Raw genomic sequence first — 56,463 nt, forward strand, 5'->3', positions numbered from 1 at the left:
CGGTCGATCTCGCGCAGGCGCTTCTTGCCGTAGAGATAATCGCCGTTTTCCGAGCGGTCGCCGTTGGCGGCGGCCCACGACACGACCTGCACGACCTCCGGGCGCTCCTTGCGCATGAGCGTCATCAGCTCTTCCCGCATGCGCTCGAAGCCCTGCGGGGTCATGTAATTCTTGGCGCCGGCCGGCAGTCCGCCCACATCGTCGGGCAGGTCGTCCTCGTCGCCGTCGTCGCTTTCCTTGGTGAAGGCCTTGCTCATTTCGATCCTTAATCTATCAAGTCGGGGCGAATGACCACCAGCCCGTCTCCCCGTATGCAGCGTGCCTCCGGCGAAAGCCGCGTGGCCTTCGACCTGCGGGACGGCAGGACCCGCCTGGGCGACCTCTATCAACGCGATCCCTGCCGGGTCTTGTTCCCCAAATCCGAACCGGGCGAACCGCCGCAGGCGGTGATGATCACCACTTCGGGCGGCGTGACGGGCGGGGATGCCCTTAAGATGGCGGTCGAGATCGGGCCGGGTGCCGAAGCGGTGGCGACCACCCAGGCGGCCGAGAAGATCTACCGAGCCTCGAAAGGGAGCGCTCCCTGCACGATCGATGTCGAGGTGCGGGTCGCTGAGGGCGCAACGCTCGACTGGCTACCACAGGAGACCATCGTCTTCGAAGGCGCGCAACTGAAGCGCCGCACCGTGGCCGAAGTGGTCGAGGGTGGCTCGCTGCTCGCCTGCGAGATGGTGGTGTTTGGCCGCGGTGCATCGGGCGAGCGCTTCGCCTCCGGTCTGCTGCTGGACGCCTGGTCGGTGCGTCGTCCGGGCCGGCTGGTCTGGACCGACACGCTGCGGGTCGAGGGCGAGACGCCCGACGGCGCCGGATTCGGCACGGCCAATGCGCTGGCGACCGTGATCGGCGTGTGGGATACGCCGCGGCCGCACTTCGAGAAGGCCCGTGCGCTTCTCGACGCTGCAGAGGAAGTGCGGGCGGGCGTGACGGTCGTGAACGGCATCCTGGTCGCGCGCGTGCTGGGCGAGGCGACGGCGGTGCGCCATGCGACCATCCGGTTTCTTACCGAGTTTCGGGGGCGCAGGCTGCCGCGCGTTTGGCATGTTTGATGCAAACTCGCTCGCGCTATAGTCGGGCCCAACCGGCAGGGGGAAACGGTCGATGAATTTGACGCCACGCGAGAAGGACAAGCTGCTTGTGGCGATGGCCGCCGTCGTGGCGCGCCGTCGCCTGGAGCGCGGCGTGAAGCTCAACTATCCCGAGGCGGTGGCGCTGATCACCGATTTCGTCGTCGAGGGCGCGCGCGACGGCCGCTCGGTCGCCGACCTGATGCGCGACGGTGCGCACGTGATCTCGCGAGCCCAGGTCATGGACGGTATCGCCGACATGCTGGCCGAGATCCAGGTCGAGGCGACCTTTCCCGACGGCACCAAGCTCGTCACCGTCCACGCGCCGATTCGCTGAGGAGAGACGCCATGATCCCGGGTGAAATCTTCCCCAGCGCCGGCGAGCTCGAACTCAACAAGGGCCGCAACCCGATCACCATCGAGGTCGCCAATACCGGCGACCGTCCGATCCAGGTCGGCAGCCACTATCATTTCTTCGAGACCAACGACGCGCTGAAGTTCGACCGCAAGCGCGCGAAAGGCATGCGGCTCGACATCGCCGCCGGCACCGCCGTGCGCTTCGAGCCCGGCCAGTCGCGCACCGTCCGGCTCACGCCCTACATGGGCGGGCGCGAGAGCCACGGCTTCCAGGGCAGGGTGGGCGGCAAGCTGGGACCCATCGCCAAGGTGGGACCGTCGAACGAAGGCCCGACGCGCATCTCGCGCTCGGCTTATGTCCACATGTTCGGTCCGACCGTCGGCGACAAGGTGCGGCTGGCCGATACCGACCTCTTCGTCGAGGTCGAGAAGGACCACACGATCTACGGCGAGGAGGTGAAATTCGGCGGCGGCAAGGTGATCCGTGACGGCATGGGCCAGAGCCAGAAGACGCGGGCGCAGGGCGCGGTCGACACCGTGATCACCAACGCCCTGATCGTCGACCACTGGGGAATCGTGAAGGCCGATATCGGTCTCAAGGGCGGGGTCATCGTCGCCATCGGCAAGGCCGGCAATCCCGACGTCCAACCCGGAGTCGACATCGTCATCGGTCCGGGCACCGAGGCGATCGCGGCGGAGGGCAAGATCGTCACCGCGGGCGGCATCGACTGCCACATCCACTTCATCTGTCCGCAGCAGATCGACGACGCACTCTACAGCGGCGTCACGACCATGATGGGCGGTGGTACCGGCCCGGCGCATGGCACGCTGGCGACGACCGTGACGCCGGGACCCTGGCACATGGGCCGCATGCTGCAGGCCGCCGAAGGCCTCCCGATGAATCTCGGATTCTTCGGCAAGGGTAATACCAGCAAGCCCGCGGGCCTCAAGGAGCAGATCGAGGGCGGCGCCTGCGGGCTCAAGCTGCACGAGGACTGGGGCACCACCCCGGCCGCCATCGACAACTGCCTGAGCGTCGCCGACCGCTACGACGTGCAGGTCGCGATCCATACGGACACGCTGAACGAGTCCGGCTTCGTCGAGACGACGCGCGCCGCCTTCAAGGGCCGCACCATCGCGACCTTCCATACCGAGGGCGCGGGTGGCGGCCATGCGCCGGACATCATCCGCCTCGCGGGCGAGAAGAACGTCCTGCCGAGTTCGACCAACCCGACGATGCCCTACACGGTGAACACCGTGGACGAGCATCTCGACATGCTCATGGTCTGCCATCATCTCGATGCCGCCATCCCCGAGGACGTGGCCTTCGCCGAGAGCCGCATCCGCAAGGAGACGATCGCGGCGGAAGACATCCTCCACGACATGGGCGCTTTCTCCATGATGTCGTCCGACAGCCAGGCGATGGGCCGGGTCGGCGAGGTCGTGATCCGCACCTGGCAGACCGCCGACAAGATGAAGAAGCAGCGCGGCCGCCTGAAGGAAGAGACCGGCGACAACGACAATTTCCGCGTGAAGCGCTACGTCGCCAAGTACACGATCAATCCCGCCATCACCCACGGCATCGCCAAGCATGTCGGCTCGGTCGAGGTCGGCAAGCGTGCCGATCTCGTCATGTGGTCGCCGGCTTTCTTCGGCGCCAAACCCGACATGGTGCTGATCGGCGGCTCGATCGTCGCCGCTCCCATGGGCGATCCCAACGCCTCGATCCCGACGCCGCAGCCGATCCACTATCGGCCGATGTTCGGCGCCTTCGGCCGCAGCCTGGTGACCAGTCCGGTATTGTTCGTCTCCCAGGCCGCGATCACGAAGGGTGTTGCGAAGAAGTGGGGCCTGACCCGTTCGCTTCTGCCGGTGAAGGGCACGCGCAAGATCGGCAAGAAGAACATGATCCATAATTCGACCTGCCCGAAGATCGACGTCGATCCAGAGACTTACGAGGTGCGGGCCGACGGCGAACTGCTGACCTGCGAGCCCGCCACGTCGCTGCCGATGGCGCAACGCTACTTCCTGTTCTGATCATGATTCTTCGCTGGGAGCGCGCCACTCCAGTGGCGCTCATGTTCATCGGGTCGACGAGTGGAAGAGCGGCACTGGAGTGCCGCGCTCCCGGTCCATGAAGCGCGCCATCGAGGTCGTGCGCGCCGGCCGCTGGCCGGCGTCCGAGCGCACCGATACCGTTACCCTCCTGTTCGACGATCGCTATCGTCGCCGCCTGCGCATGCTGGGCGACGGCGGGCTCGACTTCCTGCTCGACCTGGTCGAGCCCGTCGTGCTGCACGAAGGTGATGGGCTGAAGCTGGAAGAGGGTGGCTTCGTCGAGGTGAAAGCGGCCGACGAGGATCTCGTCGAAGTGCGCGGACGCGACACCGCGTCGTTCGCGCGGCTCGCCTGGCATGTCGGCAATCGCCACTTGCCGACCCAGATCGACAGCGATCGCATCCTGATCCGCGACGATCACGTCATCGTCGATATGTTGAGGGGGCTGGGCGCCGAGGTGCGCAAGGTGCGCGCGCCGTTCGATCCGGAAGGCGGTGCCTACGGACAGCATAATCACGATACTGGCCATCGCCACGGCGAGCTGCATGCCGAACGCCATGGCTAGCGATGCGCTCTACCGGCTGCTGGCCTGGCTGTCGCCGGCCTATCCGGTCGGTGCCTTCAGCTACAGCCACGGCGTCGAAACCGCTGTGGAAGAGGGGTTGATCCGGGACCGCGCCTCACTGGTCGCCTGGCTCGACAGCGTGCTCCGGCGTGGGACAGGCGCGGTCGATGGGGCGCTTTTCGCGGCAGGCTGGCGGGCCGCCGCCCGGTTAGACTGGTCCGCGTTTGACGCCATCGCCGAGCGCGCCGCCGCCTGGCGCGGAACGTCCGAGATGGCGCTGGAGTCGCGCCAGCAGGGCGGGTCGTTCCTGTCGATCACCCGCACGGCCTGGCCAAATGCCGCGCTTGATGAGGTCCATCGGCGCCTGGAGGGCGAACTGGCCTTGCCGGTGGCCGTGGCGCTGGCCGCGGCGGTCCACGGCATCGCGCTCGAACAGGCGCTGACGGGCTATCTCCATGCCTTCACGGCGAACCTGATCTCGGCGGCGTTGCGCGCCGTGCCACTCGGTCAGACCGACGGCCAGATCGCCTTGGCAGCGCTCGAAACGGCGGTTAACGACGCGGCCGGGGCAGCCATCGCCGTCGACTCCCTGGACGAGGTCGGCACGGCGACGCCGCTGCTCGACTGGTGCTCGCTCCGTCACGAAACGCAATACACACGGCTCTTCCGCTCATGACCGCCCTCTTGGCTCTTCTTCTGACGATCGGTGTCGGCGCCATTGCCGTCGTCCACATGGTGTGGGGTCTGGGCAGCCACTGGCCGGAAGCCAGTGAGGAAGCGCTCGCGCGGAGTGTCGTGGGTGATGGACGCAGCCGCATGCCGCCGGCCTGGCAATGTTTCGGGGTCGCCCTGGTCCTTGCGGTAATGGCCCTGTGGCCCTGGTACGTGCTGGGCCGCATCGCCGAACCGACGGTGCTGGCCGGCACCTACATGATCGCCGGCATTTTCGTGGCGCGTGGTATCGCGGGCTTCAGTCATCGCTGGAAGGCTCATTTCACGACTGAGCCGTTTGCCACGCGCAACCGGCGGTACTATTCGCCTTACTGCCTGTTGCTCGGCGTGGGATACATTGCCCTGGTGGCTGGAGAACTGGACAAATGAACCTGCGTGGTCCGCTCAGAGTGGGGGTCGGCGGCCCTGTCGGATCGGGCAAGACGGCCCTGGTCGAGCGCCTGTGCAAGCGCATGCGCGAGACCTACGACATCGCCGTCGTCACCAACGACATCTATACCAAGGAAGATGCCGAGTTCCTGACCCGCGCCGGCGCGCTGGCGCCCGAGCGCATCGTCGGGGTCGAGACCGGTGGCTGTCCGCACACGGCCATCCGCGAGGATGCCTCGATCAATCTCGCCGCCGTCTCCGACATCGTCCGCAAGTGGCCTGATCTGGAGGTCATCTTCGTCGAATCCGGCGGCGACAACCTCGCCGCAACCTTCTCGCCCGAACTGGCCGATCTCACGATCTACGTGATCGACGTTTCGGCCGGCGAGAAGATCCCGCGCAAGGGCGGGCCCGGCATCACCCGGTCCGACTTGCTGGTCATCAACAAGATCGACCTCGCGCCGCTGGTGGGCGCCAGTCTCGACGTGATGGACCGCGACGCCCGCAGGATGCGCGGCCAGCGGCCTTTCCTTTTCTCCAATCTCAAGGAGAATAAGGGCGTGGAAGACATCGCAGCCTTCATCGTGCGGCAGGGCGGTCTGCCGGCACGACTGAACTAGCAATCAGGAGCACTCGATGAACATTCGGACGATCCGCCTGGCGGCTTTGCTCGTGACGGTGGCAAGCCCCGTCCTCGCGCACTCGGGACATGAGGTTTCGGGATTTGCCCATCCCTTCACCGGACTGGATCATTTGCTGGCGATGATCGGCGTCGGCGTATGGGCGTCGCTGCTGGCGGTCAAGCGCCCGGCGGCCGCCTACCTGGTCCCGGCTTCCTTCATCGCGATGATGCTTGTCGGCGCAGCTGCCGGATTCGCGGGCATTAAACTGCCTCTCACGGAGGCGGTGATTGTTGCGTCGGTCCTGATCCTAGGCGCCCTCATCATAGCTGCAGTGCGTCTCCCGTCTGCGGCGGCCATGGCCGTCGTCGGACTTTTTGCAGTGTTCCATGGCTACGCCCACGCTATCGAAGCGCCGATGAATGGGACGGGCCTCTACATCTTGGGCTTCGTTGTCGCGACCGCCTTGCTGCACGCCGCCGGTCTGGGGCTCGGATGGGTTGCACGCCGCGCCGTCGGCGACCTGGGATTGCGCGCCTTGGGTGGCGCCGTCATGGCCGGGGGCGCGCTCGTCCTGATCGCCAACTAATCCTTTTCCCAAAGGCATCGGTTGGTTTGGCACGACTTTCGCTTCCCTTGATTTTCGGCGGGGAGAAACCGTCGAAGATCAAGGAGAGCGGGATGAAATTGGGAACACTCATGCGGACGGGCCTCGTCGCCGCCGGCCTGGTGGCCAGCGCGGCGACCAGCGCGTTCGCGCAGGCGGGAGATACGATCAAGGTCGGCATCCTCCATTCATTGTCGGGCACGATGGCGATCAGCGAGACGACCTTGAAGGACGTCGTGCTGATGATGATCGAGGAGCAGAACAAGAAGGGCGGCCTGCTGGGCAAGAAGCTGGAGCCCGTGGTGGTCGACCCGGCCTCGAACTGGCCGCTGTTCGCCGAGAAGGCGCGCGAGCTCCTGCAGAAGGACAAGGTCGCCGTGGTGTTCGGCTGCTGGACTTCCGTCAGCCGCAAGTCGGTGCTGCCGGTGTTCGAGGAGCTGAACGGCATCCTGTTCTACCCGGTCCAGTACGAGGGCCAGGAGAGCCAGCGTAACGTGTTCTACACTGGCGCCGCGCCGAACCAGCAGGCGATCCCGGCGGTCGACTACCTGATGAGCAAGGACGGCGGCGACGTGAAGCGCTGGGTCCTCGCCGGTACCGACTACGTCTATCCGCGCACGACCAACAAGATCCTCGAGGCGTACCTGCTCCAGAAGGGCGTTCCGAAGGAAGACATCATGATCAACTACACGCCGTTCGGTCATTCGGACTGGCAGTCGATCGTGGCCGACATCAAGAAGTTCGGTTCGGCCGGCAAGAAGACCGCCGTCGTGTCGACGATCAACGGCGACGCCAACGTCCCGTTCTACAAGGAGCTCGGCAACCAGGGCATCAAGGCCAAGGACATCCCGGTCGTCGCCTTCTCGGTGGGTGAAGAAGAACTCGCCGGCATCGACACCAAGCCGCTGGTCGGCCACCTGGCGGCCTGGAACTACTTCCAGTCGGTCAAGGATCCGACCAACGCGGAGTTCATCAAGACCTGGCAGGCCTTCACCAAGAACGCCAAGCGCGTGACCAACGATCCGATGGAAGCCTCCGTGATCGGCTTCAACATGTGGGTCGAGGCGGTGAAGAAGGCCGGCACGACCGATCCCGACAAGGTGATCGACGCGCTGATCGGCATCAAGGTCCCGAACCTGACGGGTGGTATCTCCGAGATGCTGCCGAACCATCACATCACCAAGCCGGTGCTGATCGGCGAGATCGAGGGCAACGGCCAGTTCGACGTGGTGTGGAAGACCCCCGGCCTCGTCCCGGGCGCCGCGTGGTCGCCGATCCTCGACGACTCCAAGAACCTGAAGGCCGATTGGACGAAGCCCGTGAACTGCGGAAACTTCGACACCGTCGCCAACAAGTGCATCGGCAAGGCGGCCAAGTAAGGCCGACTGCGCAGGACTCATAGGGCGGGGCGACTTTCGGGTCGCCCCGTTTCCATCTCCCGGGGTCAAGTCACAGCACATGCTCCTTCTTCGACCGTTCTCGGTATTGCTCTCGGTGCTGGCGTCGCTGGTACTGGCTGGAGCAGCCCTCGCGGCTGACCTCGCGACCCTTGTCGGGAATCTCACCTCCGGCGGTTTGAGCGAGCGCGAGGCGGCGATCACGGCCCTGGCGGCCTCGGGCGACGAGCGCGCCGCACCGATCCTCGAAGCCCTGGGAGCCGGCCAGCTCTACATTCGTACTTCCGACAAGCTCGCGGTTATCGGCAGAGTCGACGGCAACAGGCTGGCGTTGACCGAGGCGGTCTCCGGCAAGCCAACCGGTACGGCCGTCGAAGCCGACCTCGACCGCGTGCGGGTCAACAACCGCCTCCGCGGCACGATCGAGGCCGCAGTCGGTTCGCTCACCCTGATGAGCCCCAATGCCAGGGTCCGGCTGAACGCCGCAGACTCCCTCTTCAAGCGTCGCGATGCGACGGCCCTGCCGGCCCTCGACCAGGCGCTCGCCGCCGAGAAGGACCCGCGCATCAAGCGCGCTATGAGCGAAGCCCGTGCCGCCATTGTGCTCGCGACTGCCGACTCTCCGCCCGCGCAGAAACTCGCCGCGATCGCCGTGGTTCGCGACCGCGCCGACCGCGATTCGCTCGGCATCCTTAACACCGTCGCCGCCGCCTCCGACGGTGAGGTTAAAACGGCCGCCGCCGCCGCCGCCGGCTCGATCGAGCAGACGCTGGCTGCCTGGCAGATGGCGCAGAACGTCTGGTACGGCATTTCGCTCGGCTCGGTGCTGCTGCTGGCAGCCATCGGGCTCGCCATCACCTTCGGCACCATGGGCGTCATCAACATGGCGCATGGCGAGATGGTCATGCTCGGTGCCTACACGACCTTCGTCGTACAGGAAGTGATCCGCACGTCGGCGCCGCATCTGTTCGACGTCTCGCTCGCGATTGCGCTGCCGCTCGCCTTCGTCGTGTCGGGCGCCATCGGCATCCTAATCGAACGCACCATCATCCGCTTCCTCTACGGCCGGCCGCTCGACACGCTGCTCGCGACCTGGGGACTGTCGCTCGTGCTGCAGCAGGCGGTGCGCTCGATCTTCGGCTCGTCCAACCGCGAGGTCGGTGCACCGTCGTGGATGTCGGGCGCCTTCCAGCTCGGCCAGCTCAACATCACCTATGGCCGACTGTGGATCGTGGTGTTTGCGCTGATCGTGTTCGCCTCGCTGATCCTGCTGCTGCGCAAGACGCCGATGGGCCTCTACATGCGCGCCGTCACGCAGAACCGCCCGATGGCGGCGGCGGTGGGCATCCGCACGCCGCGGGTCGATGCGCTGACCTTCGGCCTGGGCTCGGGCATCGCGGGCCTGGCCGGCGTGGCGCTGAGCCAGATCGACAATGTCAGCCCCAACCTCGGCCAGGGCTACATCATCGATTCCTTCATGGTCGTGGTGTTCGGTGGCGTCGGAAACCTGTTCGGCACCCTGATCGGCGCGCTGACGCTCGGCGTCGTGAACAAGTTCCTCGAACCCTATGCCGGTGCGGTGCTGGGCAAGATCCTGGTGCTGGTGTTCATCATCATGTTCATCCAGCGCCGGCCGCGCGGCCTGTTCGCGTTGAAGGGTCGGTCCGTCGAATGATCACGCGCTTCCTCTGGCAGGGCATGACCCGCAACCTGCAACTCTTCGTCCTGCTGGTCCTGGCGGTCGGCATCCTCGTGCCGCTGTCGAACCTGCTGCTGCCGCCGGAGAGCCCGTTCCGCACACCGTCCTGGGTGCTGCAGCTCATGGGCAAGTATCTGTGCTACGCCTCGCTGGCGCTGGCCGTCGATCTCGTGTGGGGCTTCTGCGGCATCCTCACGCTGGGCCATGCCGCCTTCTTCGCGCTCGGCGGCTACTGCATGGGCATGTACCTCATGCGCCAGATCGGCACGCGCGGCGTCTACGGCAATCCGCTCCTGCCCGACTTCATGGTGTTCCTGAACTACAAGGAACTGCCCTGGTTCTGGCACGGCTTCGACAGCTTCTGGTTCGCCGCGCCGATGATCGTGCTGGTGCCCAGCGTGCTGGCGCTGGCGCTCGGCTGGTTCGCCTTCCGCAGCCGGGTCACCGGCGTCTATCTCTCGATCATCACCCAGGCGATGACCTTCGCGCTCTTGCTCGCGTTCTTCCGAAACGACATGGGGTTGGGCGGCAACAACGGCCTGACGGATTTCAAGGACATCCTCGGTTACTCGGTCCAGTCCGACACGACGCGCGCCGTGCTGTGCTTCGCCTCGGCGCTCGCGCTGGCGATCTTCCTGGTGATCTCCGCCGCCGTCGTCGGCTCGCGTTTCGGCAAGGCACTGACCGCCGTGCGCGACGCCGAAAGCCGCATGCGGTTCCTCGGATATCGCGTCGAGCGCTACAAGTTGTTCGTCTTCGTGCTCTCGGCGGCGATGGCCGGCATCGCCGGCGCGCTCTACGTGCCGCAGGTCGGCATCATCAATCCCAGCGAGTTCTCGCCCGGCAATTCGATCGAGGCCGTGCTGTGGGTCGCGGTCGGAGGCCGCGGCACGCTGATCGGCCCGGTGATCGGCGCCTTCGTCGTCAATTTCGGCAAGACCTACCTCACCGGCGCGCTGCCGGAGGTCTGGCTGTTTGCGCTCGGTGCCCTGTTCATCGTCGTGACCTTGCTGCTGCCCAAGGGCGTGGTCGGGCTGTGGAACCAGTTCAGGAGCCGGTCGCGCGAGCGGCAGGCGAGGGCCACGGCATGAAGGCCCCGGGCATCACCCACGCGCGCAGCACCTCGGCGCTGCTCTATCTCAGCGGCGTCAGCGTCTCATTCGACGGGTTCAAGGCACTGAACAATCTCTCCCTGCTCGTCGAGCCGGGCGAGATGCGCGCGATCATCGGCCCCAACGGCGCCGGCAAGACCACCATGATGGACGTGATCACCGGCAAGACCCGTCCCGATTCGGGCGAGGTGGTGTTCGACGGCACGGCCGACCTCACCAAGCTCGACGAGGCCAGCATCGCCACCCTGGGCATCGGCCGGAAGTTCCAGAAGCCCACCGTGTTCGAGAATCACACGGTGCGTGACAATCTCCTGCTGGCATTGGCCGGCATGCGCAGCTGGTACCGGCTGCTGACGGCGGTGCCCAGCAAGGCCGAGAACGACCGCCTGGAAGAGATCCTGTCGATCATCCGCATGGGCCCGCAGCAGCACATGCTGGGCGCCCGGCTCAGCCACGGCCAGAAGCAGTGGCTCGAGATCGGCATGCTGCTGGCGCAGAACCCGAAGCTGATGCTGGTCGACGAGCCGGTCGCGGGCATGACCGACGTCGAGACCGAGACCACCGCCCAGGTGCTGCGCGAGGTCAACAAGTCGCATTCTGTCGTGGTGGTCGAGCACGACATGAGCTTCGTGCGTGCGCTCGGCGTCAAGGTGACGGTGCTGCACGAGGGTTCTACCCTGGCCGAGGGATCGCTCGACCAGGTGAGCGCCGATCCGCGCGTTGTCGAGGTGTATCTCGGGCGATGACGATGCTTTCAGTCCAGAACGTCAATCTCTACTACGGCGCCGCCCAGGCTTTGCGCGGCGTCTCGCTCTCGGCCTCGATCGGCCGCGTGACCTGCCTGCTCGGGCGCAACGGCGTCGGCAAGACCAGCCTGCTGCGCGCCATCTCCGGCATGCAGTCCATCGCTTCCGGCACCATCCAGGTCGATGGCCAGGAAGTCTCGAAGCTTGCCCCCTACGAACGGGCGCGCCGCGGCGTCGCCCTGGTGCCGCAGGGCCGCGAGATCTTTCCGTTGCTGACGGTGAAGGAGAATCTCGAGACCGGCTTCGCGCCGGTGGGCCGCGAGAACAAGAAAGTGCCGGACGAGGTGTTCGAACTCTTCCCGGTGCTGCAGTCGATGCTGAAGCGCCGCGGCGGCGATCTCTCGGGCGGCCAGCAGCAGCAGCTCGCGATCGGCCGCGCGCTCACCATGCGGCCCAAGCTCCTGCTGCTCGACGAGCCGACCGAGGGCATCCAGCCCTCGGTCATCAAGGACATCGGCCGCGCCATCACTTATCTGCGCCAGCGCGGCGACATGGCGATCCTGCTGGTCGAGCAGTATCTCGACTTCGCACACGAGCTCGCCGACGACTTCGCGGTCATGGACCGCGGCGAGGTCGTCTTGTCGGGCACCCGCGAGACCTTCGACGTCGAGGCCGTGCGCAAGCATATGACGGTTTGAGGCAAATCCGCCGTCTCGACCGAGGCGCCGCGCGCTGCGGTCGAGCCGAAGGGAATTTATTGCGCCGTCTGCGCGCCGCGCACCAGCCGGCCCGGGCGTTCGCCGGTCAGCTCGTCGTTCTGCAGCGTCTCGACGCCAGCGTTTAACGTGTGCCGGTAGCCCGAGGCGCGCTGGACCAGGCGCCGGCCGCCGGTCGGCAGGTCGTAGGCCACCTCGGGGCGCTTCAGGGTGAGGTTGTCGAAGTCGATGACGTTGATGTCGGCCTTGTGGCCCGGCGCCAGCAGGCCGCGGTCCATCAGCCCGTAGGCCTCGGCCGTGCCGCGCGTCTGCTTGGCGATCAGGAATTCGAGGTCGAGCTTCGGTCCGCGCGTGCGGTCCCGGCCCCACAGGGTGAGCAGCGAGGTCGGCGAGGAGGCGTCGCAGATCACGCCGACATGGGCGCCGCCATCGGCGATGCCCAGCACCGACGCGGGATCGGTGATCATCTCGTGCACCACGTCCAGACTGCCATAGGCATAGTTCTCGAACGGCAGCATCAGCAGGCCCTTGCCGCCGCGCGCCATCATCTCCTCGAGCGCCACCGCCTGCGGCGTGCGTCCGGTGCGCTTAGCGATCGCGGCGATCGAATCCTCGGGCTGCGGCTCGTAGTCCGGCCGCTCGCCGATCGGGAACATGCGGTCGAAGGCCTCGGCCATGAAGGCGCGCGGATTGGGTTCTTGATTGCCTTCCGTCAGCACCTGGCGCAGGTCGGCGTCGGCGACGAGCCGCTGGTAGCGTTCCTCGGGCGTGAGCCTGCGCATGTCGAGCCAGGCGCGATGACCGGCGAACGGATGCGCTGTCGTCTCGAGGCCCATGATGACGCCGATCGGCCGCGAGCCCACCTGCGCATTGGCCATCCGGCCGCTGCGGCGCACTTCGTTGATCTGGTCGAGCGTCTCGCGCCACAGCTTGGGCTGGGCATCGACCTGGACCAGCAGGCAGGAGAGGGGACGGCCGGCCAGCCTGGCTGCAGCGTCGAGCGCTTCGAATTCGCCCGGCCCGAAGTCCGAATTGACCTGCAGCACCCCGCGACCGGCGCGCTTCATGCCCTGGGCGATGCCCAGCAGCTCGGCCTCGCGGGCGCTGAGCGACGGTGTGAAGCGACCGTCGCGGGCCTTGTGCTTGGTGGTACGCGAGGTGGTGAAGCCCATCGCGCCGGCGTGCAGCGCTTCCTCGGTGAGGCGGGCCATCTCTTCGATCTCGCGTTCGGTCGGGATCTCGGCATGATCGGCGCCGCGATCCCCCATCACGTAGAAGCGCAGCGCGCCGTGGGGAAGCTGCGCCGCCACGTCGACCGCGCGGTCCATCGAGGCCAGCGCGTCGAGATAGTCGGGGAAGGACTCCCAGTTGAACTTCACGCCCTCGCTGAGGACGGTGCCGGGAATGTCCTCGACGCCTTCCATCAGGTTGATGAGGTAGCCCGAGGCACCCGGACGGACCGGCGCGAAGCCGACGCCGCAATTGCCGAATACCGTGGTCGTGACGCCATGCCACGAGGACGGCGTGACGAACGGATCCCACGTCGCCTGGCCGTCGTAGTGTGTGTGGATGTCGACGAACCCCGGGGCCACGATCAGCCCTTCGGCATCGATCTCGCGTTTGCCGGCGCCGAGCTTGGCGCCCATGGCGGCAATCCGCCCGTCCTGCACTGCAACATCGGCGATCCGGCGCGGGGCGCCCGATCCGTCGATCACGGTTCCGTTTCGGATGACGAGGTCAAACATGGCGGAGAGGATAGGCCCGGGGAGCCGGCCCGGTCTATGTTCGGCTTCCCGATAGCCATCCCGTCCGGGGGACCGACCTTTGCAGAAACCGCTTCTCTTCTCGCCGCTCAAGATGCGTGGCGTCACGGCACCCAACCGTTGCGTCGTTTCCCCGATGGTCCAGTTCCGCGCGACGGACGGGCTGGTGAACGACTTTCACCTCGTCCATCTTGGCAAGTTCGCGCTGGGCAGGTTCGGCACCGTGTTCACCGAGAACTGCGCCGTGGAACCGCGTGGCCGGGTCACCCAGGGCGATCTCGGCCTGTGGGACGACAGCCAGATCGCCAGCCACAAGCGGCTGACCGATTTCATCCGCGGCGAGGGCGTGCTGTCGGCAACGCAGATCACCCACTCCGGCCGCAAGGGCTCGACGCCGCGTACCTTCGACAAGCGCGGCCAGTTCGGACCGGAAGGGGCCGGCTGGAAGAAATGGGAAGTGGTCGGCCCGACCGACCTCGCGGCGGCCGAGGGCTGGCTGAAGCCGCGCGCCTTGTCGGTCGATGAGATCGAGGAGCTGGTGCAGAAATTCGCTGCTGCGGCGAAGCGTGCCGACGCGGCGGGCTACGATGTGCTCGAGGTGCACGGCGCGCACGGCTATCTGCTGGCGCAGTTCCTCTCGCCGATCAGCAACACACGCAACGACCAGTATGGCGGCGACCGCGCCGGCCGCATGCGCTTCCCGCTCGACGTGGCGCGCGCCGTGCGCCAGGCGTGGCCGGAGAATAAGCCGTTGTTCGTGCGCGTCTCCGCCGTCGATGGCGGAGGCGGCTGGGATGTCGACGACACGGTGGCCTTCGCGCAGGAGCTGAAGGCGATCGGCGTCGACGTGATCGACTGTTCCTCCGGCGGAATCGCGGGCGCGGCGACGGCGGCCGGGGTGAAGCGCGGCCTGGGCTTCCAGGTGCCGTTCGCGTCGACCGTGAAGAAGCAGGCCGGCATCGCGACGATGGCCGTCGGCCTGATCCTCGATGGGCCGCAGGCCGAAGCGATCCTGCAGGCGGGCGACGCCGACCTGATCGCGATCGGCCGGCAGGCGCTCTACGAGCCGTTTTGGGCGCTGCACGCCGCGCAGGCGCTGGGCTGCGATCCCGACTTCGACTTGTGGACGCCGGAATACGGCTGGTGGCTCGAGAAGCGCGAGCACACGCTCGGCCGCAAATAACGAGACAAGCAATAGACACGGGAAACGTTCATGACAGGCATTCTTGCGGGCCTCCGCATCGTCGAGGGCTCGGCGTTCATCGCCGCGCCGCTGGGTGGCATGACGCTCGCCCAGATGGGTGCCGACGTGATCCGCTTCGACGACATCAAGGGCGGCCTCGACAATGAGCGCTGGCCGGTCACGGACAGCGGGCGGTCGATCTACTGGGCCGGCCTGAACAAGGGCAAACGCTCGATCGCCGTCGACCTGCGCAATCCCCGCGGCCGCGAACTGCTCACGGCGCTGATCACTGCACCGGGCGAGGGCGCCGGCATCTTCACGACCAACATGCCGGCCCGCGGCTGGCTCGCCTACGAGGAGCTGGCGAAGAAGCGTGCCGACCTGATCGCGCTCAACATCATCGGCGCGCGCGACGGTTCGGCCCATGTCGACTACACGGTGAACGCCATCACCGGATTTTCCATGGTCACCGGCCCGGTCGGTCATGAAGGTCCGGTGAACGCGGTCTGCCCGCCCTGGGATCTCGCCGCCGCCTATGCCGGCGCCCTGTCGCTGCTCGCCGCCGAGCGTCACCGCCGGATGACGGGGCAGGGGCAGAAGATCGTGTTGCCGCTGCAGGACATGGCGCTCGCGACCACCTCGGCGCTGGGCTACATCGGCGAAGCGGTGGTGAACGGCGTCGACCGGCCGCGCTTTGGCAACGAGATCTTCGGTACCTTCGGCCGCGACTTCCGCACGAAGGATGGCCGCTTCGTGATGATCTGCATCTTCTCGGACCGCCATGTCGACGCGCTGGCCGCCGCGGGCGGGTTCGCGGACGCCTTCAGGAAGATCGAGGCCGAGACGGGTGTCGACCTCAAGAGCGATGCCGGCCGCTGGAACGCCCGCCAGCAGCTCATCGCCGTGATCGAACCGTGGGTCGCGGCCCATGATGCGGCCGATGTCTCGGCTGCGCTCAAGAAGGCGGGTGCTCTCTGGGCGCCCTACCAGACGTTCCGCGAACTGGCCGCCGACAGGGCGAACGTGCTCGACAATCCAATGTTCACGATCCTCGATCAGCCGGGCATCGGCCGTTACCCCGTCGCCGCCTCGCCGATGCAGTTCGGCGCCGTGCCGCGCCAGCCACCGCAACCGGCGCCCGTCCTGGGCCAGCATACGGACGAGATCCTTTCGGGTATCCTCGGCCTGCCCGGGCACGAGATCGCCCGGTTGCACGACGACAAGGTCATCGGTGGCCCCCGATAGGATCCTCATCGCCGGCGGCGGCATTGGCGGACTGGCTGCGGCGCTGGCGCTCGCCCAGAAGGGCATCGCCTCGCAGGTGCTCGAGAAGGCGAGCCGCCTCGGCGAGATCGGCGCTGGCATCCAGCTGGGCCCCAACGCCTTCCACTGCTTCGACCGGCTCGGCGTCGGCGAGGCGGCGCGCAGCATGGCGGTCTATATCGACCAGCTGCGCCTGATGGATGCGCTGGCCGACGGCGAAATCTGCCACATCGATCTGGGCAACAAGTTCCGCGCCCGCTTCGGCAATCCCTATGCCGTCGTGCATCGCGGTGACCTGCACGGCGTATTCTTGAAAGGATGCGAAGATCATCCCCTGATCGAACTGCGCACCAATGCCGAGGTCACCGGCTATGATCAGGATGGCACGTCGGTCGCCGCCCGGCTTCGAACGGGCGAGACGGTGCGGGGCCGCGCCCTGATCGGCGCCGACGGGCTATGGTCGAACGTGCGGGCGCAGGTCACCAACGACGGGCCGCCGCGTGTCTCGGGACACACGACCTACCGCTCGGTGATCCCGACTGACCAGATGCCGGAGGATCTGCGCTGGAACGCTGCCACCCTATGGGCCGGGCCGAAGTGCCACATCGTTCACTACCCGTTGTCCGGCTGGAAGCTCTTCAACCTCGTTGTGACCTATCACAACCACGCGCCCGAACCCGTCGCCGGCCGGCCGGTCGAGACGGAAGAGGTGCGCAAGGGCTTCGCGCATGTCTGCGAACGGGCGCGGAACATCATAGGCTGTGGCCGGAACTGGCACATGTGGGTTCTCTGTGACCGCGATCCGGTCGACCGTTGGGTCGATGGGCGGGTGGCGCTGCTCGGAGACGCTGCACACCCCATGCTGCAGTACATGTCACAGGGAGGCTGCATGGCGATGGAGGATGCCGTCTGCCTCGCCGATTCGCTATCCCGCAGCGATTCCATCGAGGCAGGTCTCGTCACCTATCGCGACCGCCGCGTCCTGCGCACCGCAAGAACACAGCTGATGTCCCGCGCCATGGGCGATCACGTCTATCATCCGGCCGGCCCGCACGCGGCCTTGCGCAACGCGATGATGGGCGCTCGGACGCAGGATCAGTGGCTCGACTCTCTGGAGTGGCTTTACGGCGGCAACGGCCTCGGCTAGGGCTTCAGCTTCGTAGGGTGGGTCAGCGGAGTTTCAGGGATGCGCCACGTCTTCTTCGTCCTCGCCTTGCTGTGCACCGCGCTGAACGCGGGCATCTTCTATTCCTTCTCCACCATAGTCATGCCAGGCCTCGATCTCGGTGGCGCCATGTCGGCAGTGAATTCGATGCACGGCATCAACACCATCGTGCGCAGTCCGCTCTTTGCCGTCGTCTTTTTCGGCGCCTTGGTTCTGCCGCTGCTGGCGGCACTCGGCGCCCGCTCGGCGGGGCATCGCGGCGCGTCACGTCTTGCCGCCCTCGCGGCGCTGATCTACGCCGCCGCCGTGATCGGCGTCACCCTGCAGGTCAACGTGCCGTTGAACGAGACGCTCGCCACCGTGGCGGGCGCCGATGCCAATGCCGCGAGCTACTGGAAGGACTTCTCGGTGCCATGGGCGTCGTGGAACCACGTCCGCTCGCTCGGGGCGATCCTGGCCTTCCTCTGCCTGCTCGGCGCTTGGGCGGTCGACCTCACGTCGGCCGGCCGCCGGTCCTACGGCCTGCGCTGAAGGCGGGCCGTGGCTCGACGGCGTCAGATGATGACGTCCTCGTGCATCGCGGCCATCAGGCCGGGATTGTCGCGATAGTCGACATGGACGCCGACCAGCACCGGCCCTTCCATTGCCATCGCCTTGCGCAGGGTCGGTCCGACTTCGTCGGCATCCCTGATCATGAGTCCCTGCGCGCCCATCGACTCGGCGAACTTGACGAGGTCGACCGGGCCGAAATGCACGCCTGAATCGCGGCCGTAGGCTGCGACCTGCTGGATGCCGACCATGTTGTAGCTGCCATCGATCCAGACGACGTGCACGAAGTTGCACTTGAGGCGCACCGCCGTCTCCAGCTCGACGGCGGAAAACAGGAAGCCGCCGTCACCGGAGATGGAGATCACCTTGCGACCGGGCTCCGCCAGGCAGGCCGCGATGCCCCAGGGCAGGGCGACGCCAAGGGTCTGCTGCCCGTTGCTGATCAGGATCTGCCGCGGCCGGTGGCTGATCAAATGCCGCGCCATCCAGATGTGGAACGAGCCCATGTCGGAGCAGAGCGTCACGTCCTCGTCGATCAGCGTCTGCAGTTCATGTACCAGCCGCAGCGGATGGACCGGCGCGCCGTTGCGCTTCGCCGCTTCTGCGGCGACCGTCGTGCGCTCGTTATGGATCTCGGCCAGCAAGGCCGACTGCGTCGGGTGTTCCTTTGGCCTCAGCAGCGCCGAGAGCGCGCGCAATGTGGCGGCGCTGTCGCCCATCAACTCGATATCGGGGCGGTAGCATTGGTCGTAGTCGGCCGGGATGCAGTCGATATGGATCAGCTTGCGCTTGCGCCCGGCGTTCCAGAGTCCCGGATCGTATTCCACCGGATCGAATCCGATCGTGATCACGACGTCCGCCTGGTCGAGCAGCCGGTCGGCCGGCTGGTTATGGAACAGCCCGACCCGGCCGCCGAAGCAGTCGAGCCGGTCGCGCGGCACCACGCCCGCGGCCTGATAGGTGCCGGCGACCGCCAGCCGGGTCCGGGCGAGCAGCACGCGCACCGCTTCGGCTACGGGACCCTGGCTCGCCAGCATGCCCAGCAGCACCACCGGGCGTTCGGCGGCGTCGATCATTCTGGCGGCTTCGGCGATCGCGTCGCTGTTGGCGGCCCCCAGCTGCGGCACCACTGCCGGCGTCAAGACGGGCCCGGGCGCAGATGCCTTCATCACGTCCTTCGGCAGGCCAAGAAAGGCCGTGCCCGGCCGGCCGGACTCGGCGGCGCGAAACGCTGATGCAATGGCCTCGGAAATGGCCGACGGGGAGTCGATCTCGGCAGCGTACTTGGTGACCGGCCGCAGCAGCGCCACCGTGTCCATGCTCTGGTGCGCCTGCTTCAGCCGGTCGGCGATCGGCACGGCGCCGCCCAGCGCCACCACGGGATCACCCTCGGTGTTGGCGGTGGCTAGGCCGGTGGCCAAATTGGAGACGCCGGGACCCGAGGTCACGAGCACCACGCCGGCCTTGCCGGTGAGGCGGCCGAGGCCGCCCGCGATGAAGGTCGCATTCTGCTCGTGCCGGCAGACGACCAGCTTGATCCTCGACTCGACCAGCGCGTCGAACACGGGATCGATCTTGGCGCCGGGAATGCCGAAGATGTACTCGACACCCTGGGCCTCGAGGTTCCGCACCAGAAGGTGTGCGCCGTTCTTCGGGTCGCTCATCGTGTCGCTCCGCTCTCGATTCCAGGCTGCGTCCGGGTGATCATGCCCGTCCGGGCAGCCCTTGTCGCCCGCGGAGGAAGGAAGGCGCAATGCCGAGGTTGACGACCGAAGTGTATCAATCGCTCATGGACGCGCTTGTGGCGCACTGCGAGAAGACTGGCGAGCCGCTGCGCCATTTCGTGTCGAGAGCATTGTCCGACGCGCTGGGCCTCGATCATTCGACCCTGTTCCAGGTCTCGACCACGGGTGCGCTGGTGCAGGGCGTCTATAACAAGGCTGTCACAGTCGGAGGTCTCAGGCCGCACGGCGACTTCGGCCTCGGCACATTCGAGGGGCTCGACGGCGAGATGGTCGTGCTCGACGGCGCGTTCTACCAGGCCCATGCCGACGGCAGCATCACTTCGCCGTCCGACAGTGCGTCCGTGCCGTTCGCGACGCTGACGAACTTTCATCCCCAGCACCGGGGCAGGATCGAGAACATCGAGTCCATGTCGTCGCTCATCGCGGCGCTCGACAGGCTGCGGCGCTCGGACAATCTTTTCTTTGCCGTGCGCCTCGACGGTCATTTCGACGAGGTCTACTGGCGGGTCGCCTGCAAGGTCGAGGCGGGCGTGCACCTCGACAAGGCGACCGACGCGCAGGCCGAGTTCCGACAACAGAACGTCAGGGGGACGATGCTGGGCTTCTGGACGCCGGCCTATTCACGCACGATCGGCGTGGCAGGATGGCACCTGCATTTCCTGACCAAGGATCGTAAGAGCGGCGGTCATGTCCTGGGCGCGAAGGCAGCGTCGCTCGACGTCGAGGTCCACGACCTCGACAACCTCCACCTTGCGATTCCCGAGACGGCCGAGTTCCTACATGCCGACTTGACGCAGGACCCCGCGGCCGCGCTCGAAAAGGCCGAGATGGCAAAGGATCGCTAGGCCAATACCGAGGAATTGTCGCGCGAAGCCGGCCGCCACCTTCCCTAAGGTCGGCCGTATCGAAGCCTGAGGGATCTGGACATGCGTATTCTCGTGGTCGGTGCCGGCGCGATCGGCGGCTATTTCGGCGCGCGCCTGCTGGCGGCCGGGAGTGACGTCACCTTCCTGGTGCGGCCGGGCCGTGCGGCGCAACTCGCGAAGACCGGCCTGATCGTGAAGAGCAAGCTGGGAGATCTCGCCCTGCCGCCGCCGCCCATGGTCACCGCGGACAAGCTGACCGGCCACTACGACCTCGTCCTGCTGAGCTGCAAGGCCTTCGACCTCGACAATGCGATGGACTCTTTCGCCGCCGCCGTCGGGCCGAGCACGGCGATCCTGCCGCTGCTCAACGGCATGAGTCATCTCGACTCGCTGGTGGCGCGCTTCGGCGAGAAGGCGGTACTGGGCGGCCAGTGCGCCATCTCGCTGGTGCTCGATCCCGAAGGGCGGGTGCTGCATCTGAACGATGGCGGCACGATCTCCTTCGGTGAACGGTCGGGGCCGCGCACACCGCGCATCGACGCCATCGCCGAGGCCTTTGCCGCCGCCGGGATGCAGGGCGGCCCGAGCGACGCGATCCTCCAGGAAATGTGGGAGAAGTGGGTGTTCATCTCGACCGCCGCCGGCATCACCTGCCTGATGCGCGCGGCGGTGGGCGACATCGTGGCGGCAGGAGCGACTGACCGGACCCTGTCCCTGTTCGATGAAATCTCGTCCATCGCCGCGTCGCAGGGCTTCGCGCCGAGACCGGCGTCCGTGCAGCGCGGCAAGACCATGCTCACGAGCGCGGGCTCGCCGTTCACCGCCTCGATGCTGCGCGACGTCGAAAGCGGCCGGCCCATCGAAGCGGATCACATGCTGGGCGACCTGCTGAAGCGCAGCGGCGGGACGGACGGTTTCCCGATGCTGCGGTTGGCCTACGCTCATCTGAAGGCCTACGAGGCCCGCCGGACTCGAACCCAGATCAAGCCGTAGGAGTGGCGACGGCTGGTGGGCCGGCGTCCCTTTTGCTCAGGTCTTGGGTGTAGGCGGGTTCGCCAGGATTTCGGCGCAGGCGCGCGCCACGTCGGAATCGGCGTCCTTGGCGCCCGGCATCGTGGCGAAGCCGCTCTTGGCGATCACGTTGCCGCGGTCCCAGGTGCTGGCCTTGCCGAGTTCGGCAATCTTTACGGCAGCATCGCTCTGGCGGCTGAAGCGGTCGACGCAGATCGGCGCCAGGGCGACGACGACGGCGTCGCGAACCGCCGCAGCAGACTCCTTGCGCGCGGTTCCGCCGGTGACCCAGCCGCCCCAGGTGAAGCCGACGGCCATGGTGAGGACGGCGCCGCCGACGGCGCTCCAGATCAGGGTGGAGATGTTCTTTGGCATTTCCATGTGAAGTCTTTCCGGGGCCGTGCGGCCCCTGTCAGCTCGGCGCGCGCAGGATTGCACAGCCGGCATTCGACAGAACGAGGAAGCTCGAGAACGAGACCGGCAACTCGGGCCGGTCCAGATGCGGTCGCCTCGGTACGCGGGCGGGAGCACACACATCTCTCAGCCATCGCAGGCCGACCATTTGGTGGGCGATGGTATAGACTTCGTACAGGTTGAGCGCGGGAGTGTCCAACCGGCTGCAATCCTGATCGGGGCGGAAGCGATGAGATCGACCCACTTCCTGGCGACGCTTGCCGCGACGCTGCTCTTGGAAGCTGTGTCACTGCAGGCGCAGCCACAGGAGGCGCCGCAGTTCATCGCCCAATGGCAGAGGAGCAATGCCGCCTGCCGAGCGCCGACCACACCCGCCCTCGAAGCGATCGCCGCTTGCGAGCAGCGAGACACCTATTCAAAGCTGCTGTCGGCCTCGAACTATTGCTACGGGCCTGTCGAAGGGGCGTCTCCGGGCTGGACACCCTGCGGTGGCGATCCCGCGTCGGGCAAGCCGAGCGCCAAGGCGCTCTCAGACGCGGCGCTGGCGAGGGCGACGGAGCGATTCCAGAGGATGGGCGGCGTGTTCGTCCTGCCGGCCACCGTGAACGGCACCTCGACGGCATACTTCATCGTCGATTCCGGCGCGGCCAACGTCCAGATCCCAGAGGAACTCGCCGAGGAGCTGAAGCGCAACGGCACGCTCACCGAGGCCGATTCGCTCGGGCAGCGGCGCTTCACCCTGGCCGACGGCAGCGGCCTTCAGCAGCGCATGGTGCGCCTGCGGTCGATCAGGATCGGCGAGCGCACGATGGAGAACGTCATGGCCTCCGTCAGTCCAGCGCGCAGCCGCTCCCTGCTTGGGCAGAGCTTCCTGCGCCGCCTCAGCTCCTGGAAGATCGACAATGTGAGGAACTCGATCGAGTTCGAGTTCACCGGCTCGTTCTAGACTGCGCGCTCCGGGCCAGCCGTCAGGTCGGCGCCGGGATTTTCGCTTCCTTGATGACCTTGCGCCAGCGCACGGTCTCGTCGGCCAAGCGCTTCACATAGGCTTCGGAGGTGCCGCCGGTCGGGATGAAGCCGAGCGACATGAGTTTCTCGCGCACCGCCTCGACCTTCAGCGCGGCATTCACCGCCGCGTTGAGCTGCTGGATGGTCTCCGGCGGCGTGCCGGCCGTCGTCGCCACGCCGAAATAGACGGCGGCCTCCAGCTCCGGGAGCCCAAGTTCGCTCGCCACCGGCACGGTCGGGATGTTGGCAACGCGGCTCTTGGCGCCGCACAGCAGGCCGCGCATCGTGCCGGCACGGATCTGCGCATCCACCGGCGTTGTCACGTCGACGAAGGCGGGTACGTGGCCGGCGACCGCATCGCGCAGCGCCTCGGCGGCGGCCTTGTAGGGAATGTGCTGCAGCTTGCCACCGGTGCGCGTGGCGATCACCTCGCCCCAGAGGTGCGGCAGGCCGCCGGTGCTCGAGGTCGAGTAGTGCACGGGGCCGGGCTGCGCCTTCACCCACTCGATGAATTCTGGGAAGGTCTTTGCCGGGTTGTTCGCATTGACCGCGAGCACGCAGGGGATGTCGGCGAGCTGCGACACCGGCGCGAGGTCCTTCTGCGGGTCGATCTGCATCGGAATGTCGAAGGCCGGCAGGAGCGCCGCCGTGGTGGTCAGCACCATCAGGCTGGTGCCGTCAGGCTTGCTCTTGGCGACGTTCACCATCCCGACCATCGTGCCGCCGCCCGGTCGGTTCTCGACCACGATCGTCTTGCCCGTGTCGGCCGACATGCGCTCGGCCAGGACGCGGCCGGCCGTGTCGGTCGAGCCACCGGGACCGTAGGGCACGACGAGGCGGATCTGCCCGCTCTGCCCGAAGGCGATCGAAGGCAGCGCGAGCGCGGCTACGGAGCCTGCGACGAAGGAGCGGCGGTTGACCATGATGTTTCTTCCCTGAGTTGATTGGTTCTTTTCTTGTCGACGCTTCTACCATCGGCGGCGATTGCCACCGCATAGTCATTTTCCGCGCGTTCCGCACTCACGATTCCGTCGCGCACGTCGCGCAGCACCCGCTCCGGATCGCGCGTTCTGGGATCGCCGTAGCCGCCGCCGCCTGGCGACAGCGCGTGGTAGGTGGCCACGCCATGGCGTTCCACGCCGTATTTCGGCGCCTGGATGCGCTTGCCGTCGGCCAGCGTGAGAATGACCTCGCCGCCGGCACCGGCCCGGCCGCCCGCGACACCGAAGCTCGACGGCGCGCCCGCGCCCTCGCCGCGGAAGGCATAGTCGGCCGGGGTGAAGATCTCGACCTCGTAGTCGCAACCGGCACCACCGCGGAAACGGCCGGCCCCGGCGGTGTCGCAGCGCAGCTCCTGGCGACGGAAACGGGCCGGATAGAGCTGCTCGTAGGTTTCGAGGTTCGGCAGCGTGAGGCCGCCCAGGGTGATGAGATGGCCGATCAGATGGAAGCCATCGCGACCTTCGACGCCACCACCGGCCGGCGCACCGGCCCATTGGTACATGACGTAGCGTCCGCCCCCTCCATCCTTGTCGTCGCGCAGGCCCGCCGTGACGGCGTGCACTGCCTTCGACCAGCCGGCCGAGGCGCGTTCGGGCATGGCCTGGGCCAGCGCCTTCCACATCGCGTGAATGATCTCGTGGGCCACGAACACCGTGTTCATGGTCATCGGCGCCGGCATGCGCGCATTCACCAAGGTGCCCTCGGGCAGGCGGATCTCGACGCTGCGGAACGCGCCTTCGTTCTTGGGCAGGTCGGGCTCGAAGAACGAAGCCAGCGACATGAACACTGCCGAGGTCGAGTTGGCGATCGAGCTGTTCTTGAAGCCGCGCACCTGCGGCGAGGTGCCGGCGAAATCGACGACCAGCTTGCGGTCCTTCACCGTGATCATGACGGCGATCTTCGCGTCGATCGGCTCGAAGCAGTCGTTGTCGACCGGCTCCTCGCCCTTCCACACGCCCTGCTGCAGGCGGTCGATGCAGGTCTGGAAGCGTCGGTCGGCATGGTCGAGCACACCCTCGAAGAACTCGTCGGCGCGATCGACACCCAGCTCCTCGACCAGCAGCGCGAGTCGCTCGGCGCCGATGCGCGTCGAGCCGATCATGGCGCGCAGGTCGCCGTCGAGCGCCTCGGGCAGGCGTGTGTTCAGCATCAGCAGACGCCAAAGATCCTCGCGCACTTTGCCGGCTTCGATCAGCTTGAGCACCGGCAGGCGGATGCCCTCGTGGAAGATCTCGGTCGCCGCCGAATTGTAGGTGCCGGCCGCGCCGCCGCCGATATCGGCCTGGTGGGCCCGGTTGCAGGCGAACGCCACCAACTTGCCAGCGACGAACACCGGCCGCGTGATCACCCAGTCGGGCAGGTGGTTGCCGCCCGCCGTGTAGGGATCGTTCAGCAAGAACACGTCCTCCGGCGCAATGTCTCCCTTGAAGTCGCGCAGGATGGCGCGCACCGCGAAGCCGCCGCCGCCGGTATGGATGGGGATGCCGTCGGCTTGGCTGATCAGGGTGCCGCGCGCATCGGCGATGAAGCAGGAGAAGTCGTGGCTCTGGCTGAAGATCGGCGAGCGCGCGGTGCGCGTCATCACCCAGCCCATCTGGTGCGAGATATGGTCGAGCCGATTCTGCACCAGCGCGAGGGTGACGGGATCGAGAGTGGCGGTGCTCATGCGGCGGCTCCGACATGCACGAGGAAATCGTCGCGTTCGTCGACTTCGAGCAGGTCGTTGGGGCCGACGAAGGCAGTCGTCGTGCGCTCCTCGACCAGCAGCGGGCCATTGAGGCGGCAGCCGGGACGCAGGTCGGCGCCGTCGTAGATCGGCACGTCGAGCCAGCCGGTCGCCGGATCGATCCAGACCTTGCGTGTCTCGCGCGGCTTGGGCGCATCGGTCTGCGGTGAGCGCGCCGCGGGCGGTGTCCAGTCCAGCCGGCCGCGGCCCACGACCCTCAGCGCGGTGATGTCGATGCGGCCGCCCGGCTGGATATGGCCGAACAGACGCTGATGCTCGGCTTCGAAAGCCTGGCGGGCCGCGGCGGCATCGAAGCCCGAGGCGGATAGCGGCGCACGGACCGGCCATTGCTGGCCGTCGTAGCGCAGGTCGAGCTGGCGCTCGATCACGACCTCGTCGGCGCCGAACCCGTCACGGGCCAGCGCCTCTCTCGCGCGCGCTTCGAGCTGGGCGAAGCCTGCTTCCAGAGTCGTGGTCTCGACCTTGTCGAGATCGGCCAGGAAAACCTGCAGGTAATCCTGCCGCACATCGGACTGCAGCATGCCCATGGCGCAGAAGGCGCCGGCGGCGCGCGGCAGCAGGGCGCGGCGGCTGCCGAGCGCGCGGGCGACGGCGGTACCGTGCATCGGTCCGGCACCGCCCGCGGCGACCAGCGTGAAGGTCGCGGGATTGTGGCCGCGCTCGATGCTGAGTCGCTCGACGGCATGCAGGAGGTTCTGCTCCAGCAGCCGGATGACGCCCGCAGCCGCGTCCTCGACCGAGAGTCCGAGCGGCTTGGCGAGTTTGGTTTCGATAGCCTTGCGCGCGAGTGCCGCGTCGAGCGTGACCGCACCGCCGGCCAGCGGGCCGGGACGCAGCCGGCCCAGCACGAGCTGAGCGTCGGTGACGGTCGGGTTCTCGCCGCCCAGCCCATACGCGGCGGGACCGGGCCGTGCGCCGGCGCCCTGCGGGCCGGCATGCAGGAGGCCGGCATCGTCGACCCAGGCGACGGTTCCGCCGCCCGCACCGACCGTGTGGATCTCCACCGAAGGCGTCGTGAGGTGATAGCCGTCGATGGTGAGTTCGTCGGTGACCGGCACGTCGCCGCGCGCCATCACCATCACGTCGCAACTCGTGCCGCCGATCTCCATCGAGATCAGGTTGGCTTTCTCGCCCGGCGCCGCACAGCCCTTGAGCGCGCCGACGCCGGCCGCCGGGCCGGACAGGACCAGCATGACCGGCCGTGCCGCCACCTGGTCGACCGACACCGCGCCGCCATTGCTCTGCAGGAGCAGCAGCGAACGCGGCAGGCCGAACTGGCGCAGCTGCTCGTCGAGGGCGCGCAGGTAGCTCGTCACCTTGGGCGCCACATAGGCGTTCACGACGGCGGTAGAACCGCGCTCGTACTCGCCCATGGTCGGCATGACCTCGCTCGACAGCGAGACCCACTTGCCGTTCCAGGACTTGGCGAGCTGGCCGCCGACCGCGCGCTCGTGGGCGCCGTCGAGGAAGGAGTTGAACAGGCAGACCGCGACCGACTCGACGCCTTCCTCGGCGAAGACCTTCGCGGCGGCGTCGACGTCTTCCGCTCGAATTGGCGTCAGCTCGGTGCCGTCGGCGGCGATGCGGCCGCGCACCGGCAGGCGCAGGTAACGCGGCACCAGCACCTGCGGGAAGGGAGCGCGATGGTCCCACTGGTTCTCGCGGATGCCGCGGCGGATCTCGAGCGAATCGCGGAAGCCCTCGGTCGTCAGCAGGCCGACCTTGGCACCCTTCTTCTCGAGGATCGTGTTGGTCGCCACCGTCGAGCCGTGCACGAACAGGGCGCAGTCGCGCAGCAGCGCTGTCAGTGTGATGTCGAGCTGCTGGGCCGCCAGCCGCAGCACGCCCAGCACACCTTCGCTGGGGTCGGCCGGGACGGAGGGCGACTTGAAGATGCGCACGGCGCCGGCGGCATCGCGCAGCACCATGTCGGTGAAGGTACCGCCCACGTCGACGCCGATGCGCCAGGGGGCAACGAGGGCGGCAGACGGGGCGGGGGGCGTCACTTCGGCAGGCTTCCCAGCACTTCGTCGGTATGTTCACCCAGCGCCGGCGCGGAGCGCGGCGAATGCGGCCGCACATGGTCGAAGGAGATCGGCAGGCCGACCACCTTGGGTCCGCCGGGCAATTGCTGGATGAGCTTCGAGGCTTCCATCTGCTCGGTGCGCGCCAGCTCGCCGATATCGTTCACGGCGGCGCAGGGCACGCCGGCCTTCTCCATGGCGTCCAGCCATTCGGCGCGCGGCCGGGCCTTCAGAGCCTCGGCGATCATCGGCAGCAGCTCGGCTTTGTGGGCAACCCGCTGCGCGCTCCTGGCGAACTTCGGATCGGTCGCCCATTCGTCATGGCCCAGCACCTTGGCGCAGCGCGCCCACAGCCGGTCGTTGCCAGGGGCCAGGCAGATCGGATGGTCGGCCGTGTCGAAGGTCTGGTAGGGCACGATCACCGGACTGCCGGTGCCGTGCCGCTGGGAGACGGTGCCGTTGGCGATGTAGCTGTTCACCTGACCCTCGACCCAATGCACGGCCGAGTCGAAGAGCGAGGTGTCGACGAGGCAGCCCTTGCCGGTCTTGTCGCGCAGCCGCAGCGCGGCCAGCGCACCGATGGTGCAGAACATGCCGGTCGCCTTGTCGTTGATCGAGGCGCCGCAGAAGGTCGGCGGATCCTCCGGCCGGCCGGTCACGCTCATCATGCCGCCATAGGCCTGCAGCAGCGGATCGAAGGCCGGCTTCATGCGCAGCGGGCCCTGGTAGCCAAAGGCCCAGATCGAGCAGTAGATGAGGCGCGGATGGCGCGCGAGCATCGTCTCGGGCCCGATGCCGACCTCGTCGACCACGCCGGGCCGCAGGTTCTGGATCAGGATGTCAGCCGTCTCGCAAAGCCCGTGGAGCTTCTCGATGTCTTCAGCGAGCTTCAGGTCGAGCACGACCGAGCGCTTGTTGCGGTTCTGCGAATAGAAGTAGAGCGAGGTCTTGCCGTCGGGGCCGAACGGAGGGCCCCAGATGCGGGCATCGTCGCCGCCGTCCGGCTTCTCGATCTTGATGACGTCGGCGCCCATGTCGGCCAGCAGCACGCCGGCCAGCGGACCGGCCAGCGCCTGGCCCACTTCGATGACGCGAACCCCTTCGAGCGGTAGTGTCACTTTCAATCCTCTTCCCGAGCCTGACGGCATGCGTTTGTCGCCGGCATCCTAGCCGCCAGCGACCGTCACACGCTACGTGCAGGGCCTCGCGAAGCGGAACCGTTATTCGACGAAGGCCTTCTCGACGACGAACTCGCCGGGCGTGGTGGTGCTGCCCTCGGTGAGGCCCATGCCTTCGAGGAGGGCGCGGATGTCGGCCAGCATCTGGACGGAGCCGCAGAGCATGAAGCGGTCGTTCTCGCGCGACATCGGCGGCAGGCCGACATCCTTGGCCAGGGTGCCGTTCTCGATCAGGTGTGAGATGCGGCCGCGATACTTGAAGGGCTCGCGGGTCACGGTCGGGTAGTAGACGAGCTTGTCGCGCACCATGTCGCCCAGGATCTCGTCGGCCGGCAGCTCGTCGGCCAGGGTCGAGCGGTAGGCGAGGTCGCGGACATGGCGGCAGCCATGGACCAGGACGACCTTCTCGAAGCGCTCGTAGACGTCCGGGTCGCGCACCAGCGAGAGGAAGGGGGCGAGGCCGGTGCCGGTGCCCAGCAGGTAGAGATTGCGGCCGGGGGTGAGGCTGTCGAGCAGCAGGGTGCCGACCGCCTTGGCGCCCACCAGCACGGGATCGCCGGGGGACAGGTTCTTGAGATGCGAGGTGAGCTTGCCGTCGGGCACCTTGATCGAGAAGAACTCCAACTCGTCCACGTAATGGGGACTGGCGATGGAGTAGGCCCGGAGCACCGGTTTACCCTCGACCTTCAGGCCGATCATGGTGAACTGGCCGCTGGCGAAGCGGAAACCCTTGTCACGGGTCGTCCGGAAGCTGAACAACTCGTCGGTCCAGTGATGCACCGACAGTACGGTCTCGTTCCTCAACGCACTCACGCGCAAACTCCTACGCAACGGGCCGGCGCCACGCCGGGGCGATGGATATAGTGCAGTGCAGCAAAAATAGCCAGATACGCGAGTAATTCGCAATAGCAAGAATGTCGCGTATCGGCGGCGCGTCAGGGCAGGAATTTCCACGCAGACCGCGTTCCGCACAGCTCTTTTGCCAAGGCTCCAAGCGGCTCGCGGACGGAAGCGGGCGTCCTATACTCAGTGGAACCGGTAAGTGAGGTCGCGTGCGATGAGGATGATTGTTGCGCTGCTGGGCATGATGCTGGCGCTGTTCTCTCCAGCGGTGCGGGCCGCGGAGCCGGTCGACATGCTGCTGGTGCTGGCCGCCGACGTGTCGCGCAGCGTGACCGATCCCAAATTCAGGCTTCAGCGCGAGGGTGCCGCGGCCGCCATCACCCATCCCGACGTGGTGCGGGCCATCACGTCAGGTCCGAACCGGCGCATCGCCATCTGCTTCGTCGAATGGGCCTCGGCCAACATGCAGAACGTCGTCATCGACTGGATGGTGATCGGCGACGGTGCCTCGGCGCGCAATTTCGGTGACAAGCTGATCGAGACTCCGCGCTCCTTTGCCGGCAGCACCTCGATCAGCGCCGCCATCGACTTCGCGGTCATGCATCTCGAGCGCGCGCCGTTCACAGCCGACCGACGGGTCATAGATGTGTCCGGCGATGGCAACAACATTGCCGGCCGCCTGGTCACCGACGCGCGTGACGATGCGGTGGCGAAGAACATCACGATCAACGCGCTGGTGATCCTGACGCCCATCGAGGAAGCGTTCCGTCCCGAGCACACCAACCCGCCGGGCGGACTGGAAAAATACTTCCAGGACAACGTCATCGGCGGTCCCGGTGCCTTCACCATCGTTGCCGAGAATCATGGGGCGTTCGGCCGGGCGATGACGAAGAAACTGATCCAGGAGATCGCGGGATTGCCGCGCTCCCGGCTGGCAGCCGTCGACTGACTATTCCGCCGTCGCGCCCGACGCCTTGATGATGGGCAGCCACAGCGCCTGGTCGTCAGCGATCAGCTTGCGGGCGGCGGCAGGCGTATCCGGCGGCAGGACCTCGAAGCCCTGGACCAGGAGCTTCTCCTTCACTTCCGGCATCTGGGCGATGCGGCCGATCTCGGCATTGAGGCGCGCCACGATGGGCGTCGGCGTGCCGGTCGGCACCGCAAATCCCAGCCACGTGGCGACGACGAAGTCGGGCAGGCCCGCCTCCATCATGGTCGGCACGTCGGGCAGGATGACCGACCGGTCTTTCGTGGTAACGGCGAGCGCCTTCAGCTTGCCGGCCTTGATCTGGCCCACCACGGTCGGTGCATTGAAGAAGCCCATCGTCACCTCGCCGTTGATCACGGCGAGGACGGCGGCCGGCGCCCCTCGATAGGGCACGTGCTGCAGCTTCACCCCGGTGCGCTGCTCCGTGATCACGCCCGACATGTGCAGGCTGCTGCCGACCCCGCTCGACCCGTAGGTCAGCTCGCCCGGCTTGGCACGGGCCTGCGCGATCACGTCGGCGACGGTGTTGGCCGGGTTGGCGGTCGAGACGACCATCACGTTGGTCAGGATGCCGGTCGTGGAGACCGGGATGAGATCCTTCAGCGGGTCGTATCCGGGCGACTTGTAGAGCCCCATGTTGAAGACAGTCGCGCCCTGAGAGGTGAGCAGCAGCGTGTAGCCGTCGGCCGGCGCCCGCGCGCCTTCCGCAGTGCCCAGCAGGCCGCCGGCGCCGCCCTTGTTGTCTATCACGACCGGCTGGCCAAGCGCCTTCGCAAGCTGCTCGCCGAAGGTGCGGCCGACTGTGTCGGCGCCGGCGCCCGCAGCGAAGGGGATGATCATGCGGATCGGCCGCTCCGGCCAGTCGGCCGCCATCGCCTTGCCGGTCGCGAGTATTGTCGAGGTGAGGAGCAGCGTGCCGGTCAGGGTGTGCCGGCGCGTCAGAACCTGTCGTGATGAACTCATGTCAGCTCCTCCCTGGAGTGTCGTACAGGCGCGTTGTTCACGCCCGCGTTACTTCCGACAGTACTATAACGGCCGGGCCGCTCGTAGCGACCCGGCCTTTGCAGCTCGTGCCTACTTGTCCAGCCAGACGTCCTCGAAGCGCGAGCCGTTGTAGAGGCTGTTCACCATCGGGCGGAAACCCTTCACGTAGGGGTGCCAGCAGGTTCCCGAGGCATTCCACATGATGATCGGGCGGAAGCCCTCCTCGAGGATCTGCTTGTCAATCTCCCAGACGAGCTTCTTGCGCTTCTCGATGTCGCGCTCGGCCGACTGGACCGGGAAGAGCTTCTCGATCTCGGGGTTGCAGTAGCCGACATAGTTGCGCTCCGACTTGCAAGCATAGTGCTCGAAGTAGGTCTGGTCGGGGTCGTCGACGCCGTTGCCGGTCGTGTTGAGGCCGACCGAGTAGTCCTTGCGCGCGACCTTGTTGAACCACAAGGCGGTGTCGACCAGGTCGAGTTCGCCGTCGATGTAGATCTCCTTCAGCTGGTCGATCAGGATCACCGCCGGGTCGCGATAGAGCAGGTGGTTGCGGGTCGAGACCTTGAGCTTCAGCCTGTTGTCCGGCCCGTAGCCTGCCTTCTTCATGAGGGCCTGCGCTTCAGCGCGGTTCTTGGCGACGTCGGGCCCGTATCCCTGGACCGTGTCGAACATCGCCTTCGGCATGCCCCAGACGCCGCCCGGCGCTGGCTCCATGACGCCGCCCGCCTCGCCGGCCCCCTGCGCGAGGATATTGATGAAGGATTGCCGGTCGATGGTGAGCAGCATTGCGCGACGGATGTCGGGATTGTTGAAGGGCGGCGCCTCGCTGTTCACGATCAGGTTGGTGCTGTTGTTCATCGGCGCCACCTCGCAGACGGCAGTCGAGGCCTGCGCCTTGATGTCCTTGAGCAGCGGGATGGTGACGGCATAGGGCGAGGTCATGTCGAAGCGGCCCGAGACGAAGCCCAGCATGGCGGTGCCGCGGGCCGGCACGATCGGCATCTCGATGCCGTCGAGATAGGGCTTGCCCTTCTTGAAGTAGTCCGGGTTCCGGACGAGCTTGACGATCTCCTTCTGCTTGAATTCGCCCAGCTTGAAGGGACCGGTGCCGATCGGCTTGGTACGCATCTGTGCCGTCGGCACGTGGCAGGAATAGACGGGGCTGTAGCCCGAAGCGAGCAGGATCAGCAGCGAGGGTTGCGGCTGGCCGAGATGGAAGGTCACCTCGCGGTCGCCGTTGGTCGTGACCTCCTTGAGGTTCCAGTACCAGGAGATGCGCGGGTTCTTGCGCAGCTTCTGGGTCTCGCTCTTGCCCGTCAGCATGTCCCACGTGCACTTCACGTCGGCCGAGGTGAAGGGCTTGCCGTCATGCCACTTGGCATTGCCGACCAGCTTGAAGGTCAGCTTCTTGCCGTCCTCGCTCCACGACCAGCTTTCGGCCAGGTCGGGACGGATCGACTCGAGGCTGTTCTGCGGAATCTGCTGATCGAAGACGACGAGATTGTTGTAGAGTCCCATGAAGGGCACGACCGTCGATGTCGTCGCTTCCTCGTGAATCGAGGTGCTCGGCGGATTGTCCGCAATGTACATCTTGAAGGTGCCGCCGCTCTTCTGCGCGAGCGCCGGCGCGGCCGACAGGCCGAGCGCCGCCACGACACCGAGGAATCCGATCCATAAACGCATGTAAGCCATCCTCCCAAACCCAATTGCAGAGAGGATGGCGTGATGGGACTTCCGCGTCGAGAGCGCCCGTCCGGCTGGCGAATTGTCCTATCGGATCATGGCACGCAGTTTCGACGACATGAGGTCGGCGGCAAGCACGAGGATCAGGATCACGATGACACAGGCCGCCGTGTCCTCGTAGGCGAAGAGCTTCATCGAGCTGATCAGTTCGAAGCCGATGCCGCCCGCGCCAACCATGCCCAGCACCGTCGACACGCGGATGTTGGTTTCGAAGCGATAGAGCACGACCCCGATCCAGGCCGGAAGGACCTGTGGCAATACGCCGAACACGATCCGTTGCAGAGTGCTCGCGCCGGCCGCGCGCAGAGCGTCGAGCGGACCTTCGTCGATTTCCTCGATCGCCTCGGCGAAGAACTTGCCCAGCATGCCGGCGCCGTGCAGCGCGATGGCCAGCACGCCGGCAAACGGGCCGAGGCCCACGGCGGCGACGAAGATCAACGCCAGGATGATCTCGTTGATGCCGCGCATCACGTTCAGGACCTGGCGCAGCCCATGAAACACCCAGGCATAGGGCGAGAGGTTTCGCGCCGCGAAGAAGCAGACCGGCAGCGCCAGCACGATGCCGAGCAGGGTGCCCCACAGCGCGATCTGCACCGTCTCGATGGCGGGCTGCACCAGCTTCTGCATGAAGGCGAAGTTGGGCGGCAGCATGCGGCCGATGAAGTCGCCGATCCAGGGCAGGCCCTCGACGAAGCCGGATACGCTGAGGCGCGTGCCGACGGCCGACCACCAGAGAGCGGCGATCGTGAGGCCCCCGATCGGGACCATGATCCACCAGCCGAGCGGACCGCGCGGCTTGTTGACGACGAATTGCAAGGACATTGTCAGGCCCTCTCTTCGACGGAGGCGGCTGAGGCTGCGAGCGCAATCTCGGCTTCCGCCGCGGCGCGGCGTCGCTCGGTAAGACGCTGCGCGGCGTCGAGTACGTTGGGATCGTCGAGGCCGGGATAGATGCTGCGGATCACGTCGCCGCTCACGCCCGCCGGCGCGCCGTCATAGACGACGCGGCCGGCCGAGAGGCCCACCACCCGCTCGGCAAACTCGAGCGCATAGTCGATCTGGTGAAGGTTGCAGAGGACGGCGATGTTCGATTCCTTGCAACTCTTCTTCAGGTAGTTGAGCACGGTGCGCGAGGTCTTGGGATCGAGGCTCGCCACCGGTTCGTCGGCCAGCATGAATTTGGGCTGCTGGGCCAGGGCGCGGGCGATGCCGACCCGCTGCTGCTCGCCACCCGACAATGCATCGGCGCGATTGCGAGCCTTGTGATCCATCGCCACCTGTTCGAGGCAGTGCAGCGCGATCTTCACGTCGGCCTCGGGAAAGAGCTGCAGGCTGCTCAGGATCGGCGAAAGGTCGGCCATGCGGCCGACCAGCACGTTCTTCAAGACCGACAGGCGCTTCACCAGATTGTGCTGCTGGAAGATCATCGCGACGTTGCGCCGGAGCAGGCGCAGGTCGCGGCGGTTGGACGATAGCGAGGTGCCGTCGACCACGATGTCGCCGGCGGTTGGCTCGATCAGCCGGTTGATGCAGCGCAGCAGGGTCGATTTGCCGGCGCCCGACGGTCCCAGCACGACGACGAATTCGCCGGGCCGGATCGAGAGGCTGACATCGTGCAGCGCCTGGTGATCGCCATAGGATTTGGCGAGGCCGCGGATTTCGATCATGGGGCGATCTCCCTGCGAGCAGGCGTAGCTACTTCTGCTTCTTGAGATCGATGTTCGCGAGCTTCGCGGTCTCGCGAACGATGTCGTAGGCTTGGTCGTTGGTTTCCTTGAAGCCGTTCAGCTTGCCCTGGTCGGACCAGTTGAGGTCTTTGATCGACAGGAAGGCGGCCTTCACCTTGGCCTTCGTTTCCGGCGACAGGTCCTTGCGCCACACCATCGGCGATTCCGGGATCGGCGGCGATTCCCACACCACCTGGATCTGGTCGGCCTTGATGTGGCCCTTGGCGATGGCGGCGTCGAGGATGCGGTCGGCGATGGTCGCGGCATCGACTTTGCCGTTGGCCACGGCCAGCGCGTTGGCGTCGTGCGCGCCGGTGAAGATCACCGTCTTGAAGTCGCGCTTGGGCTCGATGCCGGCCTTGAGCAGGCCGGCCAGGGGGAAGGCATAGCCCGAGGTCGAGGCGGGATCGACGAAGGCGAAGTTCTTGCCCTTGAGATCGTCGAGCGTTTTGATGCCGCTCGACTTCAGGGCGATGATCTTGGAGTGGTAGTAGGTGCGGCCGGCCTTGGCGGTCTCGGCGATGGCGAAGGCTTCGACCGGCGTCACGGTGGTGGCCAGCACGTAGGAGAAGGGCCCGAGATAGGCGATGTCGAGGTGCTTGGCGCGCAGCGCCTCGATGACGCCGTTATAGTCGGTGGCGACGAAGCCCTGGACCTTCATGCCGGAGTTCTTCTCGACCGCGTCGAGGATGTCCTTGCTTTGGGCCAGCATCGCCCGCGAATCCTCGGAAGGAATGAGACCGACTTTGAGCACCTGCTGGGCCTGGGCGTGAGCCGTGCCCCAGGTTCCGATGGTGCCACCCCCCAGTAGCGAGCCAGCGGTCAAAAGCCCGAAATCGCGACGCGTCATCCTGGTCATTTTTGCTTCCTCCGTGGTTTCTTTTCTTTTGGTGCTTGACGTCTAAGCGGCCATCTCGGCCAACAGTGCCTCCCGTCGTCCGATGAAGTTGCGACCGCGATCGCCCGCCAGCGCGTCGTCGACGAGCCGCGCCCAGTCGCGAGCCGCGATGCCGTGCGCGGTGGCATCGGGCGAGATGCCGAGTGTCGTCAGGAACGTTTCGAGCCGCACGGCGCCCGCACCAAGGTCGTTGCCGAAGATGCGTCGCAGCGAGGCGTCGCAGGCGGCGTCGCAGCCGGCCACAGCGCGCATCACCATGGGCAGGCTGAACGAGCAGGCGATGCCGTGCGGCACGCCGTGGTGCAGGGTCAGGTGATAGGACAGGGAATGTGCGAGCGCGGTGCGGGTATTCGAGAAGGCGAGGCCCGCGAACAGGCTGGCGCGCGCCAGCCGCGTGCGCAGCGCTTCGTTCCTGAGATCGTCGGCCAGCAGCGGCAGGGCGTCGATCACTTCTCGCGCGGCGACCTCTGCCAGCGAGCTCGAAACCGGGTTGGCGTTGACGTTCCAGATGCTTTCCAGCGCGTGACTGAGGGCATCGAGGCCGGTGCTGATCGTGATCGCGCGCGGCAGGCCGAGGGTCAGCAACGGGTCGACGAGGGCCGCTTCGGGGTAGAGCGTCTCGCGGGCCAGCGAGTACTTCTTCATCGCAATCGTGTCCCAGACCGTGGCCCAGGAGGTGACTTCGCTGCCGGTGCCGGCGGTCGTCGGAATGGCGATGATCGGCGTGCGGCCGAGCGAGTCGCCATCCTTGCCGGTCACCAGGTGGTGGCGGACCGTCTCGAAGTCGCCCTTGGCGGCGGCCAGCACCTTGGCGGCATCCATCACCGAGCCGCCGCCCAGCGCCACGATCGCTTCGACAGGACGCGCGGCGGTCGCGTAGGTGCGGCAGCATTCGGTGAGGCCGACGAAATCGGGATTGGGGCCGATGTTGCTCACCGCTACGGCGGGCGCACCGGCCTGGGCGATCACGCGCCGTGTCAGGTCGGCGAAGACGCCGCCGCCATTGGCATCGTCGTAGGTGACGAGGCAGTAGGCCCGGCCGGCCAGCACCTTGCCCAGCGTCTCGAAGACGCCGGCGCCGAACTTCACGTCGACCGGATTACGGTAGCGCCACATCCGCGCGTCACTCCCATGGCTCACTGGCTCTGCCTTGTCGGCTTTTGACAATCCTCCGGCCGGTACTCACATTTATCCAATTCAAACATTCTCAAAGTGGCATTGAGAAAATCAATATGAGGCACACACAGCTCCGTTCCTTCCATGCCGTGGCGCAGCGTCTGAGCTTCACCGCCGCCGCGCGTGAACTGGGCGTGAGCCAGCCCACCATCACCACCCAGGTGAAGTCACTGGAGGGCGAGTTCGGAGTCGAATTGTTCGTGCGCCGCGGGCGCCGCATCGAACTCACCGAGACCGGCACGGGCCTCTTGGACATCACCCGCCGCCTGTTCGCCGACGAGAAGGAGGCGGCCGACTATCTCAACGAGACACGTGGCCTGCGCACCGGGCATCTGCGCGTCGGTGCCGTCGGGCCCTATCACGTCACCGATATGCTGGCGGCCTTCAACGCACGCCATCCCGGCCTCTACGTGTCGGTCACCGTCGGCAATTCACGCGACACGTTGCGCGACCTGCTGGACTACCGCACCGACGTAGCGGTGCTGGCCCATGTCGATCCTGATCCGCGGCTGGTCGCCATTCCCTATCGCCGCCACAGGGTGATCGCCTTCTGCCATATGGATCACCCCTTCGCTCAGCGGCGCAGCATTCGTGCCCGCGACATGGAGGGACAGCGGCTGGTCGTGCGCGAGGCGGGCTCGACGACGCGCCGTGCCTTCGACCAGGCGATGCGTGAGGCCGATGTGCGGCCCAAGGTCGTGATGGAGATCGGCAGTCGCGAATCGATCCGCGAGGCAGTCGCCAAGGGGATCGGCATGGGCGTGGTATCGGAGGCGGAGTTCATTCCCGACCCACGGATCAAGCCGCTGCCGATTACAGATGCCGAGATCTACACCTACGCGCACGTCGTGCATCTCAAGGAGCGGCAGAACGCGCGTCTCGTGCGCGCCTTCCTTCAGGTCCTGGGCGGGCTGCTGCCGGTCAGTTCGCCATCCAGCCGCCGTCGACCATCAGGTTCTCGCCGGTGATGAACGTCGCCTCGTCGGAGGCGAGGAACAACGCTGCGTTGGCCACGTCTTCGGAGCGGCCGAGGCGCGGCAGCGGCGTGCGGGCATGGGAATAGTCGATCCAGCGAGGCTCGATCGCGCGCCCCGTCTTGCCGGTGAGGATTTTCCCCGGCGCCACGGCGTTGCAGATGATGCTGTCGCGTCCGTAGTCCGAAGCGATCTGGCGCGTGATGTAGACGACCGCCGATTTGGAAACGCCGTAGGAGAAGTCCTCGGGCGAGGAGATCATGCCGTGCTGCGAGGAGATGTTGACGATGCGCCCGCGCGCCTCGTTGCGGATCTCCTGCGTCAGCATCCGGCGCACGGCAGCCCGGCACATCAGGAAGACGCCGGTGACGTTCACCTCCATCACCCGATTCCATTCCTCGAGGCTCGTGTCGGTGAGCTTCCTGGCCGAGCGGATAGCGGCGTCATTGACCACGATGTCGAGCCGGCCGGTCGGCAGGGCCGCCCGGCGCACCGCTTCCTCGACGTCCTTCTCGTTCGACACGTCGCCCTGGAAGAAGGGCACGTTCAGTATCTTGTGCGTCGGCTCGCCGCCCTCGACGACGGCCTCCGTGATGTCCATCAGGAGGAGGGTCGCGCCCTCCGCCTGGAACTTCTTCGCGATGGCGCGGCCGATGCCCGAGGAGGCACCGGTGATGAGGGCGGTCTTGCCGGCAAGTCGGTTCATGGTGCCCACCGACGCAAGGATCGTGCCCTAGCCACGCCGGACGCTGGCGCCGCCATCGACCGGCAGGGTCACACCGGTGATGAAGCTCGCCTCGTCGGAGGCGAGGAAGAGGGCGGCATTGGCGACGTCCCAGCCGGTACCCATCTTCCTGCGCAGCGGCACCTTTGAATCACGCTCGGCCTCGACCTCGGCGCGACTCTTCTTGAAGGTGCGGGCGCGCGTGTCCACCGCCATGGGGGTGTTCATCAGGCCGGGCAGGATGACGTTGGCGCGGATGCCGTATTGCGCGTTCTGGTAGGCGAGCTGCTCGGTGAAGGAGACCATCGCCGCCTTGGTCGCCTTGTAGGCGACGTAGGGATAGGTGGTGATCACCGCCATCGACGAGATGTTGATGATCACGCCGCCCTGCTGCGCGCGCATGATCGGGAGCACGTACTTGGCCGCGAATATGCAGCTCTTGAGGTTGATCGCGGTGCAGCGGTCGAAGGCTTCCTCGGTGATGTCGAGCAGCTCGGCATCGCCGCCCGAGAGCGACACGCCGACATTGTTGTGCAGGATGTCGATCCGGCCCCAGCGGGCGTGCGCCTCGTCGACCATCGCCTTGAGCTCGGCGCCCTTGGTCACGTCGGCCTTGAAGGCGACCGCCGTGCCCTGGTTGACGCCGATCATCTCGACCGTCTCCTTTGCGGAGTCGAGATTGTGATCGACGCAGAGGACCTTGGCACCCTCGCGTGCAAAGGTGAGCGCGGTGGCGCGGCCGTTGCCCATGCCTTCGCCGGGGCTCTGCCCGGCGCCAACGACGATGGCGACGCGATCTTTCAGGCGCATGTCACTTCACTCCCGGCAGCGGGTACTGCTTCAGCACTTCCTTGTACTGCGGCTCGTTGTCGATCTGCATCGTGGCAAGCACGCGGACGACGGCGCAGTAGAAGGCGATGGTGAGCACCAGGTCCGTCATGTGCTCGTCGGACAGGTCCTTCTTGATCTCGGTGAAGGTCGCGTCGGACATGCCCAGGTCCTTCACCATCTCGCGCGCGCCCCTGAGGATCGCCTTCGCGAGCGGCTCGAGCTGCGAAGGCTTGCCCTCGGTCTCGGCCATCAGCCCCTGGATGTCCTCGTCGGTGACGCCGAACTCCTTGCCGATCTTCACGTGATGAGTGAATTCGTATTCGGACTTCTCCAGCCAGCCGACCTGCAGGATGGCGAGCTCGCGCAGGCGGGGATCGAGTTTGCTCTTGAAGCGGATGTAGCCGCCCAAGCCGCTGAAGGCCCGCGCCATGTCGGGCGAGTTGACCAGCAGCTTGTGCAGGTTGGTGTTGCGCTTGAGCATGTCGCGATACTCGGGCGCGACCTGGTCGGGCTCGAGATAGGGCAGCCGGGCCATCCTGGTTGTTCTCCCTTATTGGCTTGTTGTTCAATGATCCTGTGAATCGCGCTCCGGCCCCTGCAGCGTGACGCCACCGTCGACGACGAGGACCTGGCCGGTGATGTAGCGGGCATGGTTGCTCAGCAGGAAGCGCACGGCGTGGCCGACGTCCCAGCCCGTGCCCTCGGTCTTGAGGACGGAGGCCTTCGCACGTTGGGCGCGCGCGGCCTCGCTCATGCCGTTGCCGCGAGCATAGACCATCGGCGTGTAGACCGGCCCGGGACAGATGCAATTCACGCGGATGCCGTCACGGCCATGATCGACCGCCATCGCCTGGGTGAGGCCGATCACGGCGGCCTTGGAGGTCGTGTAGGTGGTGAGGCCGCGCGGCCGCAGCGCCGAGATCGACGAGATGTTCACGATCGAGCCGCCCTTGGCGGTCTTGATCATGGCCGGAATCGCGTGCTTGGAGAGCAGGAACATCGTCTCTACGTTGACCTGCATCACGCGACGAAACTCTTCGGGCTTCTCGTCGACCACCGAGCCGCGGCTGCCGATACCGATATTGTTGTCGAGGAAGTCGAGCCGTCCCCAGCGGTCGACCGCGGCATCGACCAGCCGCTTGCACTCGGCCTCCTGCGTCATGTCGCCGGCATGGGCCGCGGCATGCCCGCCCTCCGCCTGGATCATCTCGACGGTGCGTTGCGCCAGCCTCAAGTCGCGGTCGGCCACCAGCACGCGGGTGCCCGCACGGGCGAGCAGGATCGCTGCGGCGCGTCCGTTGCCGATCCCGTCGCCGGCGGCGCCGCCGCCGGAGATGATCGCCACCTTGCCGGCCAGCCCGGCATAGTCCTCTGGACCTTTCACGCTTTCCTCCTAGGGCAGGCCCGCGCCGGGTACGTCGACGCGCATCGTCTCGATGCGGCCGTCCTTCTTGTCGGCGATCGCCGGTCCGCTGCCGCTGTTGGTCACGACGAAGAGGGTCCGGCGCCCCTTGCCGCCCAGCATGCAGGCATAGGCCGCGCGTTCGCCGAGATCGAGTTCGTGCGTGACCCTGCCGCCTTCGAGCACGCGGACCATGCGATGGGTGAAGGCGCCGGTGACCCAGATGCCGCCCTCGGTATCGAGGCAGATCCCGTCGGGATTGCAGGTCGGTGTCTCCGCCCAGATGCGCCGGTTGGAGAGCGTGCCGTCGTCGGCAATGTCGAAGGCCGTGAGACGTTTGGCGAAAGTCTCGCCGATGATCATCGTCCTGCCGTCGGGGGTGATGACGGTGCCGTTAGGGAACATCAACTCGTCCGCCGCCGCGTGAACCGAGCCGTCGGGATCGACCCGCGCCAGCACCGCGGCGCGCGGCTTCTCGCCGGCGTGCCGGTCGAAGCCGAAATTGCCGACATAGGCGCGGCCCTTCGCATCGACGACCATGTCGTTGCAGAGACCGGTCGCGACCGAGCCCAGCTCGGCCTCGACCGAGAGCTTGCCGTTCGCGAAACGCATCAGGCGGCGGTCGGTCATGCTGACGATCAGCATCGTACCGTCCGGCCGCCAGCCCAGGCCCGACGGGCGTCCGGGCACCTCGACGATCGTCTCGGCCTTGCCGCTCTCGTCGACGGTGCGGACCTGATGGACGTAGAAGTCCGAGAAATAGAGCCGGTCGTCGCGCCAGCGCGGGCCTTCACCGAAGGAGAGGCCGTCAAGCAGCGGTTCGAGCTTCATGGACGATCCCAGTCGATCCCGAAGGAGTTGCCCTGCGGCTTGATGTAGCCCGCATTGGCGCCGGGGAAGTGGGCGGGACAAAGGAGGGCGTTGCTCTCGACGCAATCCTCGAGGAGCTTGCGGCGCGAGCGGGCCGAGATTTCTTGATCCCAGCAGAACTGGCTCGACCAGTCGGGATGATAGACCTGGATCGGGTGGTGCATGATGTCGCCCGAGAAGCAGGCCTGCTTGCCCTGGTCCTTCAGGTTGATCGCGATCGAGCCCGGCGTGTGGCCGGGGTAGTCCGTGATGGTGAGCAGCGGGTCGGGCTGGTGATCGCTCTCGATCATCACCGCCTTGCCGGCCTCGACGACCGGCAGGACCGAATCGTCGAACGAGCCGCCGTTGGTCTCGAGTCCCTTGGTCTTGTGTTCAGTCTCCCAATGCGCGTACTCGCGCTTGGCGAACAGGTACCTGGCGTTCTTGAAGGTCGGCACCCAGCGGCCATTCTCGAGCTTGGTGTTCCAGCCGACATGGTCGACATGCAGGTGGGTACACATCACGAAGTCGACCGAATCGGGATGGCAGCCGCAGGCCTCCAGCCGTTCGAGGAATGGCGTGTTGAGCTTGTTCCAGCCGGGATTGTGCCGGTCCTTGTGATTGCCGAGGCAAGTATCGATCAGGATCGTGTGCCGGCCGGTCTTCACGACCCAGGTATGGACCGATCCGATCAGCCGGTCGCTACCGGCTTCGACATGATCGGGCACCATCCAGCCCTTCTGCGCATCGAAGGCTTCCTGGTCGAACTTCGGGAACATGCGGGCGGGTTTGAAGCCCGGACCGCAGATCTCCTCGACCTTCTCGATCGTGGCGTTTCCGATGGCTCTGACGGCCAATTTTCCCTCCTGCGCTAGAACGTGACGACGCTGCGAATCGACTCGCCCTTGTGCATCAGGTCGAACGCGTCGTTGATCCTCTCGACCGGCATCGTGTGGGTGATGAGAGAATCGATGTCGATCTTGCCGTCCATGTACCAGTCGACGATCTTCGGCACGTCGCGGCGGCCCTTGGCACCGCCGAAGGCGGTGCCCATCCAGGTGCGGCCGGTGACGAGCTGGAACGGGCGCGTGGCGATCTCCTGCCCGGCGCCAGCGACGCCGATGATGACCGACTTGCCCCAGCCGCGATGGCAGCATTCCAGCGCCTGGCGCATCAGCTTGGTGCTGCCCACGCATTCGAAACTGTAATCCGCGCCGCCGTCCGTCAGCTCTACGAGATGCGCGACGAGGTCCTTGTCGCCGAGGTCCTTGGGGTTGACGAAGTGCGTCATGCCGAACTTGCGGCCGAGCGCCTCGCGCGCCGGGTTGAGATCGACGCCGATGATCATGTTGGCGCCGACCATGCGCGCACCCTGCAGCACGTTGAGGCCGATGCCGCCCAGGCCGAACACCACGACATTGGCGCCGGCCTCGACTTTGGCGGTGTTGATCACCGCGCCGATGCCCGTCGTGACGCCGCAGCCGATGTAGCAGACCTTGTCGAATGGCGCGTCGGGACGAATTTTCGCCAGCGCGATCTCGGGCAGCACCGTGTAGTTCGAGAAGGTCGAGCAGCCCATATAGTGATGGATCTTCTGGCCCTTGATCGAGAAGCGCGAGGTGCCGTCGGGCATCACGCCCTGTCCCTGGGTGGCGCGGATCGACGTACAGAGGTTGGTCTTGCCCGACACGCACGATTTGCACTGGCGGCATTCCGGCGTGTAGAGCGGGATCACGTGATCGCCCTTCTTCAGCGACACGATGCCCGGCCCGACATCGACGACCACGCCCGCGCCCTCATGGCCGAAGATCACCGGGAAAAGGCCTTCGGGATCGCCGCCGGAGCGCGTGAACTCGTCGGTGTGGCAGACGCCGGACGCCTTGATCTCGACCAGGACCTCGCCGAACTTCGGCCCTTCGAGATCGACGGTTTCGATTTCGAGGTTCTTGCCGGCCTCGAAACAGACGGCTGCCTTTGTCTTCACGCGATCCCCCTCAAAACTCTGGACTTGAAACCTAGAGCAGGGGGGCGCCCACCGTCTACGCCGCGGCGCTGCCCGCGAGCTGACGCGCCATTTGAGACTTCGCCTCGCGATACTGGGCGATCAGGCGCCGCACGAGATCGGCGGCGGTCGGAACGTCCTCGATGTTCCCGACGCCGTGACCGGCCGTGTAGATGTCCTTCCAGCGCTTCTTGTTCTCCTGGGCGCCGACGATCTTGCCCGGCAGGGTCGTGCGCAGCACGTCGAGATCGATGCCGGCCGCCAACAGGCTGGGCGTCAGCCAGTTGGCCGGCGCGCCGTCGACCGAGGCGGTGAGGAAGACGTCGGTTGCGCGCGTGCCCAGGATCATGTCCTTGTGCGGCTGTGCCGCCATCGATTCCTGGGTCGCGATGAAGCGCGTGCCGATATAGGCGAGGTCGGCGCCCATCGCCTCGGCCGCCAGCACGTCGCGGCCCGTGGTCTGGCCGCCGGCCAGCACCACGGCGAAACTGTCGCCCAACTGTCGCACCTCGTTCATCAGCGCGAAGGGATTGATCGTGCCGGTGTGCCCGCCGGCGCCGCCAGCCACCGCGATCACGCCGTCGACGCCGGCTTCCAGCGCCTTCTCGGCATGGCGCCGGTTGGCGATGTCGTGCAAGGCGACGGCACCCCAGCCATGGATGCGCTTGATGGCCTCGCCCGGGGCGCCCTTTGAAGTGAGCACTACCGGCACCTTGTACTTCTCGACCAGTTCGAGATCGCCCTGGTAGCGCGGGTTCGAGGCATGGACGACGAGGTTCACGGCCCACGGCGCGGGCTTCTTACCGGCATCCTCCAGGCGCTTCATCCCCTCGACCATCTCGTCGAGCCAGGCCTGGAATTCCTCACGGCTGCGCGTGCCATGCGCGGGGAAGCTGCCCATCAGCCCTTCGCCGCAGCAGGCGAGCGTCAGCGCGGGATTGGAAACCAGGAACATAGGAGCGGCGATGGCGGGGATCGCCATGCGCTCCATCAACTTGTGCACTTCGGCGCGCGGCATGGATCAAACCTCTCCGATGGTGGGCGTGGTGGATGTCACGCCGCTGTCGTTCAACTGCTTCAGGCGGGCATCGTCGTAGCCCAGCAATTCGCGCAGCACTTCGTCGGTGTGCTGGCCGAGATCGGGCGCGGGCCGCTCGATGGCGAGACCCTTGCCGTCGAGGCGGTAGGGCAGGCCCTTCACGAGGCCGCCCTTCTCGTCGCGGAGTAGGGTCACGCCCTGCAGCGCGGTGTCGCGCAGCAGGTCGTTGCCGTCGAGGCAGGGCGCTGCAGCAATGCCTTTGGCCAGCAGCGACTTCAATGCAGTCTCACGGTCCTGGCCGGCGCAGAAGGTGGCCATCGACGGATCGGGCGTGTCGAGGGTCACGGCCAGCCATTTGCCGTCCGCACATCGATAGGAGTCCTGCTGCGCCACGCCCGCTTCGGTATTGCCGCGTGGTGCCAGCCGATGGTTGGGATCGGCCGAGGCGGCGAGAATCTCCTCACCGAGCGTAAACGACGCGACCTCGCGCTGGGAGAAATCGAGGAAGGCACCCTTGCCGCTGCGGCGCGCTTCGATGACCGCGGCGATCACGATGCCGGTGGCGAACAGCGACACGATCTGGTCGGGATAGTTCACGTCCATGCCGGAGATGCGCGGCTCCTCGCCCTCGTAGCCGGTGAGCGAGGCGATGCCCGAGGTGGCATCGAGCGTGCTGCCAAAGGACACATTCATGCGCTCGGGCCCTGTATCGCCCTGGCTGGAGATCGCGGCGAACACCAGGCGAGGGTTGATGGCGCTCAGATCCTTGTAGCCGAGGCCAGCGCGGTCGAGCACGCCGCGGCGGAAATTCTCGACCACGACGTCGCAGTGCGCGGCGAGTTCGCGGATGACGCGTTGGCCCTCGGGATCCTTCAGGTTCAGCGCCAGCCCGCGCTTGTTGCGGTTGGTGAAGCGGAACTGCGGCGAGCGGTTCCACCAGCCGTCGTCGTTGTCGATCTTGCCGACGACGCGAAACGGATCGAGATAGGCGCCGGACTCGATCTTGATCACGTCGGCGCCGAGATCGGCCAGCATCGCCGACGTGTTCGCCCCGGCGGTCAGCAGTCCGAAGTCGAGCACACGGATGCCGGCAAGGGGTCGTCCATTCTCCTCCCCATTCAAATGGGGAGGTGTCGCGGTCATCCGCGACGGAGGGGTCATGGGCTTTGAGAGGTCGCGCATGACCCCTCCGCCCTCGTGAGACGAGGGCACCTCCCCATTTGAATGTGGAGGTGGAAGAGCAGGTGCAGGCCGCGGTGCGAAGGAGCGGCCGTTCCATTGCACGGGCAGCTGCGGCAGGCGCAGCTTGCCTTCCGTTCGATGCATCATGTCGGCGAGGAAACCACGCGCCACGTATTGCTCAGTCTGCAGCAACTCGGCCGGCGAGAAGATCGGGCCGAAGGGCACGCCCCTGGCCTGCGCCGTCTTCTGGATCTCGTCGCGCGTCTTGTCGGCGAACCACGGCGCGAGCGCTGCATAGAGTTCGGCGATGTTCTTTCGTCGACCGGCCCGTGGGCTGAATTTCGGATCGTCGAGCCGGGGATCGCCGACCAGGGCGCGCGTCGCCGGCCACTGGGTGACGGTATAGACAACCGCGACATGCCCGTCGCGGCAGGGCAGCACCTGGAACTCCGAGTTCTTTCCCTCGCGGCCGGGCGAGACGCCCGAGGCGGCGGCGCCGGAGGCGGCCTTCCAGTTCACCCACTGCATGACTTCGGCCAGCGACACCCGCACAGAAGGCGCCCGGCGTCCCACGTCGCGGGCGGCGAGAGCCGCCATGAGGCTGGTGAAGGCTGTGAGGCCTGCCGGATAGGAGGCCTGATGGCCGCCGAGCTTCAACGGCTTGCGCGCGGGCTCGCCGACCATATGCATCAGCCCGCCCAGCGCCTGGATCGCCAGTTCGCTGACCGGCCGTTGCGTCGCATCCATTTCGATCGGGAACGCCGCGATCTCGATCGGCGCGGCCTTGCCCGCGCGCAATACCGACGCGACGGAAGCCGGTTCCTCGAACAGTACGGCATCGGCTCCGTCGATCACGGCAGCGAGTGCAGCGCGGCCGGCTTCGCTCGAAAGATCGAGCACCAACGAGCGCTTCGACGTGTTGAGGAATTGGAACAGCGCGCTTTCGCCCTGCGGCAGCAGGGGCGGCGCGCGGCGCATCGGATCGCCGCCGGGCGGCTCGATCTTGAGCACGTCGGCGCCGAGATCGGCCGCGATCTTCGCCGCAAGCGACGTCGCAAGACGCAGGCAGAGCGGCACTTTTGCGTCGTTGACCTCGACGATCTTGAAGCGTGCCAGTGGAAGGGAAGGGGCCTCGGTCATCGCGGGATGATCTGCGCAAGCCGGTGCTGCGGTCAACGCCGCGCGCATGCTACCGTCGCGCGCGACGGAGGACTTCCATGGCACAGACCGGTAATCACAAGGGACTTACGTTCGGCATCTTCCTGGCGCCGTTCCATCGCGTGGGCGAGAACCCGACGCTCGCGATGGCGCGCGACATGGAGCTGATCGAGTGGATCGACGAGCTGGGCTACGACGAAGCCTGGATCGGCGAGCATCACTCGGCCGGTTGGGAGACCATCGCGTCACCGGAAGTGTTCATCGGCGCCGCCATCGAGCGTACACGCTACATCCGCCTCGGCTCGGGCGTGACCAGCCTGCCCTATCACCACCCGTTGATGGTCGCGAACCGCTTCGTGCAGCTCGACCATATGTCGCGCGGCCGCACGATGCTGGGTTGCGGTCCCGGCGCGCTGCCGTCCGACGCCTACATGATGGGCATCGATCCCTCGACCCAGCGGCCGCGCATGGAGGAGGCGCTCGAGGCGATCATGCGCCTGCTCGCATGCGAGGAGCCGGTCACGATGAAGACCGACTGGTTCGAGCTGAAGGAGGCGCGGCTGCATCTTGCGCCCTACAGCTATCCGCACTTCCCGATCGCCTGCGCCAGCACCATCACCCCCTCGGGCATGATCGCGGCCGGCAAGCACGGGCTCGGAGTCCTGTCGATCGGCGCAGGCATTCCGGGCGGGCCGGAGATGCTCGGAAAGCAGTGGGGCATCTACGAGGAGACGGCGGCCAAACACGGCAAGACGGCGGACCGCAGCAAGTGGCGCGTCGTGGTGAACTGCCATGTCACGGAAGACGACGAGCAGGCGCTGCGCGAGGTCCATGCCGGCGAGCGGCGCGAGACCGTGACCTATTTCGAGGATACGCTGGGCCGCCCGCCGGGGCGGGCGGACGATCCGCTTCGCGAGGGCGTGAAGATGGGCACGACCCTGGTCGGCAGCCCCGACACGGTCGCCAAGGGGATCGAGCGGCTGCTCGGCTTCTCCAATGGCGGCTTCGGCGGCGTCCTGTTCCGCGCCCACGAGTGGGCGACGCGCGAACAGACCCTGCGCTCCTACGAGCTGTTCGCGCGCTACGTGATGCCGCGCTTCCAGGGTTCGCTCGACACGATCGTCAACTCGAACCAGTGGGCCAAGGACAACCGCAAGGGCATCTTCGGTCCCAACGTGGCGGCCGTTAAGAAGGCCTTCACGGATGCCGGCCGCGAGGCCCCCGAGGAATTCCGCGCCCGCACGCCCGGTGCGCGCGACGTGGCGGGCGACTGACGCTTGGCGGCCGACCAATGGTTGGCGCGCTGGTTGCCGCTGCTCGCTGAGCGGGTCGGTGGGCAGCCGGTGCTGGAACTCGGCTGCGGTTGTGGACGCGATACCGCCACGCTGGTCGAGGCCGGCCATCGCGTGATCGGCGTGGAGCTATCGCCCGACGCCGCCAGCCGTGCCCGTGAGCGTGTGCCGTCGGCGGAGATCCATTGCCAGGACATCCGCGCGCCGTTTCCGCTCGTCAGTCCTGTCGGCGTCGTCGTCGCCAGCCTGTCGCTGCATTACTTCCACTGGCCGGAGACCCGCACCCTGGTCGATCGTGTGCGCGCGGCGTTGCGTTCTGACGGCATGCTGCTGTGCCGGCTCAACTCGACGAACGACCACCATTTCGGCGCAAGTGGTCATCCGGAGATCGAAAACGATTTCTATCTCGTCGACGGCGCGCCCAAGCGCTTCTTCGATCGCGAAGCCGTCGAAAGGCTGTTCACCCCCGGCTGGCGCACGATCGCCATCGAGGAGAAGGTGATCGACCGATACGATCACCCCAAGGCCGTGTGGGAAGTCGTCCTCGAACGGGCCGACTAGAACGTCTTCTTCGTACCCGGCTCGGCATCGATCACTTCGATCGACGACTGGCCCAGAGCCGCCTTGTATTCCGCGGGCGTGCCCCGCAGGAACGGGTTGCTGGCGTAGTGCATGGGCCAGGCCATTTTGGGCTTGATCAGCTCCTTGGTGGCGTAGGCTGCCGCCTTCGGATCCATCACGTAATGACCGCCGATCGGGACCAGCAGCAGGTCGGGCTTGTAGTATTCGCCGATCAGCTTCATGTCGCCGAACATGCCGGTATCGCCCATGTGATAGATCTTGAAGCCGTTCTCCAGCTCGATGATGAAGCCGCAGGGCTCGCCGGCGGCGTAGCTCGTGTCCTTGCCGGTCGCCGGGTCCTTGAGGATCATCTCCGAGGAGTGATCGGCATGGACCATGGTGATCTTGACGCCAGGGAAGGGCTCGATCGTGCCGCCCTTGCTCATGCGCGGCACGAGGTTGGCGGGCATCAGGCCGAGCGTCGCGAGGGTCTGGTTGAGGCCGGCCGGCGCCCAGATCGGCACATTGTTCTTCTTGGCGATCTCCATCGCGTCGCCCAGATGGTCGCCATGGCCGTGCGTCACCAGGATCAGGTCGACCTTGCCGATCTTGTCGAGGTCCTTCAGCTCCGGCGGGATCTTGGTGGCGCCCATGATCCAGGGGTCGATCATGATGACCTTGCCGCTCTGGGTCGTGAGCTTGAAAGCGGCCTGACTGTACCACAGCAGCTCTGCCTTGCCCTGGGCCTGTGCCGCGCCGGCGAAGGCCAGGCCGGCTGCGGCGATGACGGAAAGAAGACGGAAGATCATGCGGCGTCGCTCCCCAATCGTTTCGCAGAGCCTAGCATCGTTCTTCGCTGCGAAAGTGCGCACTTTCCTGTGAGGCCCCGATCCCCCACCATGTGCGCTGCACAATGACCTAGGGGGATGGCTCGCCGATGAGCATCAAGGGCAAGGCCTATATCGCTGGAATCTACGAGCATCCAACGCGGCTCGCGAAGGATATCTCGCTGGCCCAGATCCATGCACAGTGCGCCAAGGGCGCGCTGGAGGATGCGGGTCTCACCAAGGACGATGTTGACGGCTACTTCTGCGCCGGCGATGCGCCGGGCCTCGGCCCGATGTCCATGGTCGAATATATGGGCCTCAAGGTCCGTCACGTCGATTCGACCGATACCGGCGGCTCGTCCTACGTGCTCCATGTCGGCCACGCCGCCGAGGCGATCGCCGCGGGCAAGTGCAAGGTGGCCCTGATCACCCTGGCTGGCCGGCCGCGCGCCGAAGGCATGGCGACCGGTACGGTGCCGCGCAGCCGCGGCGGGACGCCGACGCCCGACGATCCGTTCGAATTCCCCTACGGCCCGACGGTCGTGAACATGTACGCCAACTGCGCGATGCGTCACATGTACGAGTTCGGCACGACCTCCGAGCAGCTCGCGTGGATCAAGGTCGCTGCTTCGCATCACGCACAATACAATCCGCATGCCCTGCTGAAGGACGTGGTCACGGTCGAGGAAGTGGTGAACTCGCCGATGATCTCCGATCCGCTGCACAGGCTGGACTGCTGCGTCATCACCGACGGCGGCGGCGCCATCGTCGTCGTGGCGCCGGAGATTGCGGCGACGCTGAAACGGCCGAAGGTCAAGCTGCTGGGCGCCTCGGAGTTCATCAAGACGCAGATGGGCGGCAAGGTCGATCTCACCTACTCCGGCGCGCGCTTTACCGGCCCGGCGGCCTTCGCCGAGGCGGGCGTGAAGCCCTCCGACATGAAGTACGCCTCGATCTACGACAGCTTCACCATCACCGTGCTGATGCAGCTCGAGGATCTCGGCTTCTGCGAGAAGGGCAAGGGCGGTGCCTTCGTGGCCGACGGCAACCTGATCTCGGGCATCGGCAAGCTGCCGTTCAACACCGACGGCGGCGGCCTGTGCAACAACCATCCCGCCAACCGCGGCGGCCTCACGAAGGTGCTGGAGGCCGTGCGTCAGCTGCGCGGCGAGGCGCACCCGAAGGTGCAGGTGAAGAACTGCGATCTGGCCATCGCGCACGGTACGGGCGGCTCGCTCGGGCTGCGCCACGGCAGCGCGACCGTCATTCTGGAGAGGGAGTAGACCATGTCGGAGACCAAGGAGCGCAAGCTGCCGCCTCCCGCCATCAGCGAAGAAACGCAGGCCTATTGGGATGCCGCGGGCAAAGGCAAGCTTCTGGTGCGCAAGTGCACGAGCTGCGGCCAGGCGCACCACTATCCTCGCACGATCTGCCCGTTCTGCTTCAGTGACAAGACCGAATGGGTCGAGGCGTCGGGCAAGGGCACGATCTATTCGTACAGCGTGATGCGCCGCGCGCCGGTGCCCTACGCAATCGGCTACGTCACCCTGGCCGAAGGTCCGCGCATGCTGACCAACATCGTCGATTGCGACTTCGACAAGCTGAAGTGCGATCAGGCGGTGACGGTGGTCTTCAAGCCGACCGACGGCGGCCCGCCGCTGCCGATGTTCACGCCGGCCTGACGTTCGGGGCGGGAGGCTCCAGCGAGCCTCCCGCATGGACGGTCAGCCTCGCCAGTTCAGGGCGGATCGATGGTGCGTTTCCAGTGTCGCGCGGTCGTCGGCGAGAGCGAAGACGTAGCGATCCGGGCGCAGAATCGCAGCGCGCGAACCATGACGGGCCAGCCAGTCGGCAGCAACGCCCGGCAGCAGGGCGGCTGAGGTTTCAAGGCCCGCGAGCATCTCGGCATCGCCCACGATTGCGAAGCGCTGGCCGATGACCTCGTCCATCAGCCGTCCGTCGGCGAGGCGCGGCTGCGGGAAGATCGTGCCGACAGGCGGCGGTGCGTCAGTGCGGCAGCCCGGCCCGAGTTGCGGCTGCGGAAAGTCGAACAACTGCGCACCGGTGGCGAAGCGCGCGTCACGCGCCGCGGCGGCGGCGGGATCGGTCTCCTGCAGCACGGCGCCGAGCTTCACCGCGAGCTCGATGAAGGCGCGGACATGCGGCAGGCGCTCGCTCTCGTAGGTGTCGAGCAGCGACTCGGGCGCGCCCTCGCCCAGCACGCTGGCGAGCTTCCAGGCGAGGTTGCTGGCGTCGCGCATCCCCGCGCACATGCCCTGGCCGAGGAAGGGCGGCGTCTGGTGACAGGCATCCCCCGCCAGCAGCAGCTTTCCCCGGCGCCAGCCCTCCTGCACGACCGAATGGAAGGTGTAGACGGCGGCGCGCTCGATCCGCGCGTCGTCGGGCCCGACCCAGCGCGCCATCATCGGCCAGAATATGTCCGGGGCGGCGAGTCGCTCCGGATCGTCGCCGGGCATCAGCATGATCTCCCAGCGGTGCCGCGCGCCGCCGACATGCACGACCGTCATCGGCCTCGCCGGATCGCAGAGCTGGACGGTATGGTCGGGTAGCGCCTTCACCCGCGGCGAGTCGGGATTGCACAGCAGGTCGACCACCAGCCAAGGCTGGTGCAGGCCGAGGTCGCCCTGCCGGCTGCCGATCGCGCGGCGCACCAGCGAGCGCGCGCCGTCGCATCCGACGATGTAGCGGGCGTCGAGCTCGCCCACGTCGGCGATCTCGCGACCGAGATGGACTGTCACGTTCGGGAAGCGCGCGACGCCGGCGCGCAGGATTTCTTCGAGCTCCGGTTGGTGAAAATACCAGTTGCCCGCCCAGCCGTGCGGCCCAGGTCCGTCGATGCCGCGCCGAACCATCAAGGTCTGGCCGTCGGCATTGACGAAATGCATGCCCTTCGACGAGGCCCGCGTCATCGCGGCGATCTTCTCCGCCAGGCCGACCGACTGGAAGATCCGCATCACCTCGCCGTCGAAATGCACCGCGCGCGGCAGCGCATGGATAGCCGTGTCGCGCTCATGCACGGCGACCGACAGCCCGGACTGGCCCAGCAGGTTTGCCAGCAGCGCGCCAACCGGGCCGTAGCCCAGGATGGCGACGTCGGGAGATATCGCGGAAGTCACGCGCCGGGTTAGCGCAGCGACTTCAGCCTGTCGAGGCATAGGGCCTCGTTGGGAGGCTCTAGCGAGCCTCCTGCATTTTCCCGAGCGCTGCCGCGAGACGCTTGGCGGCGATCTCGGTGCCCAACTCGGTCCAGTGGCCATCGGAGACGCGATAGGTTCCCGTCACGCCCTTGAGGTCGTCCGTCAGGTCGACGACCGTCACGCCCTGGGCCTCCAACTCGCGACGCAACAGGCGGTGCTTGGCCTCGTTCTGGCGCGGGTAGCTCATGTAGCGCGGCCACGGACGCCAGAATTCGGCATAGCCCGGATCCACCAGGCCCACCGGCGCCAGGGCGACAAGGAACTTGATCCCGCGTTCGCGTGCGAGGTCGCGGGCGCCGAGCAGCCAGGTCAGGGTCGAGGCGACCTGTTCCTTGTTCAGCGATTGCTCGATCTCGGCCGGCGTCACCGGCACCGTCCAGGTGGCAGTCTCCCAGTCGACCATGCTGGCGAGCCACCAGGCCTGGAGATATTCCTCGTCGCGGTCGCGCGGCTCGAACCGGTCCCAGAATCCGTCGCCGCCGCGAGACAGGATTTCGCGAATCACCTTCTCGTCTTTCTCCGGGTAGTAATGGGTCTTGACGAGCCGGACCATGGCGTCGAGCCGCTGGTCGCGCGGCATCTTCGTGATCTCCCGTACCTCATCGGTCGCAGCCTTGTTCGCGCGGCCGAACTCCGACAGTCCGAGCCGGTTGACCAGCAGCCACGTGAGGCGCGGCGCAACCGCCCCGAGCCACGACGGCTGTGGACGCTCGGCGATGGGGGGCGGGATACGCCACGGCGACAGGGCATCCGATACGAAATCGTTGCCGGCGTAGAACATCAGCACGAGCGCATCGGGCTGCAGCGACAGGGCGATGTTGCGGATGCGATAGTAGTACTGCGGCGGTCCCGTTGCCGAGATGCCGAGGCTCATCACCTCCCAATTGCGATGGCCCTCCGCCTGCCAGATCTCCTCGAGCCGCGCGCCGACCGATTTCTCGACGAAGGCGCCTTCCAGGAAACTGTCGCCGACCAGGACGGTGCGGGAAATTCCGGCCGGCTTCTGCGGCGGATGCTCCCGGTCGCGCAGGCCCCAGCTGTTGTACGTCGGGACCGCCTGCGCGCCGCTGAGCGTGCTCGCGACGGCGGCATTGGACACCTCGATGGGCCGCAAATCGCGCGCCGGCCACGGAGGCACGACGAACGAGCTGAGGACCTCGAGGCCGGCCACCGTGATCGCCACGAGCAGGGCCGTGAACACGCCCCAGAACCAGAACCGCTTTTGCTTCATCGGGCCAGCTCATAGCCGATCCAGGCCGCTCCTCCAACCTGACCGCGATTGCCGCGCTCACAACCCGCAGGGCCGGAGGACGCGTGACCCTCGTGGCCGTTCGGCGCCGCCCACTGCCGCGCCCGTGACCCGCATCGTCGATGGCGACGCACCGGCTGTCACGAGATGAAGATACTCAACCCAGGCTTGATCTGGTGTTCGGCCCCGCTTAACGTTTTGGGAGGCGGGCTTCCGCATGCCCGCGGGATTGGAGGCTTCAGTGGGCGAAATCTCCGTCGGCTCCATCAGCATTCCGGTTGACGTGATTTTCGTTGGGGCCGCCCTCTTGATCGTGCTGGCCGTGCTGTGGCTTGGCGTAAAGCTGTTCTTTCTTCCGTTGCGGCTGGTTTGGAGATTGGGTCGCGATCTGGCCACCCAGATCGGGGTGATTCCCTTGATGCTGGTCTTGGTCTGGACGGCCGCGTTTGAGCCCGCGCCATTCCTCTACCTTTGGCGATGGTCATTGCGCTTCGGGCAGGCGCTGCTCTCGGAGACGCCACGGAGGTTCGCGAATTTAGTCAATCAGGTGCATGAATCCTGTATTCGCGCGAACTACAATTGTGCCGAGGCGGCAAACGTCGCCGGTTATCAGCTCTGGACGACCGCCATCGGCAATCCCATCCGGGAATTCGAGATTCCACCCGGTATTGCATCTGCCGTGTTGGCGTTCGCCATCGGGATGACGGTTGCAGTGGCGGCGAGGCAGGATCTGGCGGGCAACGGAGTGCTTCGAAGCGGCTCTCGCACAGTGCTCGCTCTGGGCGCTTCGTTTCTCCTCGCGTTGTATCTTTCGATCGTGGCCATCATCGCGATCCCCATCTTCGGTGAAAGGGTCGAGGATACCTCGTCTTATCGCAGCCGCCTTGCTGCTCAACTGAAGGAAGCGATTGCCGCTGCCGATACCAAGTATTCCATCGACGAGCTCGATGCGGCGAAGAAGGCGCTGCCGAACATCGATGACGTCGACATAGCCCTGAGGGGGTTTGCCAAGTCCGCTTGGCTTGTCCAGCTTGGTGCGTGGGAAGAGTCGCGCGGTCGACTAGCTTCGGCGCTTGCTCTGCAGAAGGAAGCTGCGGAATTTGCCAAGCATCTCGAAGGTCACTTTCAGGCCAGTAACGAAGGTCGTGTCGGAGGAATAGCGACCAGCCGACATGCGACCATGTTGACGAATTCCTTTCAGCTCTGGCTTGCCACCTACCGCGAACGTCTCGAGGGATGCTTCGCCGTCCTGCGCCAAGATCTGCAAAGCCTGCGGCAAGTCCATAGCGATCTGCTTGTCATCAAGCTCGAGCCAAACACCGTCAGAAATGCCCTGAATGAGGTGGATGGCGCCTTTAGGAACCAGAGTCGGCGCGCCACCTGCTACGATGACATCAGGCCATACACGAAGGAATACATTCTGGACCGTAGCGGCCCGGTGGAGACGCTCGGTCACTTTGGCACCGCGGCGGCTTGGCTTCTCCGAACGGAGAGCCAGGAGCTGGCCCTGATCGTGGGGTTGCTCGGCTTCGGCTTCTTCGGGGCACTCGCCGCGAGCTTCATCAAGGAGTTTGCCGGCACGCCGGGCAACGAACTTCCAGCCGTTGGCTTCATCTTGCCCGCTCTGGTGCGTGGCGTTGGCGCCGCGATCCTGGTGTTCCTGCTGGCCAAGGGCGGTACGGCGATCCTAACGCGTGGCGATGCCTCACCCAACGCCTACGCCATCTTCGTCGCGTGCTTCGTGGCGGCGGTCTTCAGCGAAGATGTCTGGTCCTG

The 56,463-nt window shown here is 66.5% G+C and carries 54 protein-coding genes (2 of these 54 running past the window's edge); 27 read left to right on the top strand and 27 right to left on the bottom strand.

The window, feature by feature from the left end; all coding sequences use genetic code 11:
- A protein-coding gene (gene greB, locus EPO41_RS09385) for a transcription elongation factor GreB (protein WP_296323730.1) crosses the window boundary here: on the bottom strand, positions 1-257 show its 5' portion. The gene continues 295 nt to the left of window position 1, outside the view; only the first 257 of its 552 coding nucleotides appear in the window; it begins with the start codon at positions 255-257; the stop codon falls past the left edge of the window.
- A 30-nt stretch (positions 258-287) separates the two neighbouring features.
- Here greB and EPO41_RS09390 point away from each other — a divergent pair, with 30 nt between their 5' ends.
- The 13 genes from EPO41_RS09390 (at position 288) to urtE (ending at position 12,084) form a co-directional block, all read left to right on the top strand.
- The gene (locus EPO41_RS09390; protein ID WP_296323732.1) at positions 288-1,106 is read left to right on the top strand and encodes an urease accessory protein UreD; all 819 of its coding nucleotides are present in this window, start codon (positions 288-290) and stop codon (positions 1,104-1,106) included.
- A gap of 52 nt (positions 1,107-1,158) precedes the next feature.
- On the top strand, positions 1,159-1,461 hold the full coding sequence (locus EPO41_RS09395; RefSeq protein WP_216956016.1) for an urease subunit gamma: 303 nt from the start codon (positions 1,159-1,161) through the stop codon (positions 1,459-1,461).
- 11 nt (positions 1,462-1,472) lie between these two features.
- A complete protein-coding gene (gene ureC / locus EPO41_RS09400) occupies positions 1,473-3,518 on the top strand; it encodes an urease subunit alpha (RefSeq protein ID WP_296323735.1) in 2,046 nt (681 codons plus the stop codon).
- Between the two features lie 97 nt (positions 3,519-3,615).
- Positions 3,616-4,104, top strand: a complete 489-nt coding sequence (locus tag EPO41_RS09405) for an urease accessory protein UreE (RefSeq protein WP_296323737.1) — start codon at positions 3,616-3,618, stop codon at positions 4,102-4,104.
- Positions 4,097-4,780, top strand: a complete 684-nt coding sequence (locus EPO41_RS09410; RefSeq protein WP_296323740.1) for an urease accessory UreF family protein — start codon at positions 4,097-4,099, stop codon at positions 4,778-4,780. Before EPO41_RS09405 ends, EPO41_RS09410 begins: the two co-directional genes overlap by 8 nt.
- Complete coding sequence (locus EPO41_RS09415; protein ID WP_296323742.1) at positions 4,777-5,205, top strand: DUF3995 domain-containing protein; 429 nt, start codon at positions 4,777-4,779, stop codon at positions 5,203-5,205. Before EPO41_RS09410 ends, EPO41_RS09415 begins: the two co-directional genes overlap by 4 nt.
- Positions 5,202-5,825, top strand: a complete 624-nt coding sequence (gene ureG, locus EPO41_RS09420; protein WP_296323745.1) for an urease accessory protein UreG — start codon at positions 5,202-5,204, stop codon at positions 5,823-5,825. The genes EPO41_RS09415 and ureG overlap by 4 nt, the downstream gene beginning before the upstream one ends.
- Positions 5,826-5,841: 16 nt before the next feature.
- Entirely contained in the window at positions 5,842-6,414 is a 573-nt protein-coding gene (locus EPO41_RS09425) for a HupE/UreJ family protein (RefSeq protein ID WP_296323749.1), read from the top strand.
- A gap of 110 nt (positions 6,415-6,524) precedes the next feature.
- Positions 6,525-7,811, top strand: coding sequence for an urea ABC transporter substrate-binding protein (gene urtA, locus EPO41_RS09430; RefSeq protein WP_296324399.1), 1,287 nt, complete (start codon positions 6,525-6,527; stop codon positions 7,809-7,811).
- A gap of 79 nt (positions 7,812-7,890) precedes the next feature.
- Entirely contained in the window at positions 7,891-9,504 is a 1,614-nt protein-coding gene (gene urtB, locus EPO41_RS09435) for an urea ABC transporter permease subunit UrtB (RefSeq protein WP_296323752.1), read from the top strand.
- Entirely contained in the window at positions 9,501-10,619 is a 1,119-nt protein-coding gene (gene urtC, locus EPO41_RS09440; RefSeq protein WP_296323754.1) for an urea ABC transporter permease subunit UrtC, read from the top strand. Before urtB ends, urtC begins: the two co-directional genes overlap by 4 nt.
- A complete protein-coding gene (gene urtD / locus EPO41_RS09445; RefSeq protein WP_296323757.1) occupies positions 10,616-11,386 on the top strand; it encodes an urea ABC transporter ATP-binding protein UrtD in 771 nt (256 codons plus the stop codon). The genes urtC and urtD overlap by 4 nt, the downstream gene beginning before the upstream one ends.
- Before the next feature lie 2 nt (positions 11,387-11,388).
- A complete protein-coding gene (gene urtE, locus EPO41_RS09450) occupies positions 11,389-12,084 on the top strand; it encodes an urea ABC transporter ATP-binding subunit UrtE (RefSeq protein WP_296324402.1) in 696 nt (231 codons plus the stop codon).
- 56 nt (positions 12,085-12,140) lie between these two features.
- Here urtE and EPO41_RS09455 read toward each other — a convergent pair whose 3' ends face one another.
- Positions 12,141-13,847, bottom strand: a complete 1,707-nt coding sequence (locus EPO41_RS09455; RefSeq protein WP_296323759.1) for an amidohydrolase family protein — start codon at positions 13,845-13,847, stop codon at positions 12,141-12,143.
- Between the two features lie 79 nt (positions 13,848-13,926).
- On the opposite strand from EPO41_RS09455, the gene EPO41_RS09460 reads away from it, so the two are divergent.
- Genes EPO41_RS09460 through EPO41_RS09475 form a run of 4 tightly spaced genes read left to right on the top strand, consistent with a single transcriptional unit; the run spans position 13,927 to position 18,007 of the window.
- The gene (locus EPO41_RS09460; protein WP_296323761.1) at positions 13,927-15,048 is read left to right on the top strand and encodes an NADH:flavin oxidoreductase/NADH oxidase; all 1,122 of its coding nucleotides are present in this window, start codon (positions 13,927-13,929) and stop codon (positions 15,046-15,048) included.
- 30 nt (positions 15,049-15,078) lie between these two features.
- The gene (locus tag EPO41_RS09465; protein ID WP_296323763.1) at positions 15,079-16,293 is read left to right on the top strand and encodes a CoA transferase; all 1,215 of its coding nucleotides are present in this window, start codon (positions 15,079-15,081) and stop codon (positions 16,291-16,293) included.
- Entirely contained in the window at positions 16,280-17,458 is a 1,179-nt protein-coding gene (locus tag EPO41_RS09470) for a 3-hydroxybenzoate 6-monooxygenase (RefSeq protein WP_296323765.1), read from the top strand. The genes EPO41_RS09465 and EPO41_RS09470 overlap by 14 nt, the downstream gene beginning before the upstream one ends.
- Positions 17,459-17,497: 39 nt before the next feature.
- Positions 17,498-18,007 (top strand): anthrone oxygenase family protein, encoded by a 510-nt coding sequence (locus EPO41_RS09475; RefSeq protein ID WP_296323767.1) that lies wholly within the window; start codon positions 17,498-17,500, stop codon positions 18,005-18,007.
- 23 nt (positions 18,008-18,030) lie between these two features.
- Here the strand turns inward: EPO41_RS09475 and alsS are convergent, their stop codons facing one another.
- A complete protein-coding gene (gene alsS, locus EPO41_RS09480) occupies positions 18,031-19,689 on the bottom strand; it encodes an acetolactate synthase AlsS (RefSeq protein WP_296323769.1) in 1,659 nt (552 codons plus the stop codon).
- Between the two features lie 125 nt (positions 19,690-19,814).
- On the opposite strand from alsS, the gene budA reads away from it, so the two are divergent.
- Positions 19,815-20,615, top strand: a complete 801-nt coding sequence (gene budA, locus EPO41_RS09485) for an acetolactate decarboxylase (protein ID WP_296323771.1) — start codon at positions 19,815-19,817, stop codon at positions 20,613-20,615.
- Positions 20,616-20,696: 81 nt separating this feature from the next.
- Positions 20,697-21,629, top strand: a complete 933-nt coding sequence (gene panE, locus EPO41_RS09490; protein ID WP_296323772.1) for a 2-dehydropantoate 2-reductase — start codon at positions 20,697-20,699, stop codon at positions 21,627-21,629.
- A 36-nt stretch (positions 21,630-21,665) separates the two neighbouring features.
- Here the strand turns inward: panE and EPO41_RS09495 are convergent, their stop codons facing one another.
- On the bottom strand, positions 21,666-22,028 hold the full coding sequence (locus EPO41_RS09495; RefSeq protein ID WP_296323775.1) for a hypothetical protein: 363 nt from the start codon (positions 22,026-22,028) through the stop codon (positions 21,666-21,668).
- 262 nt (positions 22,029-22,290) lie between these two features.
- Here EPO41_RS09495 and EPO41_RS09500 point away from each other — a divergent pair, with 262 nt between their 5' ends.
- Positions 22,291-23,007 carry a retropepsin-like aspartic protease gene (locus EPO41_RS09500; RefSeq protein ID WP_296323779.1) on the top strand — a complete coding sequence of 239 codons (717 nt, stop codon included), beginning with the start codon at positions 22,291-22,293 and terminating at the stop codon, positions 23,005-23,007.
- A 22-nt stretch (positions 23,008-23,029) separates the two neighbouring features.
- Here EPO41_RS09500 and EPO41_RS09505 read toward each other — a convergent pair whose 3' ends face one another.
- The 5 genes from EPO41_RS09505 to EPO41_RS09525 form a co-directional block, all read right to left on the bottom strand.
- Positions 23,030-23,992, bottom strand: coding sequence for a tripartite tricarboxylate transporter substrate binding protein (locus EPO41_RS09505; RefSeq protein ID WP_296323782.1), 963 nt, complete (start codon positions 23,990-23,992; stop codon positions 23,030-23,032).
- Positions 23,956-25,737 carry a hydantoinase B/oxoprolinase family protein gene (locus EPO41_RS09510; RefSeq protein ID WP_296323785.1) on the bottom strand — a complete coding sequence of 594 codons (1,782 nt, stop codon included), beginning with the start codon at positions 25,735-25,737 and terminating at the stop codon, positions 23,956-23,958. Before EPO41_RS09510 ends, EPO41_RS09505 begins: the two co-directional genes overlap by 37 nt.
- On the bottom strand, positions 25,734-27,824 hold the full coding sequence (locus EPO41_RS09515) for a hydantoinase/oxoprolinase family protein (protein WP_296323787.1): 2,091 nt from the start codon (positions 27,822-27,824) through the stop codon (positions 25,734-25,736). Before EPO41_RS09515 ends, EPO41_RS09510 begins: the two co-directional genes overlap by 4 nt.
- Entirely contained in the window at positions 27,821-28,960 is a 1,140-nt protein-coding gene (locus EPO41_RS09520; RefSeq protein ID WP_296323791.1) for a CoA transferase, read from the bottom strand. Before EPO41_RS09520 ends, EPO41_RS09515 begins: the two co-directional genes overlap by 4 nt.
- A gap of 102 nt (positions 28,961-29,062) precedes the next feature.
- Complete coding sequence (locus EPO41_RS09525) at positions 29,063-29,833, bottom strand: ferredoxin--NADP reductase (RefSeq protein ID WP_296323799.1); 771 nt, start codon at positions 29,831-29,833, stop codon at positions 29,063-29,065.
- Positions 29,834-30,077: 244 nt separating this feature from the next.
- Between EPO41_RS09525 and EPO41_RS09530 the strand changes: the two genes are divergently transcribed.
- Positions 30,078-30,812, top strand: coding sequence for a DUF1194 domain-containing protein (locus tag EPO41_RS09530; RefSeq protein WP_296323802.1), 735 nt, complete (start codon positions 30,078-30,080; stop codon positions 30,810-30,812).
- Here the strand turns inward: EPO41_RS09530 and EPO41_RS09535 are convergent, their stop codons facing one another.
- The 6 genes from EPO41_RS09535 to psrA form a co-directional block, all read right to left on the bottom strand.
- The gene (locus tag EPO41_RS09535; protein WP_296323805.1) at positions 30,813-31,814 is read right to left on the bottom strand and encodes a tripartite tricarboxylate transporter substrate binding protein; all 1,002 of its coding nucleotides are present in this window, start codon (positions 31,812-31,814) and stop codon (positions 30,813-30,815) included.
- 111 nt (positions 31,815-31,925) lie between these two features.
- Complete coding sequence (locus EPO41_RS09540) at positions 31,926-33,425, bottom strand: ABC transporter substrate-binding protein (RefSeq protein ID WP_296324406.1); 1,500 nt, start codon at positions 33,423-33,425, stop codon at positions 31,926-31,928.
- Positions 33,426-33,605: 180 nt separating this feature from the next.
- Complete coding sequence (phnE, locus tag EPO41_RS09545; protein ID WP_295139652.1) at positions 33,606-34,400, bottom strand: phosphonate ABC transporter, permease protein PhnE; 795 nt, start codon at positions 34,398-34,400, stop codon at positions 33,606-33,608.
- Between the two features lie 2 nt (positions 34,401-34,402).
- Positions 34,403-35,245 (bottom strand): phosphonate ABC transporter ATP-binding protein, encoded by an 843-nt coding sequence (phnC, locus tag EPO41_RS09550; RefSeq protein WP_296323809.1) that lies wholly within the window; start codon positions 35,243-35,245, stop codon positions 34,403-34,405.
- Positions 35,246-35,273: 28 nt separating this feature from the next.
- On the bottom strand, positions 35,274-36,164 hold the full coding sequence (gene phnD / locus EPO41_RS09555) for a phosphonate ABC transporter substrate-binding protein (RefSeq protein WP_296323812.1): 891 nt from the start codon (positions 36,162-36,164) through the stop codon (positions 35,274-35,276).
- A gap of 42 nt (positions 36,165-36,206) precedes the next feature.
- A complete protein-coding gene (gene psrA, locus EPO41_RS09560) occupies positions 36,207-37,319 on the bottom strand; it encodes an iron-containing alcohol dehydrogenase PsrA (protein ID WP_296323815.1) in 1,113 nt (370 codons plus the stop codon).
- A gap of 116 nt (positions 37,320-37,435) precedes the next feature.
- Between psrA and EPO41_RS09565 the strand changes: the two genes are divergently transcribed.
- Complete coding sequence (locus tag EPO41_RS09565) at positions 37,436-38,347, top strand: LysR substrate-binding domain-containing protein (RefSeq protein ID WP_296323817.1); 912 nt, start codon at positions 37,436-37,438, stop codon at positions 38,345-38,347.
- On the opposite strand, the gene EPO41_RS09570 is transcribed toward EPO41_RS09565, so the two are convergent.
- The 9 genes from EPO41_RS09570 to EPO41_RS09610 are packed head-to-tail and all read right to left on the bottom strand — an operon-like array spanning position 38,301 to position 47,522.
- On the bottom strand, positions 38,301-39,059 hold the full coding sequence (locus tag EPO41_RS09570) for an SDR family oxidoreductase (protein ID WP_296323822.1): 759 nt from the start codon (positions 39,057-39,059) through the stop codon (positions 38,301-38,303). The genes EPO41_RS09565 and EPO41_RS09570 overlap by 47 nt on opposite strands.
- A gap of 27 nt (positions 39,060-39,086) precedes the next feature.
- On the bottom strand, positions 39,087-39,887 hold the full coding sequence (locus EPO41_RS09575) for an SDR family oxidoreductase (RefSeq protein ID WP_296323824.1): 801 nt from the start codon (positions 39,885-39,887) through the stop codon (positions 39,087-39,089).
- A gap of 1 nt (position 39,888) precedes the next feature.
- On the bottom strand, positions 39,889-40,443 hold the full coding sequence (locus tag EPO41_RS09580; RefSeq protein WP_296323827.1) for a carboxymuconolactone decarboxylase family protein: 555 nt from the start codon (positions 40,441-40,443) through the stop codon (positions 39,889-39,891).
- Between the two features lie 30 nt (positions 40,444-40,473).
- Positions 40,474-41,292 carry an SDR family oxidoreductase gene (locus EPO41_RS09585; protein ID WP_296323832.1) on the bottom strand — a complete coding sequence of 273 codons (819 nt, stop codon included), beginning with the start codon at positions 41,290-41,292 and terminating at the stop codon, positions 40,474-40,476.
- Between the two features lie 9 nt (positions 41,293-41,301).
- Positions 41,302-42,141 (bottom strand): SMP-30/gluconolactonase/LRE family protein, encoded by an 840-nt coding sequence (locus EPO41_RS09590; RefSeq protein ID WP_296323834.1) that lies wholly within the window; start codon positions 42,139-42,141, stop codon positions 41,302-41,304.
- Positions 42,138-43,016 carry an MBL fold metallo-hydrolase gene (locus EPO41_RS09595; RefSeq protein WP_296323837.1) on the bottom strand — a complete coding sequence of 293 codons (879 nt, stop codon included), beginning with the start codon at positions 43,014-43,016 and terminating at the stop codon, positions 42,138-42,140. The genes EPO41_RS09590 and EPO41_RS09595 overlap by 4 nt, the downstream gene beginning before the upstream one ends.
- A gap of 14 nt (positions 43,017-43,030) precedes the next feature.
- The gene (locus EPO41_RS09600; RefSeq protein ID WP_296323841.1) at positions 43,031-44,143 is read right to left on the bottom strand and encodes an S-(hydroxymethyl)glutathione dehydrogenase/class III alcohol dehydrogenase; all 1,113 of its coding nucleotides are present in this window, start codon (positions 44,141-44,143) and stop codon (positions 43,031-43,033) included.
- Positions 44,144-44,198: 55 nt separating this feature from the next.
- On the bottom strand, positions 44,199-45,179 hold the full coding sequence (locus EPO41_RS09605; protein ID WP_296323843.1) for a nitronate monooxygenase family protein: 981 nt from the start codon (positions 45,177-45,179) through the stop codon (positions 44,199-44,201).
- 3 nt (positions 45,180-45,182) lie between these two features.
- Positions 45,183-47,522: a CoA transferase gene (locus EPO41_RS09610; RefSeq protein ID WP_296323846.1), complete on the bottom strand. Its 2,340-nt coding sequence runs from the start codon at positions 47,520-47,522 to the stop codon at positions 45,183-45,185.
- A 77-nt stretch (positions 47,523-47,599) separates the two neighbouring features.
- Here EPO41_RS09610 and EPO41_RS09615 point away from each other — a divergent pair, with 77 nt between their 5' ends.
- Both EPO41_RS09615 and EPO41_RS09620 read left to right on the top strand, forming a co-directional pair.
- Complete coding sequence (locus EPO41_RS09615) at positions 47,600-48,814, top strand: LLM class flavin-dependent oxidoreductase (protein ID WP_296323849.1); 1,215 nt, start codon at positions 47,600-47,602, stop codon at positions 48,812-48,814.
- A gap of 3 nt (positions 48,815-48,817) precedes the next feature.
- Complete coding sequence (locus tag EPO41_RS09620; protein ID WP_296323851.1) at positions 48,818-49,393, top strand: class I SAM-dependent methyltransferase; 576 nt, start codon at positions 48,818-48,820, stop codon at positions 49,391-49,393.
- On the opposite strand, the gene EPO41_RS09625 is transcribed toward EPO41_RS09620, so the two are convergent.
- A complete protein-coding gene (locus EPO41_RS09625; RefSeq protein WP_296323854.1) occupies positions 49,390-50,202 on the bottom strand; it encodes a metal-dependent hydrolase in 813 nt (270 codons plus the stop codon). The genes EPO41_RS09620 and EPO41_RS09625 overlap by 4 nt on opposite strands.
- A gap of 128 nt (positions 50,203-50,330) precedes the next feature.
- Here EPO41_RS09625 and EPO41_RS09630 point away from each other — a divergent pair, with 128 nt between their 5' ends.
- Positions 50,331-51,503, top strand: coding sequence for a thiolase domain-containing protein (locus tag EPO41_RS09630; RefSeq protein WP_296323857.1), 1,173 nt, complete (start codon positions 50,331-50,333; stop codon positions 51,501-51,503).
- Positions 51,504-51,506: 3 nt separating this feature from the next.
- Positions 51,507-51,902, top strand: coding sequence for a Zn-ribbon domain-containing OB-fold protein (locus tag EPO41_RS09635; protein WP_296323860.1), 396 nt, complete (start codon positions 51,507-51,509; stop codon positions 51,900-51,902).
- Between the two features lie 42 nt (positions 51,903-51,944).
- Here the strand turns inward: EPO41_RS09635 and EPO41_RS09640 are convergent, their stop codons facing one another.
- Positions 51,945-53,357: a bifunctional 3-(3-hydroxy-phenyl)propionate/3-hydroxycinnamic acid hydroxylase gene (locus EPO41_RS09640; protein ID WP_296323861.1), complete on the bottom strand. Its 1,413-nt coding sequence runs from the start codon at positions 53,355-53,357 to the stop codon at positions 51,945-51,947.
- A gap of 58 nt (positions 53,358-53,415) precedes the next feature.
- Positions 53,416-54,669: an SGNH/GDSL hydrolase family protein gene (locus tag EPO41_RS09645; protein WP_296323864.1), complete on the bottom strand. Its 1,254-nt coding sequence runs from the start codon at positions 54,667-54,669 to the stop codon at positions 53,416-53,418.
- Between the two features lie 259 nt (positions 54,670-54,928).
- Between EPO41_RS09645 and EPO41_RS09650 the strand changes: the two genes are divergently transcribed.
- Positions 54,929-56,463: the 5' portion of a hypothetical protein gene (locus EPO41_RS09650; RefSeq protein WP_296323868.1), read on the top strand. Its footprint extends 133 nt past the window's final position; only the first 1,535 of its 1,668 coding nucleotides appear in the window; it begins with the start codon at positions 54,929-54,931; its stop codon lies beyond the right edge, outside the window.

It is taken from the genome of Reyranella sp. (assembly GCF_004297265.1).
Lineage (GTDB): Bacteria > Pseudomonadota > Alphaproteobacteria > Reyranellales > Reyranellaceae > Reyranella.

Bases quoted from the DNA above. Each gene is read 5' to 3' on its own strand.
- EPO41_RS09390 (WP_296323732.1), top strand. From the start codon at position 288: ATGACCACCAGCCCGTCTCCCCGTATGCAGCGTGCCTCCGGCGAAAGC.
- EPO41_RS09395 (WP_216956016.1), top strand. From the start codon at position 1,159: ATGAATTTGACGCCACGCGAGAAGGACAAGCTGCTTGTGGCGATGGCC.
- ureC (WP_296323735.1), top strand. From the start codon at position 1,473: ATGATCCCGGGTGAAATCTTCCCCAGCGCCGGCGAGCTCGAACTCAAC.
- EPO41_RS09405 (WP_296323737.1), top strand. From the start codon at position 3,616: ATGAAGCGCGCCATCGAGGTCGTGCGCGCCGGCCGCTGGCCGGCGTCC.
- EPO41_RS09410 (WP_296323740.1), top strand. From the start codon at position 4,097: ATGGCTAGCGATGCGCTCTACCGGCTGCTGGCCTGGCTGTCGCCGGCC.
- EPO41_RS09415 (WP_296323742.1), top strand. From the start codon at position 4,777: ATGACCGCCCTCTTGGCTCTTCTTCTGACGATCGGTGTCGGCGCCATT.
- ureG (WP_296323745.1), top strand. From the start codon at position 5,202: ATGAACCTGCGTGGTCCGCTCAGAGTGGGGGTCGGCGGCCCTGTCGGA.
- EPO41_RS09425 (WP_296323749.1), top strand. From the start codon at position 5,842: ATGAACATTCGGACGATCCGCCTGGCGGCTTTGCTCGTGACGGTGGCA.
- urtA (WP_296324399.1), top strand. From the start codon at position 6,525: ATGCGGACGGGCCTCGTCGCCGCCGGCCTGGTGGCCAGCGCGGCGACC.
- urtB (WP_296323752.1), top strand. From the start codon at position 7,891: ATGCTCCTTCTTCGACCGTTCTCGGTATTGCTCTCGGTGCTGGCGTCG.
- urtC (WP_296323754.1), top strand. From the start codon at position 9,501: ATGATCACGCGCTTCCTCTGGCAGGGCATGACCCGCAACCTGCAACTC.
- urtD (WP_296323757.1), top strand. From the start codon at position 10,616: ATGAAGGCCCCGGGCATCACCCACGCGCGCAGCACCTCGGCGCTGCTC.
- urtE (WP_296324402.1), top strand. From the start codon at position 11,389: ATGCTTTCAGTCCAGAACGTCAATCTCTACTACGGCGCCGCCCAGGCT.
- EPO41_RS09455 (WP_296323759.1), bottom strand. From the start codon at position 13,847: ATGTTTGACCTCGTCATCCGAAACGGAACCGTGATCGACGGATCGGGC.
- EPO41_RS09465 (WP_296323763.1), top strand. From the start codon at position 15,079: ATGACAGGCATTCTTGCGGGCCTCCGCATCGTCGAGGGCTCGGCGTTC.
- EPO41_RS09475 (WP_296323767.1), top strand. From the start codon at position 17,498: ATGCGCCACGTCTTCTTCGTCCTCGCCTTGCTGTGCACCGCGCTGAAC.
- alsS (WP_296323769.1), bottom strand. From the start codon at position 19,689: ATGAGCGACCCGAAGAACGGCGCACACCTTCTGGTGCGGAACCTCGAG.
- budA (WP_296323771.1), top strand. From the start codon at position 19,815: ATGGACGCGCTTGTGGCGCACTGCGAGAAGACTGGCGAGCCGCTGCGC.
- panE (WP_296323772.1), top strand. From the start codon at position 20,697: ATGCGTATTCTCGTGGTCGGTGCCGGCGCGATCGGCGGCTATTTCGGC.
- EPO41_RS09495 (WP_296323775.1), bottom strand. From the start codon at position 22,028: ATGGAAATGCCAAAGAACATCTCCACCCTGATCTGGAGCGCCGTCGGC.
- EPO41_RS09500 (WP_296323779.1), top strand. From the start codon at position 22,291: ATGAGATCGACCCACTTCCTGGCGACGCTTGCCGCGACGCTGCTCTTG.
- EPO41_RS09505 (WP_296323782.1), bottom strand. From the start codon at position 23,992: ATGGTCAACCGCCGCTCCTTCGTCGCAGGCTCCGTAGCCGCGCTCGCG.
- EPO41_RS09510 (WP_296323785.1), bottom strand. From the start codon at position 25,737: ATGAGCACCGCCACTCTCGATCCCGTCACCCTCGCGCTGGTGCAGAAT.
- EPO41_RS09530 (WP_296323802.1), top strand. From the start codon at position 30,078: ATGAGGATGATTGTTGCGCTGCTGGGCATGATGCTGGCGCTGTTCTCT.
- EPO41_RS09535 (WP_296323805.1), bottom strand. From the start codon at position 31,814: ATGAGTTCATCACGACAGGTTCTGACGCGCCGGCACACCCTGACCGGC.
- EPO41_RS09540 (WP_296324406.1), bottom strand. From the start codon at position 33,425: ATGTACATTGCGGACAATCCGCCGAGCACCTCGATTCACGAGGAAGCG.
- phnE (WP_295139652.1), bottom strand. From the start codon at position 34,400: ATGTCCTTGCAATTCGTCGTCAACAAGCCGCGCGGTCCGCTCGGCTGG.
- phnC (WP_296323809.1), bottom strand. From the start codon at position 35,245: ATGATCGAAATCCGCGGCCTCGCCAAATCCTATGGCGATCACCAGGCG.
- phnD (WP_296323812.1), bottom strand. From the start codon at position 36,164: ATGACCAGGATGACGCGTCGCGATTTCGGGCTTTTGACCGCTGGCTCG.
- psrA (WP_296323815.1), bottom strand. From the start codon at position 37,319: ATGTGGCGCTACCGTAATCCGGTCGACGTGAAGTTCGGCGCCGGCGTC.
- EPO41_RS09565 (WP_296323817.1), top strand. From the start codon at position 37,436: ATGAGGCACACACAGCTCCGTTCCTTCCATGCCGTGGCGCAGCGTCTG.
- EPO41_RS09570 (WP_296323822.1), bottom strand. From the start codon at position 39,059: ATGAACCGACTTGCCGGCAAGACCGCCCTCATCACCGGTGCCTCCTCG.
- EPO41_RS09575 (WP_296323824.1), bottom strand. From the start codon at position 39,887: ATGCGCCTGAAAGATCGCGTCGCCATCGTCGTTGGCGCCGGGCAGAGC.
- EPO41_RS09580 (WP_296323827.1), bottom strand. From the start codon at position 40,443: ATGGCCCGGCTGCCCTATCTCGAGCCCGACCAGGTCGCGCCCGAGTAT.
- EPO41_RS09590 (WP_296323834.1), bottom strand. From the start codon at position 42,141: ATGAAGCTCGAACCGCTGCTTGACGGCCTCTCCTTCGGTGAAGGCCCG.
- EPO41_RS09605 (WP_296323843.1), bottom strand. From the start codon at position 45,179: ATGCCGCGCGCCGAAGTGCACAAGTTGATGGAGCGCATGGCGATCCCC.
- EPO41_RS09610 (WP_296323846.1), bottom strand. From the start codon at position 47,522: ATGACCGAGGCCCCTTCCCTTCCACTGGCACGCTTCAAGATCGTCGAG.
- EPO41_RS09615 (WP_296323849.1), top strand. From the start codon at position 47,600: ATGGCACAGACCGGTAATCACAAGGGACTTACGTTCGGCATCTTCCTG.
- EPO41_RS09625 (WP_296323854.1), bottom strand. From the start codon at position 50,202: ATGATCTTCCGTCTTCTTTCCGTCATCGCCGCAGCCGGCCTGGCCTTC.
- EPO41_RS09630 (WP_296323857.1), top strand. From the start codon at position 50,331: ATGAGCATCAAGGGCAAGGCCTATATCGCTGGAATCTACGAGCATCCA.
- EPO41_RS09635 (WP_296323860.1), top strand. From the start codon at position 51,507: ATGTCGGAGACCAAGGAGCGCAAGCTGCCGCCTCCCGCCATCAGCGAA.
- EPO41_RS09645 (WP_296323864.1), bottom strand. From the start codon at position 54,669: ATGAAGCAAAAGCGGTTCTGGTTCTGGGGCGTGTTCACGGCCCTGCTC.